Origin of the sequence: Sphingobacterium endophyticum, assembly GCF_009733535.1 — a bacterium.
Classification (GTDB): domain Bacteria; phylum Bacteroidota; class Bacteroidia; order Sphingobacteriales; family Sphingobacteriaceae; genus Sphingobacterium; species Sphingobacterium endophyticum.
In genome coordinates, this window is the sequence record NZ_SMMI01000007.1 from 56,523 (window position 1) to 114,193 (window position 57,671).

At 37.1% G+C, this 57,671-nt stretch carries 44 protein-coding genes (2 of these 44 cut by a window edge); 32 read left to right on the forward strand and 12 right to left on the reverse strand.

The genetic code is table 11. The features are described from left to right. Nucleotides 1–1,369, reverse strand: partial view of a translocation and assembly module lipoprotein TamL gene (gene tamL / locus E0Y80_RS10645; protein WP_156307650.1) — the 5' portion only. It extends 956 nt beyond the left edge of the window; the window shows 1,369 of its 2,325 coding nt (coding positions 1–1,369); the start codon lies at nt 1,367–1,369; the stop codon falls past the left edge of the window. Next, on the reverse strand, nt 1,335–6,641 hold the full coding sequence (locus E0Y80_RS10650) for a translocation/assembly module TamB domain-containing protein (protein ID WP_156307651.1): 5,307 nt from the start codon (nt 6,639–6,641) through the stop codon (nt 1,335–1,337). Before E0Y80_RS10650 ends, tamL begins: the two co-directional genes overlap by 35 nt. Nucleotides 6,642–7,100: 459 nt before the next feature. Between E0Y80_RS10650 and E0Y80_RS10655 the strand changes: the two genes are divergently transcribed. Beyond that, the gene (locus E0Y80_RS10655) at nt 7,101–7,571 is read left to right on the forward strand and encodes a Dabb family protein (RefSeq protein ID WP_231596016.1); all 471 of its coding nucleotides are present in this window, start codon (nt 7,101–7,103) and stop codon (nt 7,569–7,571) included. Between the two features lie 122 nt (nt 7,572–7,693). On the opposite strand, the gene E0Y80_RS10660 is transcribed toward E0Y80_RS10655, so the two are convergent. Further along, nucleotides 7,694–8,008: a DUF4342 domain-containing protein gene (locus E0Y80_RS10660; protein WP_156307652.1), complete on the reverse strand. Its 315-nt coding sequence runs from the start codon at nt 8,006–8,008 to the stop codon at nt 7,694–7,696. A 156-nt stretch (nt 8,009–8,164) separates the two neighbouring features. Further along, the gene (locus E0Y80_RS10665; RefSeq protein ID WP_156307653.1) at nt 8,165–8,953 is read right to left on the reverse strand and encodes a sulfite exporter TauE/SafE family protein; all 789 of its coding nucleotides are present in this window, start codon (nt 8,951–8,953) and stop codon (nt 8,165–8,167) included. Nucleotides 8,954–9,113: 160 nt separating this feature from the next. On the opposite strand from E0Y80_RS10665, the gene E0Y80_RS10670 reads away from it, so the two are divergent. The 5 genes from E0Y80_RS10670 (at nt 9,114) to E0Y80_RS10690 (ending at nt 12,518) form a co-directional block, all read left to right on the forward strand. Then, nucleotides 9,114–9,662 carry a YeeE/YedE family protein gene (locus E0Y80_RS10670; protein WP_156307654.1) on the forward strand — a complete coding sequence of 183 codons (549 nt, stop codon included), beginning with the start codon at nt 9,114–9,116 and terminating at the stop codon, nt 9,660–9,662. Nucleotides 9,663–9,665: 3 nt separating this feature from the next. Then, complete coding sequence (locus E0Y80_RS10675; RefSeq protein WP_156307655.1) at nt 9,666–10,079, forward strand: DUF6691 family protein; 414 nt, start codon at nt 9,666–9,668, stop codon at nt 10,077–10,079. 74 nt (nt 10,080–10,153) lie between these two features. Next, nucleotides 10,154–10,459 carry a rhodanese-like domain-containing protein gene (locus E0Y80_RS10680; RefSeq protein ID WP_156307656.1) on the forward strand — a complete coding sequence of 102 codons (306 nt, stop codon included), beginning with the start codon at nt 10,154–10,156 and terminating at the stop codon, nt 10,457–10,459. Nucleotides 10,460–10,500: 41 nt separating this feature from the next. Further along, on the forward strand, nt 10,501–11,880 hold the full coding sequence (locus E0Y80_RS10685; protein ID WP_156307657.1) for an MBL fold metallo-hydrolase: 1,380 nt from the start codon (nt 10,501–10,503) through the stop codon (nt 11,878–11,880). 11 nt (nt 11,881–11,891) lie between these two features. Further along, nucleotides 11,892–12,518 (forward strand): Crp/Fnr family transcriptional regulator, encoded by a 627-nt coding sequence (locus E0Y80_RS10690; RefSeq protein WP_231596017.1) that lies wholly within the window; start codon nt 11,892–11,894, stop codon nt 12,516–12,518. Here the strand turns inward: E0Y80_RS10690 and E0Y80_RS10695 are convergent. From E0Y80_RS10695 to E0Y80_RS10715, 5 genes are all read right to left on the reverse strand, one after another. Further along, the gene (locus E0Y80_RS10695) at nt 12,502–13,089 is read right to left on the reverse strand and encodes an RNA polymerase sigma factor (RefSeq protein ID WP_156307659.1); all 588 of its coding nucleotides are present in this window, start codon (nt 13,087–13,089) and stop codon (nt 12,502–12,504) included. The genes E0Y80_RS10690 and E0Y80_RS10695 overlap by 17 nt on opposite strands. 186 nt (nt 13,090–13,275) lie before the next feature. Beyond that, nucleotides 13,276–14,109 carry a hypothetical protein gene (locus E0Y80_RS10700; protein ID WP_156307660.1) on the reverse strand — a complete coding sequence of 278 codons (834 nt, stop codon included), beginning with the start codon at nt 14,107–14,109 and terminating at the stop codon, nt 13,276–13,278. Nucleotides 14,110–14,127: 18 nt separating this feature from the next. Further along, the gene (locus E0Y80_RS10705) at nt 14,128–15,825 is read right to left on the reverse strand and encodes a RagB/SusD family nutrient uptake outer membrane protein (RefSeq protein ID WP_156307661.1); all 1,698 of its coding nucleotides are present in this window, start codon (nt 15,823–15,825) and stop codon (nt 14,128–14,130) included. A gap of 8 nt (nt 15,826–15,833) precedes the next feature. Next, nucleotides 15,834–19,325 (reverse strand): TonB-dependent receptor, encoded by a 3,492-nt coding sequence (locus E0Y80_RS10710; RefSeq protein WP_231596018.1) that lies wholly within the window; start codon nt 19,323–19,325, stop codon nt 15,834–15,836. A 183-nt stretch (nt 19,326–19,508) separates the two neighbouring features. Continuing rightward, complete coding sequence (locus tag E0Y80_RS10715; RefSeq protein WP_156307662.1) at nt 19,509–20,699, reverse strand: FecR family protein; 1,191 nt, start codon at nt 20,697–20,699, stop codon at nt 19,509–19,511. Nucleotides 20,700–20,804: 105 nt separating this feature from the next. Between E0Y80_RS10715 and E0Y80_RS10720 the strand changes: the two genes are divergently transcribed. From E0Y80_RS10720 to E0Y80_RS10785, 14 genes are all read left to right on the forward strand, one after another. Then, a complete protein-coding gene (locus E0Y80_RS10720) occupies nt 20,805–21,206 on the forward strand; it encodes a hypothetical protein (protein ID WP_156307663.1) in 402 nt (133 codons plus the stop codon). A 138-nt stretch (nt 21,207–21,344) separates the two neighbouring features. After that, a complete protein-coding gene (locus tag E0Y80_RS10725; protein WP_156307664.1) occupies nt 21,345–22,700 on the forward strand; it encodes a TolC family protein in 1,356 nt (451 codons plus the stop codon). A gap of 9 nt (nt 22,701–22,709) precedes the next feature. Then, on the forward strand, nt 22,710–25,865 hold the full coding sequence (locus tag E0Y80_RS10730; RefSeq protein WP_156307665.1) for an efflux RND transporter permease subunit: 3,156 nt from the start codon (nt 22,710–22,712) through the stop codon (nt 25,863–25,865). A gap of 2 nt (nt 25,866–25,867) precedes the next feature. Further along, a complete protein-coding gene (locus E0Y80_RS10735; RefSeq protein ID WP_156307666.1) occupies nt 25,868–26,956 on the forward strand; it encodes an efflux RND transporter periplasmic adaptor subunit in 1,089 nt (362 codons plus the stop codon). 17 nt (nt 26,957–26,973) lie between these two features. Continuing rightward, nucleotides 26,974–27,543, forward strand: a complete 570-nt coding sequence (locus E0Y80_RS10740; protein WP_156307667.1) for a TlpA family protein disulfide reductase — start codon at nt 26,974–26,976, stop codon at nt 27,541–27,543. Between the two features lie 5 nt (nt 27,544–27,548). Further along, a complete protein-coding gene (locus E0Y80_RS10745) occupies nt 27,549–28,022 on the forward strand; it encodes a DsrE family protein (protein WP_156307668.1) in 474 nt (157 codons plus the stop codon). A gap of 697 nt (nt 28,023–28,719) precedes the next feature. Continuing rightward, entirely contained in the window at nt 28,720–29,868 is a 1,149-nt protein-coding gene (locus E0Y80_RS10750; protein WP_156307669.1) for an Sb-PDE family phosphodiesterase, read from the forward strand. A 22-nt stretch (nt 29,869–29,890) separates the two neighbouring features. Further along, nucleotides 29,891–33,148, forward strand: coding sequence for a SusC/RagA family TonB-linked outer membrane protein (locus E0Y80_RS10755; RefSeq protein ID WP_197091559.1), 3,258 nt, complete (start codon nt 29,891–29,893; stop codon nt 33,146–33,148). Between the two features lie 10 nt (nt 33,149–33,158). Next, nucleotides 33,159–34,916, forward strand: coding sequence for a RagB/SusD family nutrient uptake outer membrane protein (locus E0Y80_RS10760; protein WP_156307670.1), 1,758 nt, complete (start codon nt 33,159–33,161; stop codon nt 34,914–34,916). Between the two features lie 527 nt (nt 34,917–35,443). After that, nucleotides 35,444–36,319 (forward strand): PstS family phosphate ABC transporter substrate-binding protein, encoded by an 876-nt coding sequence (locus tag E0Y80_RS10765; protein ID WP_156307671.1) that lies wholly within the window; start codon nt 35,444–35,446, stop codon nt 36,317–36,319. Then, complete coding sequence (gene pstC / locus E0Y80_RS10770; RefSeq protein WP_156307672.1) at nt 36,309–37,199, forward strand: phosphate ABC transporter permease subunit PstC; 891 nt, start codon at nt 36,309–36,311, stop codon at nt 37,197–37,199. The genes E0Y80_RS10765 and pstC overlap by 11 nt, the downstream gene beginning before the upstream one ends. Continuing rightward, nucleotides 37,189–38,046: a phosphate ABC transporter permease PstA gene (gene pstA / locus E0Y80_RS10775; RefSeq protein ID WP_156307673.1), complete on the forward strand. Its 858-nt coding sequence runs from the start codon at nt 37,189–37,191 to the stop codon at nt 38,044–38,046. Before pstC ends, pstA begins: the two co-directional genes overlap by 11 nt. Beyond that, the gene (pstB, locus tag E0Y80_RS10780; protein WP_156307674.1) at nt 38,036–38,782 is read left to right on the forward strand and encodes a phosphate ABC transporter ATP-binding protein PstB; all 747 of its coding nucleotides are present in this window, start codon (nt 38,036–38,038) and stop codon (nt 38,780–38,782) included. Before pstA ends, pstB begins: the two co-directional genes overlap by 11 nt. Nucleotides 38,783–38,932: 150 nt before the next feature. Then, the gene (locus tag E0Y80_RS10785; RefSeq protein ID WP_156307675.1) at nt 38,933–39,382 is read left to right on the forward strand and encodes a hypothetical protein; all 450 of its coding nucleotides are present in this window, start codon (nt 38,933–38,935) and stop codon (nt 39,380–39,382) included. Nucleotides 39,383–39,455: 73 nt separating this feature from the next. On the opposite strand, the gene E0Y80_RS10790 is transcribed toward E0Y80_RS10785, so the two are convergent. Then, entirely contained in the window at nt 39,456–40,133 is a 678-nt protein-coding gene (locus E0Y80_RS10790) for an arylesterase (RefSeq protein WP_231596019.1), read from the reverse strand. Between the two features lie 50 nt (nt 40,134–40,183). On the opposite strand from E0Y80_RS10790, the gene E0Y80_RS10795 reads away from it, so the two are divergent. The 5 genes from E0Y80_RS10795 to E0Y80_RS10815 all read left to right on the forward strand — a co-directional run bounded on the left by E0Y80_RS10795 (nt 40,184) and on the right by E0Y80_RS10815 (nt 47,869). Next, nucleotides 40,184–40,855 carry an ABC transporter ATP-binding protein gene (locus E0Y80_RS10795; RefSeq protein WP_197091560.1) on the forward strand — a complete coding sequence of 224 codons (672 nt, stop codon included), beginning with the start codon at nt 40,184–40,186 and terminating at the stop codon, nt 40,853–40,855. Beyond that, nucleotides 40,852–43,383 (forward strand): ABC transporter permease, encoded by a 2,532-nt coding sequence (locus E0Y80_RS10800; protein WP_156307677.1) that lies wholly within the window; start codon nt 40,852–40,854, stop codon nt 43,381–43,383. The genes E0Y80_RS10795 and E0Y80_RS10800 overlap by 4 nt, the downstream gene beginning before the upstream one ends. Nucleotides 43,384–43,446: 63 nt before the next feature. Beyond that, nucleotides 43,447–45,711 carry an alpha/beta hydrolase family protein gene (locus tag E0Y80_RS10805; RefSeq protein WP_156307678.1) on the forward strand — a complete coding sequence of 755 codons (2,265 nt, stop codon included), beginning with the start codon at nt 43,447–43,449 and terminating at the stop codon, nt 45,709–45,711. A 59-nt stretch (nt 45,712–45,770) separates the two neighbouring features. Further along, nucleotides 45,771–47,279, forward strand: coding sequence for an NAD(P)H-hydrate dehydratase (locus E0Y80_RS10810; protein WP_156307679.1), 1,509 nt, complete (start codon nt 45,771–45,773; stop codon nt 47,277–47,279). Nucleotides 47,280–47,341: 62 nt separating this feature from the next. Then, entirely contained in the window at nt 47,342–47,869 is a 528-nt protein-coding gene (locus tag E0Y80_RS10815) for a helix-turn-helix domain-containing protein (protein WP_156307680.1), read from the forward strand. Between the two features lie 68 nt (nt 47,870–47,937). On the opposite strand, the gene E0Y80_RS10820 is transcribed toward E0Y80_RS10815, so the two are convergent. Beyond that, nucleotides 47,938–48,609 carry a tetratricopeptide repeat protein gene (locus E0Y80_RS10820; RefSeq protein WP_156307681.1) on the reverse strand — a complete coding sequence of 224 codons (672 nt, stop codon included), beginning with the start codon at nt 48,607–48,609 and terminating at the stop codon, nt 47,938–47,940. A 324-nt stretch (nt 48,610–48,933) separates the two neighbouring features. Between E0Y80_RS10820 and lon the strand changes: the two genes are divergently transcribed. The 3 genes from lon (at nt 48,934) to rnhA (ending at nt 52,616) form a co-directional block, all read left to right on the forward strand. Continuing rightward, complete coding sequence (gene lon / locus E0Y80_RS10825; protein WP_156307682.1) at nt 48,934–51,396, forward strand: endopeptidase La; 2,463 nt, start codon at nt 48,934–48,936, stop codon at nt 51,394–51,396. 79 nt (nt 51,397–51,475) lie between these two features. Then, a complete protein-coding gene (locus E0Y80_RS10830) occupies nt 51,476–52,054 on the forward strand; it encodes an FUSC family protein (RefSeq protein WP_197091561.1) in 579 nt (192 codons plus the stop codon). Nucleotides 52,055–52,109: 55 nt separating this feature from the next. Further along, entirely contained in the window at nt 52,110–52,616 is a 507-nt protein-coding gene (rnhA, locus tag E0Y80_RS10835) for a ribonuclease HI (RefSeq protein WP_156307683.1), read from the forward strand. A gap of 30 nt (nt 52,617–52,646) precedes the next feature. On the opposite strand, the gene E0Y80_RS10840 is transcribed toward rnhA, so the two are convergent. Then, entirely contained in the window at nt 52,647–54,674 is a 2,028-nt protein-coding gene (locus tag E0Y80_RS10840) for a M3 family metallopeptidase (protein WP_156307684.1), read from the reverse strand. A 118-nt stretch (nt 54,675–54,792) separates the two neighbouring features. Here E0Y80_RS10840 and E0Y80_RS10845 point away from each other — a divergent pair, with 118 nt between their 5' ends. The 4 genes from E0Y80_RS10845 to E0Y80_RS10860 form a co-directional block, all read left to right on the forward strand. After that, a complete protein-coding gene (locus E0Y80_RS10845) occupies nt 54,793–55,284 on the forward strand; it encodes a hypothetical protein (RefSeq protein WP_156307685.1) in 492 nt (163 codons plus the stop codon). A 114-nt stretch (nt 55,285–55,398) separates the two neighbouring features. Next, complete coding sequence (locus tag E0Y80_RS10850) at nt 55,399–56,028, forward strand: TetR/AcrR family transcriptional regulator (protein WP_156307686.1); 630 nt, start codon at nt 55,399–55,401, stop codon at nt 56,026–56,028. Between the two features lie 53 nt (nt 56,029–56,081). After that, nucleotides 56,082–57,377 (forward strand): TolC family protein, encoded by a 1,296-nt coding sequence (locus E0Y80_RS10855; protein WP_156307687.1) that lies wholly within the window; start codon nt 56,082–56,084, stop codon nt 57,375–57,377. 10 nt (nt 57,378–57,387) lie between these two features. Further along, on the forward strand, nt 57,388–57,671 hold the 5' portion of the coding sequence (locus tag E0Y80_RS10860) for an HlyD family secretion protein (RefSeq protein WP_156307688.1). 613 nt of this gene lie beyond the right edge of the window; 284 of the gene's 897 nt are visible here — the first part of the coding sequence; the start codon lies at nt 57,388–57,390; its stop codon lies off the right edge, out of view.

Below are 57,671 nucleotides of genomic sequence, written 5' to 3' on the forward strand. Positions count from 1 at the left end.
ACTCATATCCTGCCTTCAAAAATGTTTTTGGGATATATTGTTTTCCCGTAGTCCATTTGTATGGAGATAATAATCTTGGCCAGGTAATTCCTACCTCGGTACCATAGCGAATATAACTTGAATTTAAATTCACGTTTCCACCTGTTTGGGTTTCATAACCACCAAAAATAGAAACTGTTAAATTCTCGAATCCTTTAAATGCATTCTTTAAAGACCAGTTTGCCGTAACCTCAGTTCCATTATAGACAGCAGCAGTTTTTCCTACCAATTCCAAACGGATGGATTTTTTCTCCATAGGAGTAAGGTAATAATAAACATCTAGGTGATCGGTAGAATCTGGGCTATCGACGAATTCGTTCTTTACAAACTTAAAGGTATTCAAATTAACCAAATGGTTAATGGTCATATTGTGATTCCAACGATTGTACATAGCTTCAGGCTCCAAAAATAGGTGATTGGCAAGAACCTTTTTTCTGTACTTATTTTTAGGATCAATTATGTAAAACTTGTCATCAAATTTTTCAACACTCCTTGGTACCCTTCTTTTATTGCTCCCGCTGGTTTCAACATAATCTGCAAATACATAAACGTTACCTATATGTTGGGGTTCTTTGGCTTGTCTTGGGGTTTCCGGCTTGACTGTCACATACATATTCACTTTGTGATCGCCAATGGTACTATCAACTTCCACTAACAAGTGGTCCGGACTGAAATAATAATATCCCCGGTCCTTCAGTTTATCGTCAATCCGATCCCTTTCGTTCAAGATAACATCTAAATTGTAGTTGCTGCCGGGTTTCAGTAAAGTTTCATGTTTCCATTCAAGAATAGATTTTCCCAATCTAGAATTGCTGTCAACATCAAATTTTAACTCATTAATCCGGTAAATATGGCCTGGAAAGGCATCGTATCTTACGGTTGCCATTTTTCCATCGATCAAAGTGTCTGAAGAAACCCTGGCATTAAAAAATCCAAGGTTTTCCATTTTATTTCTTAGTAAGTTTTCGTTGTATTCTCGGTTTACATCGCTCAATAAAACAGGGGCTTGACCTTGTTTTTTCAACCATTTTCGAATAAAATTGTTGGTCGAATCTGGGCCGCCACCCATATTCCATAATCCTACCTTAAAATAAACTCCTAATAGTTTACTGTTTGGTTTTGGAAGTAGGGAGCTCTCCAATAGGTTCTCAAATGCTTCCTTGCGTTTCACCTCTATTGTGTCGTTGTGTACTACAACATCACCTTCTTTATAGAATTTCTCGCCTTCTGCAATGTATTTTGTCGGATTACAACTTGCCACAAGCATTAATCCCATAGAAAAGGCTAATAAATGTTTAATTTTCATTATTGCCTCCTTCCTCTTCTTCATTTTTAATAGCTGCGCTCGGTTCAATCTTATTTGTTGTATCTCTGTTCGGCCTATTTGTGCTGTCAATAGGAACAGCCGTACTGTCTTCCTGTTTTTTCAATTCTTGCTGTTTTCTCTCTATCTCTCTTTCTTCCATACGCTTCCTGAATTCAGGGCTATGTAGCATCAGGCTGTCTCGGATTACTAAGCGAACAGAGTCACGATAAACTGAGTCCGTCTCCATTCTTTCAACATCAAATCTTCTTCTAAATCCACGGCTTTCTGTATTATAATATTCTTGTAAGGCCTTCGAATTCATAAATAATTCTCTAAACCTATTGTAGCTCATATTGATAATAAATCCAATACCTGTTTCTACGAATTGTCCCTGTAGTGTAGCTTGATATTGGTTTTTACGATAGACACGTGCAAAATAACGACCGTCTTTCGAAAGTTGGTAATCCAACGTAATATCCCCAGCAATGTTAGATGCCTTCTCACCAGGTCTCGTATTTCCTTCAACTTCGAAATTTGAACCAATCGTGATTTTTAAACGATCATCAAATAACATTTTGGAAACACCAACATTTAAGTCGGTCCTAGTCTGAGCATTTCCAGTTAAGTAATCCTCTTCTGAGTTCAAGTTGAAATCTAGTTCGACACCTTTAATTAAATCAGATGCTAAATTATTCAACTGACCTGTTAAGAATGAACTCACTGTACTTCTAACCATAGCTTCTGTGCCACCACCGGATAAACTCTCAAATGGATTTGCAGACATAAAACGGCCTAATGCAATTAAAGAGAAGACCTGTTTGTTCAGTTCAGCCGGATCTTCACGTAAATTAGATAATGCAATGTTAACCTTACTAACTACATCTTGAGAAACAATGGCATTATTTTCATCTAAATCAATGTCAAAATTAATTTGAGGTTTAAACAATTCTCCAGTCAATTTCAATAAAACGTTAAATGGAACCCTTTGCTTATAAAGGTTTTGGCTTTCCGAAGAAATCTGATTCTGAACCAACTCTAAGGTTGCAAACTTACCTGTGTAAACTGCCGTTATATCTAAGCGGGCATCCAACGGATCCCCGTTCCAAGTAATGGTACTCCCTTTTTGGAAGCTGAAATCCTTTGAAATAGGTCCAAATGAAAAGGTATAGTCACCTTTTTCAACCGTAAAGGTCCCTGACATGGTAATCTTCTCATTGGCATCTATACTGGTGTTGATCTCTGCCACACCTTGTATATTCAAGGCGTCTTGAGTTCCTTCGTCAAGAATGACTTTAAATTTAGCGTCTGGATCAGTCGTTAGGTTCAAGGCAATATCATACCCAGATAGTTTACTCGATACGGTAGTCATCGAGTCCAGCTGTGCAAAAACATTCGCCCTAGCAGTATCACTCTTATCTACGAATTTAACGACTCCCTCGCGCTGTGCAACACCTGGATCCTCATTAGGAACAATAAAATTAAAGTCAGTATTGTCATTGGCTTTTACGTTTCCATCAATGCTCGGTTTATCTAAGTCTCCAGTAATTCGGAGGTTCGAGGTAACATACATTTTTCCAAAGAAAAGGTCATTATCCAATCTCGTGGAATTCATAACCTCGAAATTGTCCGTCGTTAAGTTCAGATTAAAAATAAAGTCGGTGTATGTTGAGGTTTTGATCGTTCCATTCAATCTTGCTACATTGTTTTTAGAATCAACCAGATTAAATTGACGGAAGGTAATACCTTGATCGTTGAAGTAAATCTTCTGATTATCAACCCGCATGTTTGAATTCAACATTGATGCATTGATGACTGCGTCATGGAAAGTTAATTCTCCATTGATTCGTGGTGCAGACGTTGTGCCAGTGATTTTTAATTCACCAGATAAATCGCCTTGTGCATCTCTTAAATTGCCTAAACTAAATGCCTGTATGGTTTGCATACGCATTGGGTTAAGGTTTAAAGTCGCATCTATCTGCATATCGCCTTGAGGTGGTGCTATGATATCTCCAATGAGATGGACATCATTCCCATTCTCTGTAATCCTCACATCGGCTGAATATGTGTTTTCTTTGATGTTATTAACTTTTAATGCCACATTTCCGATAGTATCCTTTCCAAAGAAAAACTTATCAATCGTTAAATCCGATACAAATACTGGGTTGGATTCAAAACGGGAAACTGTTGCATTACCATTTATTCCACCGCCCACTTTTAATGTCTCCGATTGTAGCATCTCAGTAATAGTTTCAATTCTAAAATTATTGAAACTTAAATCGATCGGTGAATTATAGGTAGAATCTTGTGATTGTATTCTCAGTTCCTGACCTTCTTTTGAAAGCACAAATCCCGAAGCTCGAACACCTTTTTCTCCAAAGCTAATCAGGTTGTTAGGTTCAATATCCCAATCCTCATAATTCAACATCAATCCATCTTCTTTCAATGAAATGTTGTAGCTATTATTGGCAACCATCATGTTCGCCCCTAAGTGATATTGTTCTTTATCCTCTTTATCCTTAATCCAAAGACCAAAGTCAACCTTGTTTTCTACAACACTACCACTCATTACGGTATTGCGTAATTCAATATTGTTGACTAAAATATGGCCTATTAAAGCATTATAGTAAAGCGTACTATCGGCCGTTATGATGTCCATACCGACATTTTCAACTTCTGTACCGGCATAGGTTATTTTTGGAGCAAGCAACTTGGCCATCAAATTATGGTCAGCACTATTAAAGGTACCATCCAACGTGATATCCTGCATTTCTTCCAAATCTGGAAGAAACTCCCGAAGGATTCTTGAATGGTTTAGTCGGGCAGAAAACTCAAATTGCTGCGGTGAATATTCGTATTTCTGATGAATCCCTGAAGGATTGTAATAGGTTTGAATAATATCAGATATCGAAGAACCCAACTCAGTTAGTTTATAATCACCTGTCAAGTGGGCATTTAATAACTCTGAACTCAGGATCAACGTGTTTTTGCCAGTATCAGATTGTGCCGTTAATGCTACGGTATCTAATGCATACAAATCCTTTTCATAGGCAATTGAAGAATTGGTGACAAACAGTGAACCATTAAGATTATCTAAATCTAAGGTTTCAAAATCAGCGATTATCTTACCATGATATCTGATATTTTGATCCATTAACTTCAAATTCTTGAAATTAATGCTGTCAATCATCATTTCAGCATACAGTTTTGGGAATTGCCCACGCATATCTGCTTGGATTGTGGCATCCAAATCTATATTAGGATCCGGACTATTGATTGTTCCAGCTATATCTCCTGAACGGGCAGTTAAATCAAAATTTACATCCTTATAACTGTAACCCATCGCATCGAAACGGTTTAAGGTTCCTAATATGTCCGCAGACATAGTTTTAGGATTTAATCCTGTTCCATTTACTTGAGCCTGTGCAGAAATAATTCCCAATACGGAATCTTGCTTCAGAAATTGTCCTAAATTAAAATTGTCTATGGTTACAAAAGCATTGTAAGTGGTGTCCCTGCCCATATTCAACTTACCATTCACGGTTGCATTTCCTTGCTCAGTAATAAGTTTCATATCAGTGTCGAATCCTGACATTCCACCTTTAAATTTACCTGTCAAGCTGATATTTCTTGGCAATTCTATGCTATCAGGTAGGAGTGAAGGAGCAATGAGTTGTTTGAGGTCGTTCCTGCCGGTAACTAATTTTTTAAGATCCAGGTCAACATAGAGTTTATCTGTATCTGGCAATCCTTTTATGTAGGCAGTTGCAATTACATGTGTATTATTTAAGGTCTTGAATTCAAATCGGGGGATTTTTAAATCATTTAGTTTACCCATCACTCGTCCATCGATATAAAACCTCTTAGTCATCAATGGTTTCATAACCTCCTCTTTTTCAAGGTCAGGGGCTAAGAACCGAATATCTTTCATATCGATATGACTTTTCTTGATATTCGCATCGATGGTCATGGATGCCGGATTATTGGAAACCGCATCCAAGGAAGGATAGGAGATGGTTATTTCATCCTGAATTAAAGTATTGGGCGTTTCTATTAATAGATCCTTAATCGTAGCCCCTGTATTGGTATAAACGAAATCGCCTTTTAATTGCTTTAAATCAAATCCTGAATGATCCTTTACCGATAATCCTTTAAGGTTACCTGAAATTGAATCTGCTGAATAATAAATGTCGTCCATTGCTCCAGCTAAATCAGTCAATTTTAAGTTGAAGTAATCAATTCCCTTGGTCCTAGGCTGATTGTCGTCCTTAAACCAAAAATTACTCTTTTCAATAACCAATTTATCAACTCCAACCTTCCAATTTACGGATGAGCTGGTCGTATCTGCCTGATCATCAAAGGTATGTTCCTGCGTGGTTTTTCCAAACAGGATTTCTGAATCGGATTCACTAAGCTTAATTTCTTTAAGCTTCACAAGCTCCTTGTTTAAATCAATCTGTTCAATATTCCCCGCTAAATTTTTGATGTCAAATTTACTGAGCATATTGATCGCCTTGTCGTCGTAGCTAATGAAAATATTTTTCAGATCGACGGTTTTTATATCAATATTAGGCAGTAAAGAAGTTTGCTCGACTGAAGTATTGGTAATACCAAAATCGGATGCTTTAACGGAATCTCGTTTGGTAATAACCGCCCATTGTTTAATGTCTGCTGTTAGACCGTCAATTTTTACATCAGGCATGCCAAATGACATATTGTTCGTTAAATCAAATTTGGAAACCCTTGTGTTAAATTTATTCAAGAATATGTTTGCAGATGTTCCTATGACGTCGTCCTTATAGGCGAATTTTATCCGCTCGAAAAGAACTTTATCAATATCAAATGTGAGGGCAGAGGCTGAATCAGCTGTTGCTGTACTTTCTTTCTCTGTTGCAAAGGCTGCAACGATATAATCAAAATTAAAACTGCTGTCTGGTAATGTTCTGTTAATTTTTGCTGTTATTCCTTTTAACTGGAGTTCATTGATTTCAACGGTATTCTTCAGTAATTTGAACATATTGATGTCAACGACTAAGGATTCTCCTGCAATAAGCGTATCCTTTGACTTGTCTGCAAAAAAGACATCATTTAACTCAAGTTTTTTAGGAAAATTAATATAAATATGGCCGATATCCACCTGTGTGCCAAGCTTGGTCTCTAGGTAATTGGATACCTTACCAACAACATAATTTTGTACCGATGGTAGGCGTATTAGAAAAATTAAAAGTAAAATTAATGCTATTATGGAACCTATTATCCACAAGACAGTTTTTAATACGATTCGTCCAAATCTATTCAAAGCCTGATTCTATTCTTTTATAATTATTATTGTATCCCCTATAAACACTTAATCGCCGCATTTGTTTATAAATAAATCATTTTAATTGCGGTATTAATTTACTGCAAATATAGAGTTTGAAAAGGAAAATATCCCATGAATCTTTATTGTCTTTCGGTGAATTGAAGCAAGGGATGTGCCGTATATTCTATTAATAATCAATTTGTTTATGGTAAGTAGTTAGATTTATTAATATTGAAATAAATTTTAATCTAAACAATAATTAATTGCTATTTATTTCTTATTTTTTCATAATAAGTTCTAGGCTTTATATGGAGGAATAAATCCTTTTGTAATATTTTAGAACTTAATTGACCATGCCGTTTTTCTTAAGAAATAATAAATCTAATAACAGTAGAACAGACAATTAATGGAAAGATTTCTTATATTTATATACCTATTTCAATCTAAATAATAAACATGAACAGGAAAAATTTTATTACATCACTACTCGTTGGTGCTAGTTCTGGAGCGTTTCTAGCTTCCTGTGCCAATGAAAAATCAAACAACAACAAAACAGAAAACACAGAAGCTATGCAAACAGAATCAAAAACAGCAGAAAATAAGGATAGTTTAAATACCGGATTAATTATTCACTCCGTGTATTTTTGGTTAAAAGAAGGTATTACAGCAGAAGAAGATAAAGATTTCTTAAACTTCTTTGAAGAACTTAAAAAAGTGCCTACGGCAAGAACTCTAAAAGTTGGTAAACCTGCTCCAACCCACCCCCGTCCGGTGGTTGATAATTCTTATTCCTATTTATTGCTGGTAACTTTTGATACAATGGATGATATCAATACCTATGAAACCCACCCAATCCATTTGGATGCTATTGAAAAGTATAGTAAATATTGGACCAAGGTGGAAGTGAAAGATGCTATTCTTTTATAATCAATCCATAAGATCCAATATTGAATAGCAAAAAACATTTTTCATATAAAAATCAAAGCCGCATCAAAATATTAAATTTTGATGCGGCTTTTTACTGTAAAAAATCTAAAAATCTAAACGGATTAGTGTACTTCGATATCTGTACCTTGTTTTTGCTCCTCTGCTTGAGGTGCCTCCTCAGTTTCTGAAGTTTCAGTTTTATCAGTACGCTCAACAGTGATTTTACACTCTGTAAGCAATGCTGCCAAAGCACCTACTGCTGCGAAAATCGGCGCTAATACCACTCCAATTACTCCCAAGGTTACTGGAAAACTCATGATATCTTTTCCATGTTTATCAGAAATGCTGATTTTAGTTACATTTCCTTCAGCGATTAATTCCTTGATTCTTTTTAATAAGTTCTCTCCTGTTACTGAGAATGTTTCTTTAATTGACATAGTTGTTTGTTTTATTTGATACACAATTTGTTGCACTCCTTTAATTTGATATTCAAAGATAATAGTTGTACAACATTCTTAATTATGGGATTAGGTCAACTCGTCTATATTTTCGGTAATTGACAAGAATTCATCGGTAAAATTTCCAACATGATGCTATTTCGATAATTCTTGTATAATGACTACCAATCCCATGATTAAAACAAACCACCCGAATGCTGGTTTTAATTTTTTCCCATCTATGTTTTGGCTTATTCTCGTTCCTATTAAAATCCCTATGATGGCAATCCCTGCTATGGTTAGTAAGAATTCCCAATTTACTTGCGCAATTTCTAATTTACCAATAAATCCAAATAATGAATTTGCCGCTATGATCAACAAGGATGTTCCTACTGCTGTCTTCATATCCATCTGATTGAAAATTATTAAGGCCGGGATAATTAAAAATCCACCACCTGCACCAACTAACCCGCTGATCAAACCTACTCCCGCTCCTTGTAATATGAGTGGTAACAATTTTTGATTACCTTGCTTTTGAATTTTATCTTCAGGTGAAGATTTGATCATTCTATAGGATGCAAATAACATCAATACTGCAAAAAGTAGCATAATGCCCATGTTTTTGCTGATTTCAACTTCCCCGAAGTGAAATAATATATTCGGAATATGGTCAATTAAATATTGCCTGGTAAAAAAGACTGTCAATATTGAGGGTAGTCCAAAGTATAATGCAGTTTTAAAATCTATCAGATTATTCTTAAAATATGGTCCAGCACCCAGTAAAGAGGTTATTCCAACGATAAATAAGGAATAGGAGGTTGCCATTAGTGGCTCAATCTTAAAAAGATAAACCAAAACAGGAACTGTTAATATACTTCCACCTCCGCCAATTAATCCTAGTGATATGCCAATTCCTACTGCTGCTAAATATCCAATGTATTCCATTATTTCATTTTTGTTCTGCAAAGTTGAAGGAAAGATTAGCATTGGTCAGTTACATTAGTTACATAGCTTACGGTATTAGTATTTACCAGATTATACGTAACATTGGTTACTCTTCTGATATATTGTTGTCAGTAGTTTTGCACTTTAATTTTTTGAAAATATGGAATTATTAATGGGCCCTTGGCCATGGTACATTGGCGGTGCAATTGTCGCTTTGGTAATGATCGCCTTAATTTTTTTAGGGCGAAGTTTTGGATTCTCTTCTAACTTTAGAAATATCTGCTCGGTATTGGGTGCTGGAAAATCATGTAGTTTTTTTGCATTTGATTGGAGAAAACAAAAATGGAACCTTCTTTTCTTAATTGGTGCTATTATAGGTGGTTTCATTTCTGCAAATTATCTATCAGACAATCAAGTGCCTGAAATTTCGCAAGAAACCGTGACACAATTAAACGCTTTAGGATTTGAAAGTGCAGGTAAAGCATACTCCCCAACAGAAATTTTTAATCATTTAACTAATAAAAATATAATCCTATTGGCTGTCGGAGGTCTGCTTGTTGGATTCGGAACTCGATATGCTGGTGGTTGTACCTCTGGACATGCTATTTCCGGATTGAGCGACCTCCAATTACCTTCTTTAATTGCAGTTATTGGATTTTTTATTGGTGGACTATTGATGGTTCATGTATTCTTCCCCCTTATATTTTAAAACATGAGAAAATTAGTATATATATTATTAGGAGTCATATTCGGTATGGCAATGTACAAAGCCGAAGCAGCATCTTGGTTTAGGATCTATGAAATGTTCAACTTTCAATCCTTCCATATGTATGGATTCATGGCAACAGCTCTATTAGTCGGATTACCGGTTGTTCAATATTTAAAACGTAAAAAAGCAAAGGATATACATGGGAATCAAATTGTTATACATCCAAAAAATAAATCCATTACTCGATATTTAATCGGTGGTATATTATTTGGATTAGGATGGGCACTTGTTGGTGCATGTCCAGGTCCAATATTTGTTCTTATCGGCGCTGGACTGTTTCCAATGCTTATTGTGGCTGCTTTTGCAATTCTGGGAACTTACCTTTACGGATTAGTTAAAGATAAATTACCTCATTAACAGATTGTTGTGTAACAATTGTTGCGAAAATTAATGTATTACTGAATTAGCTTTGTTATATTAAACAATTAGTGATGATAAAAATTATTAAATATCCTGAGTTCAAAACTCAGATCCAAAACCAGCCAGTTCAACTGGTCGATGTTAGAAATGAAATGGAATTTGAATTGGGAAATATTCCAGGATCAATTTTGATAAACGTTCAATCTTCAAATTTTGAAGAATTAGCGAAAGAAAAACTGAATTTTAAAGAGCCAATCTACCTATACTGCCGCGCAGGGGTTAGGTCCCAGCTGGCAGCTAAAATATTGGAAAATTTAGGCGCTACTGAAATCATTGACCTTGAAGGGGGATACCTTTCTTGGATACAGAACAAATAATTTAAAACAGAATATTGAATCATATATAAAAAGGAAAATCTATGTTTTTTCAACAAGTTTATGATAAAACCTTAGCCCAAGCCAGTTTTTTTATTGGCTGTCAGGCAAAAAATGAAGCTATTGTAATTGACGCCAAAAGGGATATTGATACCTATTTGGAAATTGCAAAGCAAAATAATATGAAGATTACTCACATTGCTGAAACACATATTCATGCTGATTTCCTTGCAGGATCAAGAGAATTGGCTCAAGTAACTGGGGCACAAATGTATCTTTCTGATGAAGGTGGTGATAACTGGCAATATGAATTTCCTCATATTGGCTTAAAAGAAGGCGATGTGATTACGGTGGGAAACCTGTCCCTAGAAGTTATGCATACCCCAGGACATACTCCTGAAAGCATAAGTTTCTTACTAAGGGATCACCCGGCTTCAAATGAACCTGTTATGATATTTACAGGTGATTTTGTTTTTGTTGGAGATATCGGTAGACCTGACCTTTTGGAAGAAGCTGCTGGATTAATTGGGACCAAAGATATTGGTGCTGAACAAATGTTTCAATCTTTAAAGAAATTTGCTGCTCTTCCTGATTATGTTCAGGTATGGCCGGGTCATGGTGCAGGTTCTGCATGTGGAAAAGCTCTTGGTGCTGTTCCTAGTAGTACCGTTGGATATGAGAAGATTAGAAACTGGGCTTTTCAATTTGGAGATGATTATGAAGGCTTTAAAAATTACCTTTTAAGCGATCAACCTGAAGCGCCAACCTACTTTGCCATGATGAAAAAACTCAACAAAGTAGATAGACCGCTTTTGGTTGATGTTCCTGAACATCCTAATCTAACAGTTGAAAAGGCTGAAAAATTAGAAAATATCACAATAATAGATACTCGAAATAAATCAGAATTCGCTGAAGGGCATTTAAAGGATTCTATCAACATTCAAAATAACAATTCATTGGCTAATTGGGCAGGATGGATGATCGGTTATGATGAAAACCTAGTATTAGTAGCTGATGAGGGTAACCAAAATGAGATTACTAGGAAATTAATGCGTATTGGAATGGATAATATCAAAGGATATATTACAAACTTGGATGGTTCTAATCTCGTCTCATCAACGATTATTAATGCGGATACTGTTGAATCCATGAAAAATGATCCGGATACCGTCCTTCTCGATGTGCGTAGCAAGTCTGAATATACTGCAGAACATATTCCTAATGCGGAACACAGGTTTATAGGCTCATTAAAAAAAGCTTTGCCTACGGATATTCAGGATAAAAAAATAATCATTCAATGCCAATCTGGAGATAGGGCAACCATCGCTGCTTCGTTTCTGGAGAAAAATGGTTTTCAAAATATATTTAACTATGCCGGCAGTTTTCTCGATTGGAAAAAACAAGGTAAAGAAACGACAAAATAGTATATTTGAGTATGAGTCTGATTGAAACTGCTTATACAGGAATATTAGAACCCGCCTTAATTGAAGAAATTGAGGCGGTTGCTACGTTAAAAACTTTCCAAACCGGAGAAATAATCGTGGATATCGGTCAATACATCCGAGCGATGCCTATGCTTCTTACTGGTGCAATCAAAATAATGCGCGAGGATGAGAAGGAAGGTGAACTATTACTTTATTATCTTGAAAAAGGAGAGACCTGTACCATGTCAATCGCATGCTGTATCGGCAATAAACAAAGTGAAATTAGGGCTCAGGCTGAAATGGAAACTACTGTAGCAATGATTCCTAATCAGTTCCTCAATGACTGGTTAGCAAAATATGCTTCTTGGAGGAGTTTTATTTTAAATAGCTACTCCTCAAGAATGAATGAAATGCTGGGGGCTATTGATAATTTGGCGTTCTCCAAAATGGAAGATCGAATCATGAGCTATTTGAAAGAAAAGGTCCGCCTGACTGAAGATAGAATCTTAACGGTTACCCATCAGGATATTGCAATTGACTTAAATACTTCTAGGGTGGTCGTTTCTAGGATTTTAAAGAAATTGGAAAACGAAGATAAAATCGTGCTCTTGAGAAACGAAATCAGAGTTCTGGTATAATAAAAAGAAGCAATGAAAGCTGATAATATGAAATGTTTTTATGCTTAAAAACCTTTTTCAGCGTAGAAATTGCTTTTGATCGGGAGAAATATACATTACTTGCAGTTGTCCCTAATTCTTCACAAATTTCTTCTGTTTCTTTTCCTTCTAACACCGACAGCTGAAAAATCTGCCCTTGTTGTTTGGGTAGTTTCTCAATTTCCTTAACAATCAACTCGATCAATTCGGTGTATATAATCTTCGTTAAAATGTTTTCTTCTGTGGATTCTAGTCCTACTAAAAATTCCTCGTCATGCTGATATTTATTCCGGCTCTGCTTTAAATAATCTAAACATTCATTTCGAGTAACTAGGTATAAAAAGGACTTTATACGTTCTTCAGAATCAAAATTTAATCTCCTTTCCCAAAGTTTTACAAATGCATCAGAGACGATTTCACGGGCTACATCTTTATTTTTAACAAATTTATAAGCATGAAAGTGCAGGGCATGGCTATATTGATCCATGAAAAAACATAAAGCCGATTCCTGGCCTTGTTGTAAGTTGGTGACTTCCCTGTCAAAATCAATCATCTTCCTGATTAATCGGTTATTAATATTGGTTCATATAAATTTAATGTTAATTTGACAAATAAAGAAGTTTTTTAAGCTTTTTTTTAAGCTTGTAGATTTAAGAAAGGTCAGGGAATCCCCTGACCTTTAGTCAATTATTAACTTAAACCTTAAAATAGTAAACCTTCTGGTGATCAAGTTCGAATTTTATTGCGCTTTAAAGTTCCAGAACCATGCCGTTCCCCATGGTCCAACTCCTGGTTCTGGATAGGCTAAAACGAGTTCTTTTCCATTGATGATTAAAATATCATACTCATAAACAGGAGCTCCGCCTTCATTTGGCGACTTCCCACATAGAACGGTCACACCTTTGGTTGTTAATTTCCCTTTGGCCCAAACCGTACCATTGTCTAGCGTAATCTTTTTTGTCATATCAAAAGAGAAACTTCCAGTCTCAGATTTGCCATCTGATTTTACTTTTGTGAGCTTTGCACCCCTTAGAGAAAAAACCATTTTGGCTCCTGTACCTTCTCCTGCAGCTTGTCCATTGATATCAGACTCTTTCAATGTCCACCATGCTGGTCCATCATTACCCATATAGCCTCCGTTTCCCCATACTGCAGGTTTAGTCGTATCCCAAACCCAAGTTTTATCCTTACCATCAGTCAGCATACCCCATTCTAGAGGTACCGGAAATGTCAATTCATCTACTTTAACCTTCAATGACTTGCTAATTTTTGAACCGTCAGCATTTAATCCGGTAAAGATGATCTCATTCTCTCCAGTGGAGACTAATAATACTGTATCCGTTTTTTTCTGTGTAACACCTGTACCATAATCCCAAGATGATAGCACAGGACTATTGTTGTTAACAACGGCTTTATTGCTGGCTTTTCCATTCACTGTTACAAGTGTTGCCGAGATATCCAGCTGTTCTGCTGTAATGGCAGAGCCCAATTCCATCCGATCTTCAATGGGTTCGCAACCTTGAAAGAATAGCAATGAAACCGAAAATATGATGATATAAATTAAATTTTTCATGCGTAAATAAATTAAATATTACCAACCCGGGAACTCATTGCTTGAATCTCCCCATCCTTTATTCTGAATTAAAACACCTTCCGATAAGGCAATCTGAGAGCTTGGAATAGGCCAAAAACCTCCTGTAGCATCAAACCTGGCTTTGTATCCACCTCCAAATGCTTTCATCTTCGTGTCTTTTCCTTTGTTTTTGATATCCACACCTTCTTGTTTCGCTAAGGCTGCCGAAGCATCGCCCCACCTCATTAAATCAAAATAACGCAATCCCTCAAATGATAATTCCCAACGACGCTCTCTTTTCAATGCCGCCAATGAATAGGTAACTGAACTTAGTTTTGCTCTCGAACGAACTCTATTTAAATTCGTTGCTGTTTCGGATAATTCTGCATGCATCAATAACACATCTGCAAATCGGATCAATACTAAATCCTGGGTATGTGCTAATTGCATTTCTGCTTGCGCAGCATTGGCTAGTATCGCATAGGAAGGTAGTAGGGCATTCGTCGTTTTATCATAGGCCGTAATCGCTATATATTTCTTCTGCCAGAACCCAGTCTCTTCCATCTGATTATCTGCGCCAAAAATATATGAATCTACATCGGTTGCCACATTCAGTATTGAACCGGTACGTCGGATATCTGTAGGTTCTGCCGCGCGCCATTCATTCCACAGATTCTTATTCACTGGGCCAGCTCCCCAACCTTGACCAAATGGAAATGTGCCTGCTAAACCATTGTTCGAACGTAAACTGAAATGTAGATTGTATTGATTGGAGTATCCAAGCATGTACTGATCCCCCCAGTCAACCAAGGTTCCAAATTTTACTGCAAAAACAGTCTCCTTATTTCCTTCCCCTTCATACTTCAGATTGTTGTCCTGAGCATATTTATAATCTACTTTGGTGAATTCATTGGAATATGGCCATAGATTCCTGAAATCACTTGCCAAGTCATGACCACTATTTTTTATACAATCATCCAGCCATTGAATCACTTGGGCTTTCGTTACGCTTCCCCCTGATGTCAATGGTAAATCTGCTTTTTTATAATATCCCGTATAGAATAAAAATACTCTTGCCATTAATGCTTGAGCAGCCCATTTTGTTGCATGACCTGAGGCAACACTCGTGTATGGGCTGGAAGGCATTAAGGAAATCGCAGTTTTTAAATCTTCTGCTATCTGTCCATACGTGTCAGCTGCTGGTGATTTGGGAATATTGCTCACTAGAGTGCTGGTTACCAAAGGAACCTCACCAAACATTTGAGATAACTCAAAATAGTATAAGGCTCTTAAAAAGTGCACTTCCCCTAACAATTGGTTCTTTTGTGCATCGCCCGTCCAGCCTTCAACCTGTCCTAAGGTCTCCAATGCCGTATTGGCACGGAAAATCCCTTGATATCTTGCTGTCCAAAAGGTTAAAAATCGATCCGGTTGGGTATTCATGAAATGATCTAGACCTTGCATGTCCTTGTCATTTTCACCTCCGCCCCCAAACCGATCATCTGAAGCTAATTCTGCCATATAGAAATGGCTGTTTTGTACATTGGAGATCGCTGAATTCAAACTTGAGTAAATTCCTGTAAGCATGGAATTAGCATCTGCAACATTTACTGGGAAGTTTCCTGTATTTTTTTTATCGAAGCTTTCTGTATCTAGGAACTTTTCGCATGAGCTAAATAATCCTAAAGCCATCAATATAATTATCGTCTTTTTCATGATTACAATTAAAATTTAAGGTTTAAACCAAACATGATCGTTCTAGGCTGAGGGTAGAATCCTAAATCAATCCCCGTTACCCAGGATTTATCATAGCCATAACCAATTTCTGGATCCATACCACTATAGTTAGTGAAGGTGTACAGATTCTGAACAGTACCATAAAATCTGATTTGACTGAATGGAGATTTTGCCCATAATTTGGCAAAATCATAACCTAAGGTGATGTTTTGGATTTTGACAAAATCAGCATCCTCAATATAGATATCAGAAATGTATTGGTTGTTGGTGTGGCTACCACTCGTTAATCGAGGAATCTTGTTGGAAGTACCTTCACCATGCCATCTTTCGAAAATCTCGGTGGTGTAATTCTGCAATGGACTATCAGCAAATGAACGGTATGATTTTGCAATCTGGTGGCCAAAGGAGCCATGGGCAGTAATTCCCAAATCAAAACCCTTATATCCGAAGGTTAAGTTCATACCGCCACTGAAATCCGGATGTGGATTGCCAATCATTACTTTGTCAGCATCTGTTATTGCGCCATCCATATTCGTATCAACGAAAGCAACATCCCCAGGTTGTGCAGTCGGTAAAACGCCTTTTCCGGATGATCTCCATGAATCAATTTGTTGTTGGTTCTGGAAAATACCATCTGTTTTAAACCCATAGAAATAACCGATTGGATAACCAACCTGTGCACGGTACATTTCTTTGGTGCCCTGACTTAGAACGTTTTCTTCTCCATGGATGATTCCTTCTGCATTGGCAATTTTTACAACTTCATTTTGATTATATGCCCCATTTAGACCGATTCCGTAAGTGAAGCCACCAACATTATCGTTCCAGTTCAATCCTAACTCAAATCCCTTATTCACGATATCACCACCATTGATAAATGGTGCAGAAGTTCCATAAATTGCCAAAACTGGCGCTTGTACCAACCAATCTACCGTAGATTTTTTATACCAGTCAAATACGACCGAAAGCTTATTGCGAATAAATCTAGAATCAAATCCAATATTTAACTGCTCGGAAGTTTCCCAAGTAACATCAGGATTCGGTAGGATATCAGGATAGGCACCTCTTAGGAGGGTACTCATATTATTCCCGAAATAGTATCCATTTTTGTTGTTGATTGCAATGGTTGCTAAATATTGGAATGGGCTAATAGAAGCATTACCATTCTGTCCCCAACTTGCTCTCAATTTGAAGAAGTTCAAGGATTCATTTCCTTTTAGGAATTCTTCATTTGTTACAACCCAACCAACGGATGCCGATGGGAAATATCCCCAACGATTACCTCTGGCGAAATTCGAAGAACCATCCGCTCTTAAAGTAAATGTGGCCATATACTTTTCGTTGTAATTGTAATTGACACGACCAAATACGGATGAAATTGCTCCTAATGGCCAATGTACACCATTAACCGTTGGAATAAATCCTTCATATCCTTGTCCGTTACTTACCCAGGCTTTATCCCATTGCCCAGGAAAGGATGAATTTGATGTCGTTACGCTCAAATCCTCTCCTAAACCACTTTTTTCCATGGATTGTCCGGCAACTACATCGAATTGATGTCCAGTTAAGGGCTCAAAATGATAGCTTAACGTATTTTCTAATGTCCAATTATAGCCTACAGATTGGTTTTGATTAATATCATCTATAGCATTTGAAGTGGTGGTCGATAGATTATAAACTCCAGTATATTGACGATACGTTGAAGCACTCATTCTATAACCAAAGCTTGATTTAAAGATTAAATTCTTGATCGGTTGAACTTCGACGTAAGCATTCGCAAATAAACTATGGCTTTTAGCCATATTCTGACCCCGACGAAAGACCATTTCTGCCATTGGATTGGACGTAGCTCCATCTAAAACCCAGTTATCCGCAACCTTACTCGGCTGATCATAATAGTCGCCTTTCTCATTGTAAGCTGGTAACAATGGATTTCCAACCATCATATTATGGACATCATTCCAATAAATATTGCCAATACCAATGCCCGAACGGTTATTGTAGCCATAACTAATGTTCTCTCCAAACTTGATAATATTGAATTCATCATTTTTCAAAAGTACATGGTCAGAATTTATCCTTGCAGTATGTCTTTGGAAATCAGGTTGAACAGGTGCGCCAATTATACCCTCACGGTTTGTAATTGAATATCCCATGGAGAATTTAGATTGTTCATTTCCTCCCATTAAGTTAACCGAGGTATTCTGTAAAATGGCATTGTCATTATGAATTTCTTGAATCCAGTTTGTACCGTTCCATGTTCCATCCATAATCTGTTGATATTGCTTTGGAATTAAATTCGCCCAGTCATAGGGTTCTGAGCCCTCGTTAAATCTGCGCTCATCCTGAATGGTCATATATTCTTTTGCCGTCAATAGGGAAGGTAGTTTATAGGCGTTTTGAAAACCTAAATAATTGTCTAGATGTAAAGATAATTTGCCTTCTTTTCCTTGTTTGGTCGTTACAAGTACCACACCATTTGCAGCTCTTGAACCATAGATTGCTGCTGAAGCAGCATCTTTCAATACGTCAATACGCTCGATGTCTGATGGATTCAACATATTAATATCTCCACCTACAACACCATCAATAACATAAAGTGGACTGGAATTACCTATCGTTCCTAACCCGCGGATGGTCACTTTGAATCCTTCGCCTGGCATTCCTGAACTCTGGGTAATCTGAACCCCTGGAGATTGACTCTGTAATGCCTCTAATATGCTCGGGGTACTCAGCTTTTGTATGTCTTCCCCTTTAACTTCTATTGTTGCTCCAGTGGTTAATTTCTTCTTTTGAGTACCATATCCTACTACGACAACCTCATCAAGATCATCTAAGCTTTCTTTTAGGATAATGTTGAAATTCTGTTGGTTACCAATGCTTACCTCAGATTTTAAATAACCCATATAGGTAACAGAGATCGTTTGGTTATTGGAAGTGATTTCCAAGGAGAAATTTCCATCTGAATCTGTGGTAGTTCCATTATTTGTACCGACCAATAATACAGATGCTCCTTGTATAGGATTTCCGTTCTCATCCGTAACTTTTCCACGAATGCTTCTTTGTTGAATAGCTGATGATGAGGATTTGCTTAAGTTTTCTGCAGAAACCTGGTTCGCCGATCTTTTTAAGACAATGGTACCATCAACTAATTCCCAAGATATTGGCTTGCCAACGAATATATGGGTTAATGCCTGTTCAAGTTTTTCGTTCTTGATGTCTGCATTTATCTTGGTGTTGGCAATATCCTTTCCATTCAATAAAAATGGAATTCCACTCTGTTTCTGAATGGATTGCATCACTTGGATCAATGGTGAGTTATTCGCTTTTATACTGACATGCTGTGCGTAGCTGCTCGCATATGCATTTACGATACTCAGGACAGTTAATAAAAAGGTTAATTTCATGGTCAATACCCAGTATTTTAATTTAGGTATGGCAGACCTACTGCCATAATCAATTTGTTGTATAAAAATCATATTTTTGTACAATTAGGATTATAAATGATTAAGGGTTTACTTATCGGTTTACTATTTTTTCTTTTGGATCCTTATATGGCCGAACAAGGGTGTGCGAAACCAGTGTTCGGTTTTTTTATAGGGAATCCTTTAAGTCGGATTTGCTTTTTGCTTTAATTTCATGATTCTTGGCTGTTTAGTTATTTATTGGATAACTAGTAATTTATAGGTTTTACCAGTCTGTTTTAATTTAAAATCAACCCCGCTTTTTTCAATCATCCGCATCACTTCGGCCAGGTTTTTATCCCTTCCTATCTCACCATAAAAGTAGGTGGAAGGAATGTTCCCTTGATAGCTTACCTCGATGTCATACCATCGGCTTAAGCCCTTCATTACATCCCGTAATTCAGTTTCATAAAAAAGAAACTTATTGGATTTCCAAGCAATATAACTGCTCACATCAACTTCCTTTTTTATGACCTTAATTCCGTTATTAATCGATTGTTCATTTGGCTTAAGGTTCCATGTTCCTTCAGAAGTATGTACATTGATAGACCCTTCTACCAAGGTTGATACCGTTTCAAGGTCATCTGGGTAAGCCGAAATATTAAATTGGGTACCTGTAACTTCAATTGTCTGAGTCTTGCTTATTACTTCAAAAGGCACTCTTTTACTGTTGTAATTTAGTTTTGTGACTTCAAAATAGCCTTCACCTTCTATTTTTACCGATCGCTTATCCGCCTTGAATGCTAAGGGATATTCTAATTTCGACATGGAGTTTAACCAAACCTTACTGCCATCTGGTAAGGTCACTTGGTATTTTCCCCCCTTAGGTACATGGATGCTGGCAGAAATTGTGGATAATTCTGATTCTGAAATGGAAAGGAGTGGAGTTCCATCGGAATAAGCCAAAGACTCATCTATTACAATTCCATCCTTATCTGTCCTAAGTTTAATCTTTTTGCCATTAGACAGGGTTAATTCCGCTTTGTTAGTGCCTGGTAGAACGGACGATAACTCTGCGTCTATTTCCGTAGGGGTATTCTGCTTGGCATAAAATATCCCAAGACCAATGCTGGCAATTAGAAAAATAGAGGCTGCATAATACATCCAATTCTTATTCCTTCTTCTTATTGGCTTGATCTCTCCTTTATGGATTTTTTGAAGGGTATCACTCTTCAGGTCTCCTAACCAATTTTCTTGAGACTTGTTTTGTAAATCGACCCACAGAAAGGCATCCTCAAATAATTCATCTTTACTTAAGACATCCTTAAAGAATGTTTCATGCTCCGGTTTTTCTTTGATCCAGTTGTTTAACTGAACGCTTTCCGCAGAACTGATCTTGCCCTCAATGTATTTTTTTATTAATCCAGCTACTTCTATTGAAGATTTCATCGTGTTTATAATGGTCGTTATGTACAAAAACGAATGACTTCATGAAACCTTAGTAAATATTTAAAATAATTTTTATTTCCTTTATTAAGCCCTACCTTTGTAAATATGCTTTACAACACAATTGGTTTCAATCAGCAATTCCCATTATTTGCAAAAATTATTGGGATTATCCTGTTGTTTGTTTTAACCTCATGTCCGATTAAGGCATCAATTAAGCAAAATCTGTATCAGGATACTAAAACTGAAAACAGAAACAATAAATCGGCAAAAACTGATTCTTGGATTGACCTCGAAGAAATGAATTGTAGCGTTGCATCAGAGCAACTTACGGTTTACAAAAATCTGGTTCAAGATTTTCAAGTGCAGCCTGCCATATTCTTATTGTTTAGCTTTGCCTTAATCCTTTTTGCGCTCCTGCCTAGGAAAGTCGCAGAAAAACCGCATTGGAATTCAGTGAAAATTAATTCCAATGACCTCTTCCTCCAATTCAACAGATTGAATTTATAGAATATTACCTCTGATTAGATTTGTCTTTATGGCAATTTTACCCGGGCTTGGAATTAGAATAATCTTCTGATATCCATCTTAACCGTATGGTTAATTCTGCCCGAACAATTAAAACAATTTTAATTTTAATGTATTCAGATGGTTTTTAATTTCAAAAGCCTATTGATCCTTTTGGGGATGTGTATTGCTTTTAATAGTAATGCTCAAACGTTACAAGGATTGTGGGATAAAACTATAGCATATTATAAAGGGTTTGATGTTCAAAGTCAACAGACTCTTTTAGCCAAGCAAGATAGTCTTGCACAACAAATAAAATACAAACCCCAAGTTCAAGCTCAATTTCAACAAAGCTTAAGTTCTGTGAACGGAACTTCAGGTGCATTTTTGCCCCTGCCGGGAATTATGAATATTTCAGGTCCTCAAGTCAACGAAGGTTCTTCATCAACTTTTAATCATTTCCTATCTGCGAGTATGAATTGGGACTTGATAAACTTCGGTAGAAAAGATCTTGATAAAGATATTTCGAGTTCTAAAATTGCCTATTCTAAATTGAACCAACATAAATTTGCTTTGGAAATTCAAAAGAAATTAGCAAATAGATATATTGAATTCCTATACCTTCAGATTCTCGACAAATGGTATCTCAGACATGCCGAACGATATTCAACTGTCCTTGATATTACCAAAGGACTTGCAAAAGCAGGAATAGTACCCGGGGCTGATTCTCTATTGGCAAATTCTTCCCTGAAAAATGTACAAAGCAGCCTTTCGCATGTTCAAGGTAAGTTGGATGCGTCCATATTTCTTATCAAAGAATTATCAAACGTAAATTCTTTGCCTATTCAAGAAGCTTATTCAAAACCCTTTCTTGAAGTTTTAAAATTTCAAGATTCTGTTCAATCGGAACATCCGATCTTACAAATGAAGAAGCAACAGCTGCAATCCTTTGAGTTATTGGGGAAAAAGCAGGATAGAGGGATTTTTCCAAGGATTATGCTTTTAGGTGGTCTAGCAAATCGCAGTTCGGGTATCGCCTCAAATGGTTATGTGAATTCAGGATACACTGATTTATACCAAGACTTTGCTAACAATTATTTTATTGGGGTAGGAGTAACTTGGAACCTGCAAGAAGTAATTCAATCAAAATCCAATAAACGCCAATATGATCTCCTCCGTCAGAATAATCTTCTAGAACAAGGACTGGTCCAAAATGAAATCAAAACGAGCTTGGATCAATTGAATGCAGAGCTAAATGCAGCTTATCTGGGCATAGATCAGTCGAATATCAGCAGAACACAAGCAGAGGAGGCATTCCAACTTTATAAAACTAGATATGAAGGTGGGCTGATTAATCTTTCTGAATTATTACAGGTTCAGGAAATACTCTTGCAGTCTGAAAAACAGAATCTTGTTTCTTACCTGAATTATTGGAGCCTCATGGTTGATAAAAGTTATCAACTGGCTGATTTCAGTTTATTGTTTAATCATTTTTAATAGAATACTATGAATTTAATACGTTTTGCTTTACGCAAGCCCATAGCGATTATCATGGTAATCTTTGCCATAGCATATTTTTCCTGGCCAGTCATAAAAAAAATTAAAGTCGATATATTTCCAGAGGTTGAATCACCAGCTATGTATATCGCCATGCCCTATGGTGGGCTTTCCCCGGCCTATATGGATGGATTTATGGCGAATGAATTCCAAAAAGTACTGCTCTTTGTAAATGGTGTTAAAGAGTTGGATTTTAAGAGTATACAGGGATTGACCCTGATGAAGCTAACTTTCTATCCTGGAACGGATATGTCTCAGGCTTCAGCAGAGATTTCCATGCAGGTTTCTCGTGCCATGGGATTCCTCCCAACAGGAGCCGTACCTCCCATGGTCGTTCGGTTTGATGGTAGTTCATTGCCCGTCGGCCAACTGGTTTTTGACTCTGAAAAACATTCCGTAACCGAATTGCAAACCATGGCGGTTACGAAGGTGAGACCTATGTTTGTCAATATTCCCGGAATTACAGCTCCGGCACCTTTTGGTGGAAATATGCGAAGTTTAGTGGTGAATATTGACCCGCAGAAATTGAAAGCTCATGGCCTTAGTCCGGAAGAAGTTACCTTAGCCGTAACTAAAAATTCCTTGCCATCACCCGCAGGAAATGTTCGTATCGGGGATAAAAACCTTATGGCGCCTGTAAATTCAATTTCATCAGGTGTAGAAGAATTTCTTCAAACGCCAATTAAATCCATTAATGGTCGAACCATATTAATTGCAGATGTGGCTTCTGTCATGGATGCCGCGGATCAAACTGTCGGTTATGCAATTATCAATGGCAAACGATCGGTCTATCTTCCCATTATCAAAAAACCGGATGCATCAACTTTAGATGCCGTTGATAATCTGAAGAAATCCCTGCCGATGTTGGAAAGTTTGCTTCCTGAAGGTGTTAAGATTTCTTATGAATTCGATCAATCGGTATATATATCCAGGTCCTTGTCGAACTTAATTTTCGAAGGGGCATTAGGTGCTCTATTGACAGGATTAATGGTTTTTCTTTTCTTGAGGGATTCTAGAGGGGCCTTAATCGTTATTCTTACCATTCCCATTGCGATTATTACTGCGGTTATAACATTGAGTCTTTTTGGACAAAGCATCAATATCATGACCCTTTCTGGTCTGGCCTTATCCATTGGTATTTTGGTCGATGAGGCAACCGTGACGATCGAAAACATCCATCAGCATATGGAAATGGGAAAGAAAAAGTCAAGAGCAATTCTGGATGCTTTATTGGAAATATCTGCCCCCAAACTATTGATCTTATTAAGTATTCTCGCGGTATTAACACCAGCATTCATGATGGAAGGAATTCCTAGGGATATGTTTATGCCTTTGTCTATGGCAGTTGCATTTGCTATGATTGCCTCCTTTATTTCATCCCAAACATTTGTCCCAATCATGGCAAATTGGATCATGAAAACAAAAAAACATCCTGAAGGGAAACCTAAGCGAAATTTCATCGATAAAGTGGCTGTCAAATATGCGAAAGGATTAAGGGATTTCTTCAACAAATCAAAACTAGTTACGTTCACCTATATCCTCATTTCCTTCTTCATGGTTTTTGCTGCGGTCAGCATCCTAGGTACGGATATCATGCCGAAATCCGAAGGTGGAGATTTTCAGGTAAGGATTCGCATGCCCGATGGTACTCGCATTGAAAGGACAGAAGAAACCGTAAAAGCATTGACGAATTCCTTGATGGCAGAATTGCCTGAAAACAGTTTAAAGATTTCATCTTCTTTTGTGGGGATGCATCCTTCTGCAAATCCCATTAATCCGATTTTCCTCTTTAATAGCAGTACTGCTGAGGCTGTTCTGCAATTGTCACTGGATAAAAAGAAATTGGGAATGAAAACGGATGAATTCAAAGAATTTGTAAGAGCTCATATTCATGAAATTTATCCCAATATTTCCATAAACTTTGAACCCATCGAGCTTATGGAGAAGATTATTGGTCAAGGGTCAATGACTCCAATAGAGGTTAAAGTAAGTTCTGCTCAATTGAAACAAGCAGAATCATTTGCCAATAAAATTAAAAAAGAACTGGAATCATATCCCTTTCTAAAAGATGTACAGATAGCTGAACCATTGCATTACCCAACGATTGACATAAAAATTGATCGTAGACGTTTGGCAGAATTTGGACTTACGGTGCAAGAAGTTTCCAGAAATCTTTCTGCAACAACATCTTCAACCCGATTCACTGATAAAAATCTTTGGGTAGATCCCAAATCTGGTTTGGTGTTTCAGGTTCAGGTACAGGTGCCCGAAAATATGATCCAAACCTTGCAGGATTTAAGGTCTATTCCTGTCAAACAAGGTTCTGCAACTCCTATTCTTGAAGATGTGGCAACAATAACGGCTAACGAAATACCGGCTCAAGTAAATCGTAGAGGCCCGAATCGCTATGTTAGTGTCATTGCGGATATTCATGATAAGGATTTAGGAGCAGCTAATAAAGCAGTCAACGAGGTCTTGGAAAAGGTAGGGGAAGCACCTCGTGGAACTAGAATCTGGAAGGAAGGTAATCTTACTCTATTAGAAGAAACTTTATCGGGATTACTTTCCGGATTATCCATAGCGATTGTGGTTATATTTTTTATGATGTCGGCTTATTATCAATCTGTTCGAGTTAGTTTAGTTATCCTGTCGGTTATACCTGCTGTAATTGCAGGCTCAGCAATCATGATTTGGATAGGTGGTAGTACACTTAATCTGCAGTCGTATATGGGAATCATTATGTCGATCGGAGTTTCTGTTTCCAATGCTGTTCTGCTCATAAACCAAGCGGAATGGAATAGGAAGAATTTGAATTTATCAGCATCAAATGCTGCCTTACTCGCTGCAAGATCCAGATTTCGTCCTATCCTGATGACGGCTTTGGCCATGTTAGCTGGTATGCTACCAATGGCCTTAGGATTTGGTGATGGAGGTGAACAAATTGCTCCATTGGGCCAGGCTGTCATTGGCGGACTTCTGAGCTCAACTGTTACAATCCTTCTGATCGTACCGATCATATTTAGCTTAATCATGAATCGTGCAAATTATGGATCTCCATCATTGGATCCTGATGATTCAAAAAGTAAATTTTATCTAGAACAATAACAATGAAAGCATTAAGTATAATTGGGCTCGTAGTTTTACTTGCAGGATGCCAAGGATCCTCCAAAGAGAAAGAACAGCCAAAAGAGAATTCGAATATCAAGGAATTAACCATAGAAGTTGTCAACCCCGTTGAACAGCAACCAACATATTCCTTGAAGTTACCGGCAGAATTACAGCCAGCTGAATCTGTTGAAGTATTTGCCAAGGTCAAAGGATTTGTCCGTAAAATAAATGTTGATGTAGGTGACCAGGTCAAAAAGGGTCAAATACTTGCTACATTGGAAGCTCCTGAAATAGACATTCAGTCTACTGCAGATCATGCCAAAACACAACAGTTGAAAGCGAACCTTGAAGTGAGTAGAAGCAGGTACAATCGGCTAAAAAATGTTAGAAGCCAAAGCCCAGGTGCAGTTTCTGATTTGGAATATGAACAGGCATTGGGAAGTATGATAAGGGATAGCGCAGCATTTGTAGAAAGTGGCTATTCCAATAAAAAAACCAATCAAATGCGGGAATACCTTGTAGTAAGGGCTCCATTCAACGGTGTAATTACCCAACGTAATTTTTCAGTTGGAGCATTGATGGGGGATACTGGTATTCCTTTCTTTAAGTTGGTGGACAACCATAAACTGAAATTGAAGGTTGTCGTTCCAGAATTGCATGCAAAATCCGTTTCCGATAGTACCATAGCAAACTTTAAAGTCATGAGTATGCCTGATACAAGTTTCAAAGCACATTTAAAAAGAAATGCCATGGTTATTGATCCAGTATCTAGATCCCTGGCTTTAGAGTTTGATGTGCCTAATCAAAATAATATGCTCAATGGTGGAGACTATACTGATGTCCTTTTAAGTCTGAAACGGCCTCGGCCGACCGTTTTTGTACCACAGAGTGCAGTGGTCAATTCCCAATCCGGAATATTTGTTTTCAAGGTCACAGATGATAATAAAGTGGAGAAAATTCCGGTTAGCATTGGCCAGAATCAGGAGCTTCTCATCGAAGTCTTTGGAAACATAAATCCAACGGATAAAATCATAAAAAAAGCGACGGAAGAAATTAATTCCGGGCAAATAGTTCAAATTGTAAAATAATCTAAGCAAATTTAAATATGAAGCAGTTAATCATATGTTTTTCTTTATTGTCTTTATTGGCAATAGGATGTAATAATGCAGCAGAAAATAAAGCACAAGCGGATAGTTCAGCTATTGATAGTTCTACAAAAGATGTCCAGGGAGTAAGTATGGACGGAAAGCAAAATGGCCTTCAAGCAAGTTTTAAAAATATAAATGGAGAGACGGTTTCTATCAGTGATTTAAAAGGAAAGGTGGTGGTGATGAACTTTTGGGCAACCTGGTGTCCACCATGTATCGCTGAAATGCCTTCCCTGCAACACCTTCATGAAGAATTGAAGTCTGAGAAAGATATTGTATTTATGGCGATTGAAGTTGATCAAAATATTGACAAGGCAGCCAAATTTATGGCAAAGAATAAATATACCTTGCCTTTGTATACGCTTGATTCAGAGTTACCTGAAGAGTTAGTGAGCAATTCGATTCCCATGACGGTGATTTTGGCCAAAAACGGAGACATCGTGGGGAAACAGGTGGGGATGATGGATTTTAAATCGGAAAAATTGAAACAAGGATTAGTCGATTTAACGAAAGAAAATGAAAGGTAAATAATATGAAACCAATTAAAATTGTTACTAAAGTTGAATTGGAACCTTTGGAATTACCAGGTAATCCCGACCAAATACAAAATGAAAAAGTTGTACAAAACCAACAATATAAAGGCGCTGAAGCTAATAAGGATTCCTATAAGGTTGTTTTCCCATTAGATACAAATAGTTCTGAAGTTTTTGACCTAATCGTTAGAAAATTCATGAACCTTAAATCTGATCCAAGATTTCAAGGGAAGCTGGAAGTAGAGCTTTTAATTTTTTCAGATGGGACAGAGATTGTTCTTAAAGATTCAATACATGAGCACTCGTTACTTGCATTAGTTCATATGGGAGTTCGTGTGGTTCAGTGTCTAAATTCTCTGAAAACACGTGGTTATACAAAAGAAAACTTAGTTGATTTCATAGGCTATACCCCTAGTGGAATTGGTGAACAAGTTATTTTGGCTTCCGAAGGATGGGGCATTATTAAGCTATAAAAGAGCAATTCTAGTAAAAAAGGCATGAAATTTTTCATGCCTTTTTTATTGAATTAATTTTTTATCCTCCTGAAGCTGTTTTTAATACTAATCTCCATATTTCTTCGAGTTTTGGTTGTGTTTTAGTCGTGTTTCGCTCGTGTCTGGTCCGCACCTTGCGAGGATATTGTCCACAGCTCGTCCGCTCACAAGCGGACGAGCTCCGAATAAGTTTTGGACAAGCTGTGGATGAGACACGAGCAAAACACGAGCAAGACCAAAGCCAAACCCAAGGGAAACACATTTAGCAATTTTAGTTAACCTAGATTTAAAAATAAATTTATATCCTGTATTGGGTTTATAGATGTTCCTGAAACCTATTATTATTTCTTATCAGATTTGCTATTTTCTAGACTCTTTAAAAGTGTTTAATTTTTAATTTTTTATTTCTTTTTAATAGAATGATTTTTCAAATAAAATAAAATAGTTTACTTGTTCGGATGTTTTAAATATCTCTAAATTTTATTTATTTAAATAATTGAAAATCATTGTTTTAAACATTTTGTTTGCTGGGTTTTAATGATAAATCAAGGTGTCTTAATTTAATTCTATATTGTTTAAAATTCTTACATTTTATTAATTAATCGAAAACAAATCCTTAATATTTACTTAATGAAGCTTTTCTAATTTTGGCTCCATAACTCAATACCATAAACAAATGAAATTTAAACCAACCCTAATTGGGGCCTTATTACTTTCAGTCACATCACTCCAAGCTCAAACGGATGATGGAATTATTCGACTAAGTGAATTTGCCTATCCTGTAAAGCGAGAAAACTTAAATATTCCCGCTGTGAATGGATACCAAGTATTAAAATGTGATTTTCATATGCATACCGTATTTACAGATGGTCATGTATGGCCAAATGTACGTGTGCAAGAGGCGTGGAGAGAGGGTTTAGATGCTATATCTTATACTGAGCATATGGAATACAACCCTCATAGTGCAGATGTAAAAGTAGATCATAACCGTTCACATGATTTAGCGGTTGAACTGGCCAAAGAGAATAACATTGTTTTAATCAAAGGTACTGAAGTGACTCGCCAAACTCCTCCAGGACATTTTAATGCTCTATTTATTGAAGACGCCAATGTTCTTGTTTCGGATAACGATTCGAAAATGGATCAGGAAGCGATCGATAAAGCCTATGCTCAAAAAGCATTTATTTTCTGGAATCATCCAGGTTGGAAAGCTACAGCAATTCCTGGATCATACGAGTGGATCGATTTCGTTGAGAAAATGTATCAAGAGAAAAAATTACATGGAATAGAGGTTGTCAATGGTTTAGGATTTCACAAAAAAGCATTGGATTGGGCATTGGACAGAAATTTGACCATAATTGGAAATACTGATATTCATAATCTTATAGCACATGATTATAATATTGGCCAGCAAGGAGTACATCGAACAATGACATTACTAATGGCAAAGGATCGTTCAGCTGCCGGAATTCGTGAGGCGCTGGAGGCAGGGAGAACCGTTGCATGGTCTAGTCATTACCTGTTTGGAAAGGAAGAGAACGTTCGCAATTTGGTGAATGCATCAATCTCTGTTTCTCCATCCTATTACGAGAAATCAAATCCTAAAACTAAGGTGACCACGAAATACTATGAAATTAAAAATAATAGTGATCTGTATTTCGAGTTACAGTTGAAATCAGGCAATGGAACCAAGAAAATCATCTTATATCCAGAATCTACACAGATTTTGACAGCAGAATCCGGTCAATTTCAATTAACCTATGAAATCGTGTCCACTTATATCAGAAGTGACAAGCATTTACAATTTGATATCAATTTGAAGTAAAATAGCATAAGCCTATTATTTTATGAAATCATATATACCAATTTTTCTATTGGCAGGGACAGTATTGTCCTATCCGATGGATTTGAGTGCTTCAAAATTAAGAAGTGAGCTCATTAATATTGTTGAAATACAGCAAACTATCAGCGGTAAGGTTGTGGACGGTAGTGGCAACCCTATTGAAAATGCTTCGGTTGTTATTCAAGGGACAAATCGTGGTACAGCTACTGATAAAAACGGACAATTTACCTTAGAAAGTAGCAAGTCAAATGTGACTTTAGTTGTATCCTATGTTGGTTTTAATACAAAAACGCAACAGATTTCCGGAGACTTAAACCAAATTGTTGTTCAATTGGACAATAAAAATGATTTGGATGAGATTGTTGTTGTTGGTTATGGAACCCAGAAGAAGATCAATTTAACCGGAGCAGTTTCCCAGGTTACTTCTGAGGTTTTGGAAAATCGTCCGGCGGCAAGTTTAAGTAGAATGTTGCAGGGGACTTTGCCCAACTTAAACCTTAAAATGGTGGATGGCAGTCCAACTCGTGGGGCTACCTTTAATGTTCGTGGATCGACTTCTATTGGTGCTGGAGGTAGCGCATTGGTATTGATCGATGGTGTTGAAGGAGACCCGAATATGATCAATCCGAATGATATCGAAAGCGTAACGGTCTTGAAAGATGCTTCATCTGCTGCTATATATGGATCAAGAGCGGCATTTGGAGTTGTTTTGATCACAACAAAGAATCCAAAAGCTGGAAAAGCAACGGTGACCTTCAATTCTAATTTTTCAATTAACAATCGTGTTGTTGAACCAAAATTAGTGACCAATGGCTACGATTGGGCAAAAAATTTTAATGAGGCTTTCAATGCATGGTACGATTATAAATCGACTCCGATTTCCGTAAACAATATCTATCCATTTTCATTAGAATATTTGGAGTCCTTGAAAAAGCATGCTGAATCGGGAGGTGATGAAGTCGTTTTCAATAAGGCGACGAATCGCTATGAATATTTTGGGAATACAGACTGGTATAACATGGTTTACCGTCAAAATATGCCAAGTACGGAACAGGCCATGAGTGTTTCAGGAGGTGGAGAAAAAGCTTCTTATTTCCTTTCAGGAAGATATTTTCACCAAGGAGGTCTATTTAATTTCAACCCAGATAAATTCAATAAATACAATATCCGTGGGAAGGGAGATATTAAGGTAACAGACTGGTTGACATTCCAAAATAATACGGAAATCAGCACTTATGATTACCATTATCCAATGTTTGCTGACGGTGATGGAAATATTTGGAGACAGTTTGAACATCAGGGATATCCGATGGCTGTTATTTATAACCCCGATGGAACCTATACACATTCTGCGGCATACACTGGAATTGCCTCTTTTATCGAAGGAAATAATTCATCTGAACTTAGTAATACCGTTTTGAGAAATACAGCAGGCGTAGTGATCAAGCCTGTTAGTGGATTGACCATTAAAGGGGATTTAACATTCTCGAGAACATGGGAGGATGAACGCCGTACGAATAACTATATCAATTATAGCAATTCTCCCGGGGTTATCGACCGATTCGGAAGAAGTCTGCTAAGAGAATTAGGAGAGCGCAGAAAATATTTAGCTGGAAATATCACGGCAAACTATCAGAAGAAATTCTCTCATAAACATGATGTGAATGCCTTGATTGGTTACAACGTAGAGACGCAGACCATCAATTTATTAAATGCTCAAAGAGATGGTATTATCCTTCCTAACAAACCTGACTTTAATTTAATGGATGGCCTAAATTTCAACATCACAGGTGGTGGGAATGAATGGGCTTATTTAGGGCTTTTCTATCGATTCAACTATGCCTATGACAATAAATATTTATTGGAATTAAATGGTCGTTATGATGGATCTTCAAAATTTCCTTCAGACCAACGATTTGGATTTTTCCCATCGGTATCGGCTGGATGGGTCGTGTCAAATGAATCATTTTTTGAGGATGCAAAACCTTTAGTTAGTAATTTGAAGTTTAGGGCATCTTATGGATCTCTAGGAAACGGAAATGTGGCACCTTACCGATATTTGGAGCAGATGTCGGTAGCGAAAACAGGCGTTATTTTAGGAGGTGTGCAGCCTAGCTATACATCCATTCCAGGGGTTATTCCTGCAGGATTAACTTGGGAAAGATCGACTACATTCAATGCAGGGGTTGATTTAGGATTTTTTGATAATGCATTGAATTTTACCTTTGATTGGTATAACCGTATGACTTATGATATGTTTACCGTAGGTGAACCATTACCTAATGTTTTCGGAGCAGCAGTTCCTTACGGAAATTTTGCGGATTTGACCACAAAAGGATGGGAATTAACGGTTAACTACAATAACCAGTTTGAATTAGCTGGTAAACCATTTAACTGGGGTATCAATGGATCTTTATGGGATAGCAGGTCACATATAACCAGGTTCAATAATCCGAATAAATTATTGTCATCCTACTATGTAGGACAGGAGATCGGCGAGATTTGGGGTTACCAAACCTTAGGGTTTTTCACCTCTGAAGAAGATGTTGCAAAACACGCTGATCAAAGTTTTATTCGAAATTCCAATAATAATGTTTGGCTTCCAGGGGACTTGAAATTTGCGGATTTACCAAATGCAAATGGAGAAACTGATGGAGTAATCAATCAAGGTGATAATACGGTTGACAACCCAGGTGATAGAAGGATTATAGGGAATAATTCTCCGAGATATCAATTTGGATTTACATTGTCGGGTAGATGGAATGGGATAGGACTTTCAGCCTTTTTCCAAGGAATCGGAAAGCGTGATTACTACTTTTCGCCAGAAGCCGGATTATTTTGGGGTCCATACAATAGACCTTATGGCTATCAACCCACAAAAATGATGGAGGATATGTGGACGGAAGAAAATACCGATGGATATTTTCCACGATATAGAGGTTATACAGCATTAGGAACTGACCGTTCATTAGGTGCACCTCAGACGCGCTATTTGCAAGATGTTGCTTACCTACGTTTGAAAACGCTAACAATAGACTACAATTTACCACAAGAATGGCTGAAAAAGACAAAACTGGGTAATGTTCAGGTTTTTGCTAGCGCTCAGAACTTATTTACTTTCTCTAACCTATTCAAACATACAGACAATTTTGATCCTGAAGTTATCGAAAAACCAATTGGCGAATTGACCAACGGATCAGGGGAGGGATATGCATATCCGCAATTGAAGACGACCACATTTGGATTAAATGTTACTTTCTAATTCGACAACGATGAACTCAAAAATAAAAATCAGCATTTTAGGATTGGCTGCGATAGCAATGACATCATGTAGCAAAGATTTCTTAGACCGTGAGCCTTTCGACAAGTTGGTGCCAAATACTTACTTTACGACAGAAGCAGATTTACAGCTGTATTCTAATTCCTTTTACCAACAATTTATTCCTTCAGGCTTAGCAATCGTACAGGCAGATGAAATGGGTGAATATACCTCTAAGAATAACTCGCCAAAATTCATTGCCGGAAATTTTTCAGCAGTTGACCAAGGTTCATGGAGCTGGACAAAGCTTAGAAATATCAACTATTTCTTGAGCAAATATAATAACCCGAGCATACCTGAAGAGGCGCGAAACCATTATGCAGGGGTCGCTAGATTCTACAGAGCTATGTTTTATTTTGATATGGTAAAGGAGTTTGGAGATGTGCCATGGTATTCTAAGCCTTTATCTACGGATGATAAGGAGTTGCTATATAAAGGTCGTGATCCAAGGCATGCGGTCATGGATTCTGTGTTGGCAGATTTGAACTTTGCCGTTGCCAATATCAGAGATAAAAAAGACAATACCTCTTCTATGATTACCAAATGGGTGGCACTGGGCATGAAATCAAGAATCTGTCTTTTCGAAGGTACCTATAGAAAATACCATACGGAATTGAAGCTTGCATCCACTGCCGATAAATGGTTAACAGAGGCTATGAATTCAGCCAAAGAAGTAGTGGATTCTAAACAATATAGCCTGCACAATACAGGGAATCCCAATCAGGATTATAGGACAATATTCACAAGCGAAAATCCAGTTTCTACTGAAATCATGTGGGCTAATGTATATAACAATGCCTTAAAGCGTTGGCATGAAATAACATGGAAATTCAATTCAGCAACATTTGGTGCAAGATGGGGTTTGAACAAGCAATTTGTAAATACTTATTTAAATACGGATGGCAGTAGATTTACAGACAAGGCAGGTTATGATGAATTATTGTTTGTGGAGGAGATGAAAGGGCGTGATCCGCGTTTGGCACAGACGGTTCGTGGCTTGGGGTATAAACGTTCCGATGGCTCAGCTGCGCCGGCGAATTTTGGTTATACCTTTACGGGTTATCACATCATGAAATTTAGTTTGGACGACAAACGCCTTGACGGGGTAACGGAGGGTTATAATTCGATTACGATGTTGCGTTTTGGGGAGGTATTATTAAACTATGCCGAGGCGGCAGCAGAATTAGGAAAGCTTTCGGGAGATGCAGGATTGTGGGATCAGACGATTGGTGCATTGAGAAAAAGGGCAGGAGTTGATCCAAAGCAACCAGTTGATCTGGATAAATACCTTCAACAAATTTATTTTCCTGAAATTTCTGATAAGTACCTTATGGAAGTTAGAAGGGAGCGGGGGATTGAGTTGGTGTATGAAGGATTGCGATATGATGATCTGATGCGTTGGAAGAAAGGTCAGCTTTTGGAAATGCCTTGGAAGGGGATTTATGTTCCAGGAATGGATCAGGAGATGGATTTAGATGGTAATGGTACGGCAGATGTATCTTTTGTTACCAAAACTCCATCAAGTCCTAAGCAAGGTGTTTCATATTTTGTAGTTGATGGGAAGGCTGCAAAACTGACAGAAGGAACAAAGGGGCATATCATCTGGAGAGCAGACGAAAATCGAAAATTCGAAGACAGGAAATATTTGCGACCAATATCAAATGCGGATTTGGTTGTAAATCCTGATTTAGGTCAGAATCCTGGCTGGTAATCAAACTACCTATTAATAAAAACCGCCGTATCAAGATTTGAAATTTTGATACGGTTTTTTTTTGGGTTTTCACCCCTAGTCCTCTCCATAGGAGTTTTTGGCATTCCATGTATAAAGACCTGGAAACCATTTCAAATTAGGTTTCAATTCGCTTGGGGCCTAATACGGCAGTGGAACTAGCATACTTTATAGTCGCTAGGAAATAGTTTCCAGAGCTGAAGCTCTGGAATGACAAAATCCCTTTTTTGGAGGGAGGTCCAGCGGAAAGTTGGTCCCCTTTGATGGGACCGACTTTCCGCTGGACCGGTATGCTCAACCCAACAGAGGTCAAAGCGTCCTTCCGAATGTTTGTCCTTATTAAATCAAATTAAAATTTTAACCATTTAAAAAATAAATGGCAGAAAAGGTTAAGTTCTAACATTTACTTAATGAATTTATTACAATTCCTTTACACAAAACTTGAAATATACCAATTCGTTAATATTGACTTAACATTTTGTTAATTCTTAATTTTCAATTTTGTGGAGATGAGAAAAAGTAAATTCCACATTTTTCATATACTGAGTTTCATTGCTGTGTCAGTAAGCTATTCATGTAGCAATAATTCCAACTCAATTAAAATGAAGGGCTCGGATACCGAGGTTAACCTAGCGGTCAATTTAGCTGAAAAATTCACGAAACTGGATCCTAATTTTAGCATTGCTATTTCAGGAGGAGGATCGGGATTGGGCATTACTTCGCTTATGAATGGTCAGGCAGATATTGCAAATTCTTCCAGGCCCTTATCTGATGAAGAGGTACAGCAGTTCAAAGAAAAAAATATTGAGGTTAAGACGGTTGTATTTGCAGAAGATGCCACAGCCTTTATTGTACATAAGGATTTACCAATCGACTCCATTGATGTTGAATCTTTGGCGAAGATTATGGATGGACAGGTTACTAATTGGTCTGAAATTTCGGATGTGACATTGCCCATCAATATCTATGGACGTCAAAGTAGTTCGGGTACCCATTCTTTTGTGAAGAAAAAATTGAAGATTGAATTTACGAATACTGCGAAGGAGATGACTGGAAATGCCCAGATTATCGAGGGGGTAAAAGCCGATAAAACGGGTATAGGTTATGTAGGTGCGGGTTATGTAGGCCATGATCCGACGGCATCTCAAGGAATAAAAATATTAAAGATAAAAGATTCAAAAAATGCTGTCGCTGTTTCTCCCTTGGATCAAGCGGCTATCAATAATGGAATTTATTTTTTTCAGCGGCCCTTATATCAGTTTATCCTTGCAGAATCCTGGGATAAAGTTCGTCCCTTTATCAATTTTGAGCGTAGCCCGGCTGGCCGTTTGTTAATTGAAGATCATGGTTATTATATCTTAGAAAATCAGAAAAATGAAATATAAAGCTAGATTGTCTTTGGACATATTTTTTAAATATGTTTTTAAAGCTACAGGTTTGTTGGTATTAGCATTGTTGGGAGGTATTTTAGCAATGTTAATCTATAATTCCTTTTCATTTTTTATGGATGTGAAACCATTGGATTTCATTACAGGAATTGAATGGAATCCAACAGCCAAAATACCAAAATATGGTATGGTACCTTTGATTTTAAGTACCACGATCGTAACATTTGGAGCGATGATTATAGCCATTCCCCTGGGTATAGGTACGGCGGCGTTTATCTCGGAATATGCCAGTCCGCGCCTGAAGAATATCTTGAAACCAACGATTGAAATGCTAGCAGCTATTCCCTCGGTAGTAATTGGTTTCTTAGGGATAGTTGTTGTAAGTCCGGGGATTGCGAATCTTGCAGATCTTTCCAATGGACTGAATGCTTTGAATGGGGCAATTTTATTGGCCGTTATGGCATTGCCAACCATTATTACAGTTGCTGAAGATGCTATTCATGCTGTTCCGAAGACTTATAAAGAGGCGAGTTATGGAGTTGGGGCGACGAAATGGCAAACACTCCGTAAGGTCGTAATTCCAGCGGCTGCACCAGGAATTATTGCTGCTGTGATGTTAGGAGTTGGACGTGCCATCGGTGAAACCATGACCGTATTAATGGCAACAGGAAATGCTTCCATACTTCCGACAGGAATGTTTGATTCCGTGAAGACCATGACAGCAACAATTGCTATTGAAATGGGTGAAGTGCCTTACCAAACAACACATTATTTTGCTCTATATGCCATTGCGACGGTTTTGTTTATCATGACCTTAGCAGCCAATATGTTGGGTGAATATTTTATTAACCGATTTAGAAAATATCATGCTGCGTAAATCACAAAAATTAACGAGCGTTATAGAGTGGGGAACTTTGTTGCTCAGTACCTTGCTGGTTTGTTTCTTCCTTGTCGTCGTTATTTGGGAGATTGTTTCCAAAGGGGCTAGTCAACTTTCATGGGAATTTGTCACACAAGTACCTACCGATGGTATGACGAAAGGTGGCATATTGACGCCAATTATTGGTACCGTACTCTTAACGTTGATAACGGCATTATTTTCAATTCCGTTTGGGGTTGCCTGTGCAATTTACCTTCAAGAATATGCAGAAGACAATTGGTTAACCAGAACCATCCGTGCTTCCATCCGTAATCTTTCCGGTGTTCCTTCTATTATTTATGGACTTTTTGGACTTGCACTATTTGTTCAAGCTTTACAATTTGGAACATCCTTAATTGCTGCGGGATTAACCTTAGGACTATTATCGCTTCCCTATATTATTACCACCACAGAGGAAGCATTGATGCGTATTCCAAACAGTACGCGAGAGGCAGCATTGGCAGTTGGAGCAACAAAATTCGAGACAATAAAAGATGTTATCATTCCGTCGGCAATGTCAGGAATATTGACAGGTGTTGTCCTTACCTTATCGAGAGCTGCCGGAGAGACTGCGCCTATCCTTTTTACAGGTGCTGCTTTCTATATCAATGGGACTAGTGGATTTGTGAATCAAGAATTTATGGCTTTGCCATATCACCTATATATGCTGTCAACCCAGCATCAATCAATTGATGAAGTAAGACCAATAGCTTATGGAACTGCTTTGGTATTGATTGTTGTTGTCTTTTTATTGAATTTGACTGCATTTTATATTCGTTATAAGTATAGAAAAAATGAAAACTAAATTATCGGCAGAAAACTTAAATATCAGTTTCGGAACCAAACATGTATTGAAGAATGTCAATGTGTCGTTTGCCGAAAATGAAATTACAGCTTTAATAGGTCCTTCAGGATGCGGAAAAAGTACTTTATTGCGTTCTTTCAACAGAATGCATGACCTTTCTCCGGATGCAAAAATCTCAGGATCATTAAAATTAGAGAATTTAGATTTATATTCTAAAACAGTTCCTGTAACTGAAATCAGGAAAAGAATCGGTATGGTATTTCAAAAAGCCAATCCTTTTCCAAAAAGCATTTTTGATAATATCGCCTACGGATTAAAGATCAATAACCTTCCTCATGATAAGGGTGTGATCGAAAAAGCATTGCGGGAAGCTTTTTTGTGGGAAGAGGTTAAAAACGATCTAAAAATGCCTGCAACAAGGCTTTCAGGAGGTCAACAGCAAAGATTATGTATTGCCCGTGCAGTTGCTTTGAGACCGGAAGTTATCTTAATGGATGAACCATGTTCTGCCTTAGACCCGGTCAGTACCTTAAAGATTGAAGAATTGATTTCACATCTAAAGGAAAAGTATACCATTGTGATCGTTACGCATAATATGCAACAAGCACAACGTATAGCTGATAAAACGGTATTTATGTATTTAGGTGAAGTTAAGGAAGAAGGATTAACTAGTCAGATTTTTGGCAATCCGGTGAATGAAGTTACTGCGAACTACATCACAGGTCAGTTTGGTTAAGAATTCTTGTCTAAAGGATTTATCTTAAATTGGAGCTAAATATTTATTCCTATTAATAAAAATTTCATTGTTTATTTTTTGTTAAACTTATAAAACTATTTTTAATATTTAGGTTTTTGAATTATATTTAAATATTAAATAATTTAAGTTATGAGAAATACAATGCTTGTTTTTGCACTGCTTGCTACGCTTGTTTCAAGCTGTGGTCTAAAAGGATCAGGAGAAACCGAAAAGACTCCTCAAATATTAACTGTTGAGTTCGTTGGATCGGGTGATACAGCGATTCAAAATCCGAAGGGAAAAGCTCAATTATTGGCCGTTCCTGCTGATATTGCTGATGTGGAGGCAACTCTTGTTTCTGAGGTAGAATTTAATTCTGGCAAACTACCATTTACTGTGGATTTCGAAATTTCTTCAGACCATAGAAGCATGATCAAGCCCGAGGTTTCTGAAACAACATTAGTTAAATATTATGTTGCTTTAGATTGGGACTCCAATGGAGATGGTAAGCAAGATTCCACGGATGTACTTATTGATTTTGACAAGCAATTCCCAGATGTAGACATCAGTCAGATTCACCAACAGGTCTTTGTTAAATAAGACCAATGTCTTGATTTCATAAAATAAAAAATGGGTCGATTATTATCAATCGACCCATTTTTTTATTTTCAAATTATAATATAGCTTTTAAATGTGTCCATACATTGTTAGCTAATATTACTTGGCCTTCTTTTGTGGGATGGACGCCGTCACCTTGGTTCAGATTTTGAATTCCAGCTACTTTATCCAGTAAGAAAGGTACTAAGGTCATATTTTGTTCTTTAGCTAATTTTGGAAATATAGCAGCAAAGTCCTTAAAATATTGATCACCCATACTAGGTGGTACCATCATTCCCGTTAATACCAATTTACAATCTGGATATGCCGCCTTTACCTTATTGACAATTTCATTTAGATTTTGATAAGTCGATTCTGTAGAGATTCCCCTTAATCCATCATTAGCGCCTAATTCTAAAACAAAAACATCTATCGTATCTTTAAGGAGCCATTCGATTCTGTCTTTTCCACCTGCTGAAGTTTCACCGCTCAAACCTGCATTTATGCAGGTATAGTTCAAATTAAGACTATCAATCTTTTGCTGGATTAGGGCTGGGAAAGCCTGAGATTGATCCTCCAATCCTAAACCAGCAGTCAGGCTGTTTCCAAAGAATAATATACGTTTTACGCTTTCAGTGGCAGCAGATGTTTTGGGTAAGGTATCTTTTATTTGCTCGGAATTTTGAGTTGAATTGGAATTATTGCAAGATGCAAGTAAAAAAACTGCTAATACTGCAATAATTAGAGATTTCATGTGATTCATATGGCTAATTTAATTAAAAATAATCTATATTTTTATTAGATATGTCATCTACTATGATCCTACAAGTACAACACGTCTTCAAGAATTATCAAATTGGAGAGAATAAAATTCCTGTATTAAATGATATTAATTTCGAAATAGAATCTGGTTCGACGGTATCGATTGTTGGACCATCAGGTAGTGGCAAGACCACTCTATTAGGATTATGCGCCGGACTTGACCAAAGTTCTGAAGGTGATATTATTTTAAATGGTATAAAGCTTACAGGTTTAAGTGAAGATAAGTTAGCCCAAGTTCGTAATGAGCATGTTGGATTTGTCTTTCAGAATTTTCAATTGCTGCCTACATTGACAGCATTGGAAAATGTTTTGGTTCCTATGGAACTAAGGGGGATGAAGAACAGGCAAAAGGATGCTCTAGACCTATTGGAAAAGGTCGGTTTGGCTGGGCGCGCTGATCACTATCCTTCTCAATTATCAGGAGGGGAGCAACAGCGTGTTTCTCTGGCGAGGGCATTTGCCAATAAACCCAAGATATTATTTGCTGATGAACCTACAGGAAATCTGGATGCAGAAACGAGCTTGATTATTGAGGACATGTTATTTCAGCTCAATAAAGAGTCGGGCACTACCTTGGTTATTGTGACCCATGATTTAGATTTGGCGGCAAAGACCCAAAAAATCATTCCGATTAAAGGAGGGAAAATTCAATGAACTGGAAATGGATTTTCTTAATGGCCTGGCGGGATAGCCGCAAGAATAGGTCACGGTTATTTCTCTTTATCTCTTCCATCATATTAGGGATTGCAGCCTTAGTTGCAATGAATTCCTTCAATATGAATTTAAAGAAGGATATTGATGCACAAGCTGCGGAACTTATTGGTGCCGATTTTGAGTTGGAAAGCCGTAGGCAACCATCTGAAGAGGCAATGAAGTTTATTGATTCTATCAAAGGATTAAGTGAGGATTTTGCGAAGGAGGAGCGGTTTATGTCTATGATTCGCTTTCCTAAAGCAGATGGTTCGAGACTGGTGCAAGTTCGAGCCTTAGAAGGAAACTATCCATTTTATGGGGAAGTTGAGACTAGTCCTAAAAATAGCTTCCAGCAATTTGCGAAAGAAAAGGGGGTTTATTTAGAGAACTCATTGCTGCTGCAATTCAATGCTGCAATTCAAGATTCGGTACAATTAGGCAATAATACCTATGCTATTTTAGGGAATGTCCTTTCACAACCAGGACAAGCAGCTATCTCTGGAACAATGGCGCCTTCTGTATTTGTGCCAATTGAGCAATTAGAAAATTCGGGTTTGCAGACCACAGGCAGCAGAATTGAATATCATTATTATTTTAAATTGCCTAAGAGCTTTCAGGTAGATAAGAAGGTTAAGGAGTTGGAAAATCGGATTACGGAATTGCAGCTTCGGTCCTCGACCATTGAAACTACAAAAGAGAATACTGGCCGTTCTTTCGAGGACATGGCAAGTTTTATGGAACTTGTGGGATTTGTTGCCTTGTTGTTGGGATGTATAGGGGTATCAAGTGCTGTACAGATTTATGTGCGGGAGAAAATGATTTCCGTTGCGGTGTTAAGATGTTTAGGGACATCTGCGAAACAGGCGTTTTATATCTTTTTGGTTCAATTTGCTGGTATCGGTCTTCTTGGAGGTATCATTGGTGCCGTTTTGGGTTCATTAATACAATACCTCATCCCTCTCGTAATGCAGGATGTACTTCCCGTCAGTTTAAGTACCGGAGTTTCTTGGTTAGCTATACTGGAAGGTATCGGATTGGGTGTAATCATTGCTGTTTTATTCGCTCTATTGCCCTTGCTGGCCGTACGCAATATCTCGCCATTGAACTCCATTCGGGTATCAGACAAGGAAGAAAGTCTATTTAAGGATCGAGCAAGCTGGTGGATTTACCTCTTGATAATAGGCTTTATTACAGGCTTTGCCAGACTTCAGATGGATAATTGGATTCAAACATTGGTGTTTGTAGCAGGTGTTGGAATTACCTTTCTATTATTATATGGAGTTGCTAAGGGATTTACTTACCTAGTCAGGAAATATTTTCCAAAGAAATGGCCTTATTTGTGGAGGCAGGGTCTTTCGAACCTATATAGACCAAATAATCAGACGGTGATCCTAATGATTTCCATTGGTTTGGGTACCGCATTGATTGCTACAATGTTCTTGGTTCAGGATTTATTAATTAATAGGGTTAAATTATCATCAGAACAAAGTCAGGCGAATATGCTGATGTTTGATATTCAACCTTCGCAAGGAGAAGGGATAAGAAATCTAGCGAAAGCTGAAGGATATCCCATATTAGAATCTGTACCCATCGTCACCATGCAGTTGCAGAGTGTCAACGGAACGACTTTGAAAGATGTCGTGTCGGATACGAGCAACGAGGTATCATCGCGTGCCTTCCGAGGGGAAATTCGTGCAACTTATCGGGATTCATTGACTTCCTCGGAAAGTCTGACCTCCGGAAAATGGGTTGGAAAAGTAGGTAAGAATGATACAGCATCTGTTTCATTGGATAAAGGTTATGCTGAAAATATTAAAGTTAAGGTTGGGGATAAATTGGAGTTCAATGTACAAGGCTTGATTGTTCCTGCAAAGGTTAGCAGTATTAGGCAAGTGGATTGGAACCGATTTCAGTCTAATTTTCGGGTAGTATTTGCTTCCGGGACCATCGATCAGGCACCTCAATTCTATTTGATGATGACGAAAGTTCCGACAGAGGTTGAATCAAGTAAGTTTCAACAGAAAATTGTTAATAGCTTTCCCAACGTATCCGTTATTGATATGAATGCGGTATTGAAGGTGTTACAGGAGATCTTGGATAAGATTGGATTTATCATACAATTCATGGGAGCATTCAGTATATTAACAGGAATTATTGTCCTAATCTCATCCGTTAGAATCAGTAAGTTTCAGCGAATTCGAGAAAATGTTCTGCTTAGGACCTTGGGAGCAAGTCGAAGACAAATTTATTTGATTACAATCAGCGAGTATTTATTCCTAGGATTGCTTTCTGCCTTAACAGGGATTATCATTTCATTAATTGCAAGTTATCTCTTAGCCATTTTTGTATTTGAAAGTGTATTTGTTCCATCAATTGGAATGATATTATTGCTCATGTTTCTAATCGTTGGTCTTACCATTACCATTGGATTAATTAATAGCTTGGCTGTTATTAATCGATCACCTTTGGAAGCTTTGCGAAAAGAATAATTTTTTTAAAATAAATTTGTAACAATTTCTTAAGTTTATCTACTAATTAGTTAAACTAAGATTATGAAAAAACTACTAACTATGCTATTTGTACTTGTGGGTGTAATAGCCACAAAAGCCCAGGTTACTGGAGATTGGAAAGGAGAACTAGAGGTTCAAGGGATGAAGATGGAGATGATATTCCACATCAGTGATAAAGACGGTAATTTAACGGCTACATTAGACATCCCTGTTCAGGGGGCCTCTGGATTGCCAATGTCATCCGTAAAATTTGAAAACAATATTCTAAACTTAGCCATGGACCAAGCCGGCCTTGCATATGAAGGGGAATTGAAGGGGGAGAAAATCGAAGGTAAGTTCAAACAAGCTGGAAAGGAATTTCCATTGATTTTGGCTAAAACAAAGATCACTAAACCTGGAGATCCAACATTGGTATCTTCGGAGTCTGACTTAGCCAAATTAATTGAATTGGGAAATGGTAACTACCAATATAAGGTTGAGGATTATTTTGCCAAGCCTAAGTCTTCTGGATTTGCGCTTTCTCCAAACGGTAAGTACATCTCTTATAGGGAGAAGGATGAAAAAAACAAACGCCACGTCATGGTTAAGGAGGTTGCTACTGGTAAAGTAGTACGTGCCATTGAGGAAAAGGATGAATTGATTCGTGGCATGGGCTGGGTAAATGATGATCGTTTGGTGTATATCATGGATCAGGGCGGAAATGAAAATTATCATCTATATGCTGTAAATATTGATGGAAGCAATAATATTGATTTGACTCCCTTTGATGATGTTCAAGCAGGCATATTAAATATGTTAAAAGAGCAGAAAGATTATATTATTATTCAATTAAATAAGGATAATAAACAAGTCTTTGAGCCTTACAAGGTTAATGTTCAGACCGGCACGATGGAAAAGCTATTTACGAATATAGATCCTGAAAATGCTATTGTCGACTATGATTTTGATAAAGATGGAAATCTGAGAGGTTATTCAAAAATGTTTAATGGCATTAATACACAGTATTATTATAAACCACAAGGCAAAACAGAATTTGAACTTTTCGGTACAGCAAATTGGTATGATACGTTTTCCATATTATCATTTAATTACGCTTCAAAAAATCCTGATGAAGCCTATATTTTAACAAATCTGGATTCAGATAAAGCACGTATTGTGTTGTATGATTTGGGAACGAAAAAACTAATCAAGGAAATTTATTCTAACCCAGATTACGATGCGACTATTTTGGGTATTTCAAGAAAGCGTAATTGGGAAATTGATTATGTTGGCTACGAAGGGGAGAAAGTAGAAATTGAACCAAAAAGTGCAACATTCAAGGAAATCTATAACCTTTTCAAGAAAGAATTTCCTAATTATGAATATTCAATTGTTGGAAAGACCGATAATGAAGACCAATATCTAGTGATGGTTCAAAGCGATAAATTGTATGGAAGATATTATCACTTAGATGCGAAGACTAAAAAAGTGACATTTTTATATGATTTGATGCCACAGTTGAAGGAGTCGGATATGGCAGAAATGCGACCGATTACCTTTAAGTCACGAGATGGTTTGACATTACACGGATACATCACTTTACCAAAAGCAGCTTTGGAAGGTAAAAAGGTGCCTTTGATCGTAAATCCACATGGAGGACCTCAGGGCGTTCGTGACAGTTGGGGATTTAATCCAGAGACTCAATTATTTGCTGCCCATGGTTTTGCAACCTTGCAGGTAAATTTCAGAGTTTCTGGTGGATATGGTAAAGAGTTTTTGAAGTCTGGATTTAAGCAGATCGGTAGGAAAGCGATGGATGATGTTGAGGATGGAATTCAATATGTCATCGAACAAGGATGGGCTGACAAAGATAATGTAGCCATTTATGGTGGTTCTCATGGAGGTTATGCCGTATTAAGAGGCTTGACAAAGACTCCAGATCTATATAAAGCAGGGGTCGATTACGTAGGAGTTTCGAATATTTTCACACTTTTAAATTCTATTCCTGAATATTGGAAACCATATCGCGAGATGCTTTACCAGATTTGGTATGATCCAAACAATGAAGAAGAGGCGGCAATTGCTAAAGAAGCTTCGCCACTATTTCATGTAGATAAAATTAAAGCTCCTTTATTTGTTGTTCAAGGGGCGAACGATCCAAGAGTTAAAATTGCAGAAGCAGATCAGATTGTGAAGGCCTTACGTGAAAAAGGTGTTGATGTACCTTACATGGTTAAATACGATGAAGGACATGGATTTGCGAAGGAAGAAAATCAGATAGAATTTTATAAGGCTATGATGGGCTTTTTCCACAAACATTTAAATTAATCTGTTGTTATATCTTTGTAGAGCTCCTAATTTAGGAGCTTTACTTTTTATACCCCATTATGAAAATTCTAAGTTCAGCTCAATTAAAATCGGTCGATCAAGAAACTATTCGAATAGAAGGCATTAGTTCTTGGGAATTAATGGAGCGTGCATCCAGTATTGTTACAGCTTCTATATTGGAAGATTATATAGATTCGATCAAAGAGCTTCCGATAGTTGTGGTTTGTGGTAAGGGAAATAATGGTGGTGATGGATTGGCTATAGCGAGACAGTTACAGGAATCAGGATATGATGTTGAGGTGAGGTTGTTGAAATCGGAAAGTTATTCGGATGACAATCTTTTAAACCAGGAGAAATTGGAGGAAATAACCTTCTTCGGTCTTGATGATGATTTGGATTTACCAACAGAGGGGTTTTTGGTTGATTGCTTATTTGGCTATGGATTATCTGCTCCATTGGGATCGGAATGGCAGGCGGTGATTTCGCAAATTAATGCTTTCCACGGTAAGGTTCTTTCAGTAGATATGCCTTCAGGTTTATTATTGGACGGGGTAGGGTTGGAAAGTGATCCTATTGTTAAAGCTTGGAAAGTGTACACTTTTCAAGTTCCAAAATTGTCTTTATTGTTGCCTGATAACTCAAGGTATGTAAATGAATTCAGCATTTTAGATATTGGCCTGGATCTACGGGCGATGGCTGATCAAAATTCTCAATATAACTTTATTGATTCTGAGCTTTTAGAGGTTTTAATTCGTCATCGGTCAAGGTTTTCGCATAAAGGAACCTATGGGAATGTTGCTTTGATAGGGGGAAGTTTAGGGAAAATTGGCGCAGTGCTGTTGGCTTCAAGAGCTGCTCTTCGAACAGGATGTGGATTGGTTACGGCCTATATTCCTAAATGTGGGTATCAGATATTGCAGATTGGATTAGCAGAAGCTATGGTGACTCTCGATTCTGCTGAGGAGCATTTAATGGATTTTAATATTGAACCTATCTATTCTTCCTATGCTGTTGGAATTGGAATGGGAAAATCTGAGGAAACCATTCGTGGTTTTGGATTATGGTTGCAAGGTTTAAATGAGGAAAGTAAAGTTGTTTTGGATGCTGATGCACTCAATATCCTTTCTGAAAATGAAAACATGCTAAAATTCCTTCCAAAAAATAGTGTTCTGACACCACATCCCAAGGAGTTGAAGCGACTGATTGGAGAATGGGAAAATGATCTTGATAAGCTTGAGAAATCAAAAACCTTTGCAAGGGAAAACAATATCGTTATGGTTATTAAGGGAGCAAATACAGCCATTGTAAATCCCACGGGAGATATATATTTTAATTCGACGGGAAATCCCGGTATGGCTACAGGCGGGACGGGCGATGTTTTGACGGGAATTATTGGAAGTTTATTAGCTCAAGGCTATGAATCTTTGGATGCTGCGGTATTTGGAGTATATGTACATGGTTTAGCTGGAGATTTTGCTAAAGGTTGGGTAGGGGAAGCAAGCTTAATCGCTACTGATGTCATCGAATATATTCCTTCGGCATTGATGGAACTGTCCCAAGAACATTAAAATGGGATTTTATCCTGACAAAGATCAATTTGGGTCTGCCAAATATTCCTTAACTTTATCATATGCAAATTAACATCAAGAATATGGTATGTCCTCGCTGCGTCATGGCAGTTGAGCAGATTTTAGACCGTATGTCTATCCCGTATCATGAGGTTAGTATAGGTACTGTGCATATTAAAAGGTCATTGACCGATGATGAGATCTCGAATTTTGATAAGGAATTGAGTCAGATTGGCTTTGAAATTTTAAAGGAGCGCAAGCAAAAATTAGTTGAGGAAATTAAAATTGCTTTATTGGAGATTGTGAATTCTGATTCAGAAAATGCATGGAAAACATCAAGCTTTCTTTCTGAAAGGTTCAATTTGGAATATTCTTATTTGAGCAACCTTTTCTCCGAACAGCAGGGTGAAAGTATTGAAAAATATCTTATCAAATTAAAGGTTGAAAAGGTAAAGGAATTGTTAGGCTATGATGCAACATTGGCAGAGATTGCTTCACAGATGCAATACAGCAGTATTGCGCATTTAAGCAGTCAGTTTAAAAAAACGACAGGTATCAGCCCATCGGAGTATAGAAAGCAATTGATATAAGAGGAAATTCTCCAAACAAAAAAGCTCGTCAGAAATGACGAGCTTTTTTGTATTGTTGGGATCAACCCTTATTTAAGGTTGTCACGGTAAACTGTAGCTTTTTTAACTTCAGTTTGGATATCTTTACGAGAAGCATCATAAGTTAATACTTTCTCATAGTCAGCGATTGCTTTGTTGTATGCGTCAGTAGCAGTTGTTTTGTTGTAGTTAGCTGCTCCTTTAGTTCCTGTTAAAATACCTAAATCACGGTAAGCAATAGCGCGGTTTTGGTATAATTTTGCGTCTGTTGCATTTACTGCGATTGCTTTAGTATAGTCGCCAGCTGCAGATTTCAATAATGCCTCACGCTCTTGGTTTGACAATTTTAAATCTTTGTTGACTGCCATATTGTTATTAGCTTTCGCTTTATAATAATATGCAGAAACATTTTTAGCATCTAAAGTAATAACCTTATTAAAGTTAGCAACTGCTTTTTTGTAATCTCCATTTTGGAATTGAGCATATCCTAACAAATACACTACTTCAGGCTCAGAACCAGCATTAGGCAATGCTTTTTCGAATTGAGTTGCAGCAGTTTTAAAATCACCATCCAAAAGTGCTTTTTCACCAGCGCGTACATTTGGATCACTGTGTTGTTCTTTTTGTTGTGCTTGTGCACCCATAGTAGCTAGTGCTAAAGCAACTGTAGCTAACCCAATCTTAATCGTCTTCATCTGTGTATTCAAGTTATTTAATTTCATGTCTGAATTTTTATGTTGTTTTCCAGTTATTTACAATACTCCTTCTAATAGAGTAAAAATCTGTTAAATAGTTTAACCTAGCAATCAATAGTTATAAACATTTCCACATTTTACTATTTGCTTCAGTCGGAATCAGTTTTCTATACACAAAGGTGACAGAGAATGGTCTGATTACTGACGATTTAACAGCTATCAAACAATAATAGCATAAAATGTACCAAATATTGGACTTGGCACTCCGCTTGTACTATATGCATACATTTAATTTAAAACAAATATATGTCGATGGTCTGACAAGATGTCGGCAACACGGATTCAAAACATATGAGCAAATTTGATTCATTCAACTTTAATCAAACATTACCTATCATAAACGAAGAAACTGAATTCTTTCCATTATTAACTCAGCAAGATGAGGACGAAATGAGGAATGCAGAAATTCCAGAGCAATTGCCGATTCTACCATTGAGAAATACGGTTCTTTTTCCTGGTGTAGTAATTCCTATTACCGTTGGTAGAGATAAATCAATCAAGTTGGTTAAGGATGCCTATAAAGGGGACAAGACCATTGCTGTGGTTTCACAAAAAGATATGACTGTTGAGGACCCTACCTTTGAGCAACTGCACAAAGTAGGTACTGTAGCACATATCATCAAGATTCTTCAAATGCCTGATGGTAATACTACCGTTATTATCCAAGGTAAAACCAGAGTTAAACTTACTGAATTGGTTCAGACTGAACCTTATATCATATCGCGAGTAGAGAAATTCCCTGAAGATAAGCCCAAGGTTAATAGCAAAGAATTTAAAGCCTTGATTTCTTCTGTAAAGGAATTGGCACTGCAGATTATTCAATTATCTCCAAATCTTCCTAGCGAAGCAGGTATTGCTATCAAAAATATTGAAAGCCCAACCTTCTTAGTGAATTTTATTTCTTCCAATTTATCCTTGGAACTTGAGCAGAAACAGGATTTATTGGAGATTAAGGATTTTGTAAAACGTGCTAAATTATTATTGGAGCACCTAACAACTGAGATTCAGATGTTAGAATTGAAAAACCAGATTCAGAATAAGGTACGTGTTGATTTAGATAAGCAACAACGAGATTATTTCTTAAGCCAACAGCTTAAAACTATTCAGGAAGAACTTGGTGGCAATACGCCAGATCTTGAGCTTGAAGAGTTAAAGAAACGCGCCAAGTCCAAGAAATGGAATGATGAAGTCAATAAACATTTCAACAAAGAGTTAGAAAAGCTTGCTCGCATAAATCCTGCTGCAGCAGATTACTCTGTTCAATTGAACTACTTGGAGTTAATGCTTGATCTTCCTTGGGGTGAATATACCAAAGACAATTTTGACTTGTTAAGAGCTGAAAAGATCTTGAACAAAGATCATTATGGACTAGAAAAGGTTAAGCAACGTATAGTAGAGTATTTAGCTGTTTTAAAGTTAAAGAACGACATGAAGGCACCGATTCTTTGTTTGGTTGGTCCTCCGGGGGTTGGTAAAACATCCCTAGGGAAATCTATAGCAAGAGCTTTGGGTAGGAAATATACGAGAATGGCATTAGGCGGGATACGTGATGAGGCAGAGATTAGAGGTCACCGTAAAACATATATCGGTGCTATGCCTGGTCGTATTATTCAGTCCTTGAAAAAAGCAGGTGCTTCCAACCCTGTTTTTGTGCTAGATGAAATCGATAAGATTGGTTCTGATTTTAAAGGTGATCCATCATCAGCCTTATTGGAGGTTTTGGATCCTGAACAAAATACACACTTTTATGATCATTATGTAGAAATGGAATATGACTTGTCAAAAGTGATGTTTATTGCTACAGCCAATTCCTTGAGCGGTGTTCAACCCGCTTTATTGGATAGGATGGAAATCATTGAAGTGAATGGTTATACGATTGAAGAGAAAATTGAAATCGCAAAGAAACACTTGCTTCCTAAGCAAAGGGAAATGCATGGTGTTCAAGCGAAGGATATCTCCTTGAAACCAAAGATGATTGAAAAGATCATTGAAGAATATACGAGAGAATCAGGTGTCCGTGGTTTGGAGAAGAAAATTGGATCTATCGTCCGTGGTATTGCTACCCGCATTGTCATGGAGAAACCCTATGACCATAGTCTTTCAGCTGAGGATGTTGAAGAAATTTTGGGGCCTCCGATTTTTGACAAGGATCTTTATGAGAATAATGATATCGCAGGTGTGGTAACAGGCCTTGCTTGGACATCCGTGGGTGGTGATATTTTATTCATTGAATCAAGTTTAAGTCCGGGCAAAGGAAAATTAAGTCTGACAGGAAATTTGGGTGATGTAATGAAAGAGTCTGCTGCGATCGCAATGGCTTATCTTCGTTCACATTCTGATGAATTTGGTATTGATTTTAAAGTCTTTGATCAATGGGATGTCAATATCCACGTTCCTGCAGGAGCTACACCAAAAGATGGTCCTTCGGCTGGTATTACCATGCTAACTGCTTTAGCTTCCTTGTTCACACAACATAAGGTTAAGCCAAAGTTGGCAATGACCGGTGAGATTACTTTGAGAGGAAAGGTATTGCCAGTTGGTGGTATAAAAGAGAAAATCTTAGCTGCCAAGCGAGCAAATATTAAAGACATTATCCTAAGCAAATCAAATCAGAAAGATATTCTGGAAATTAAAGAAGATTATATCAAGGATTTGAATTTCCACTATGTCACTGAAATGCGTGAGGTTGTGAAATTAGCATTGTTGGATGAGAAAGTGAAAAATGCAAAAGTTCTTTCTAGGGAAGGCTACTAATTCTGTTAGTTGAAATAAAAATTATAAGCACAGTTGAATAAGCTGTGCTTTTTTTATGGTCATTTTATTTCAATGATTGATGGAATATTTCTATTCTTCTAGGAGAAGCTGTATTTTTGCGGCAATGGATCCCAACAGTAAAGCAACACAGCTTATCAAACGGATTATTACTTCACCGTTATTGATTTATACCATTCGATGCCTTATTGGCTTTGTTATAGGATATTTAATGTATCGAAGATTTAAGGAGTTTGAAATATTCTGGGCTCTACTCTCCATAATTTTAGTAATCTCCCCAGAGGAGAAAGATTCCAAGCGACTTTCCATAGAACGTTTCAAATCGAATTTTGTAGGCTCTGTTGTTGCCATGGCCTGCGTTTGGTTATTGCCAAAAAACGTTTATTCTATTATGATAGGTATTGTGGTTACTATCGTATTATGTTGGGGATTTAAGATCATGAATATGGCAAGAGTGGCTATTGTAGCTTTGTTAATCATCATGATTGAACCTCATCATACCCAAATCAGCTATACACCAATTTATAGAGCACTTTCAACGGGATTGGGCTGTATTATTGGATTGACCATCGTAATTGTAACTTCTGGAATAATTCATTTCTTACGCGAGAAGTATAAAATCTTTACTGAGCCTTCCTAGAAGCTAGTTTTATTAAAGGACAAAGGCTTCCAATTAAATCCTTATTTTTGTAGCAATGATCGAACTATATACTGATGGAGCATCAAGTGGAAACCCTGGTCCAGGTGGCTATGGCACCATTTTACGAGCGATATACCAAGGAGCAAATCCAGAATTTCAAGGAAAATTAATAGAAAAGGAGTTTTCGGGAGGTTTCCGTAAAACCACGAATAATAGAATGGAATTATTAGCTGTAATTATAGGATTAGAAGCTCTTAAGAACCTGAATCAGCAGGTAACTATTTTTTCAGATTCAAAGTATGTAATCGATGCAATCGATAAAAAATGGGTATATGGATGGATAAAGAAAGGTTTTCAAGGTAAGAAGAATAAAGACCTTTGGATGCGATTAATGAATGCTTATAAGCTGCATCAAGTCAAGCTGGTTTGGGTAAAAGGCCATGCTGGACATCCATTGAATGAAAGATGCGATCAACTGGCAGTAAATGCCTCAAAAGATAAAGCGAATTGGAAAATAGATTCTGTTTTCGAAGCAGAAATGCAAAAAGGCTTAGATATTTAAATCTAAGCCTTTTTGCTGAAATTATATTCATTAAATTAATCCTGCACGTTTCAAAAGGGGATCAACCGAAGGTTCATGACCACGGAATTGCGTGTACAATTTCATTGGATGTTCAGTGCCACCTTTTGAAAGGATGTTCTCTCTAAATTTATTGGCTACCTCCCGGTTGAAAATTCCTTCCTGCTTGAAATAATCAAATGCATCGGCATCTAATACCTCAGCCCATTTGTAGGAATAATAACCCGAAGAATATCCTCCATCAAATATATGCGAAAAGGAAGTTGACATTACATTCTCCTTAACATCTGGATATATTGCGGTCGTTTTAAACTGTTCAGTTTCGAAATCCTTTACACTAGTGATATTGCTAGGGTCTTGACCATGCCAACCCATATCCAACAATCCAAAGCTCAATTGCCTTACGGTAGCTAATCCTTCGAGAAAGGATGCGCTTTCTTTGATCTTCGTAATGTATTCCATAGGAATGGTTTCTCCAGTTTCGTAATGCTTAGCAAAAAGCTTCAATGCCTCTTCTTCATAGCACCAGTTTTCCATAATCTGACTTGGCAATTCTACAAAATCCCAATAGACTGAGGTACCTGAAAGCGTAGGGTAGGTGGTATCAGCCAACATGCCATGCAAAGCATGACCAAATTCATGAAATAAAGTTGTTACCTCATTAAATGTTAGTAAAGAGGGCTTAGTTGCTGTCGGTCTTGTGAAATTGCACACAATGGATACGTGCGGTCTTTCATTATGACCGTCTTTAAAATATTGAGATTTATAAGAAGTCATCCATGCTCCATTTCTTTTACCTTTGCGCGGGAAGAAATCTGCGTAGAATATCGATATCAATTGTCCTTCTTCATCACTGACCACATAGGTTTGAACTTCTGGGTGATATTTGTCGATGTTTTGAACTTCTTTAAAGGTCAGTCCATATAATTTATGTGCAATATCGAAAACGCCGTTCAATACATTTTCTAATTTGAAATAAGGTCTTAGTTTCTCATCATCCAGATTAAAACGTTCTTGTTTTAACTTTTCTGAATAGTAGCTTCCATCCCATTTCTCTAGTTTCTCTATCCCATCTAATTTTTTAGCATAGGCTGAAAGTTCTTCGAACTCACGGTCTGCTGCTGGTTTTCCTTTAGCCAATAAATCATTCAAGAAAGTTTTTACAGATAAAGGATTCTGTGCCATTCTTTCTTCTAATTTAAAATGAGCATGCGAATCATAGCCCAATAATTTAGCACGATCGTATCTTAACTTAGCAATTTTGAGAATTATTTCTTCGTTATTGTTTTCGTTTTTTTGGAAGGCTTTTTTACCTGCGGCAATTGCTAGTTCCTTCCTTAATTCTCTATTGCTGGCATAGGTCATGAAGGGGATATAGCTAGGGTAATCCAGGGTAAAAATCCAACCTTCTTTCCCTTCTTCCTTGGCTAGTTCATGCGCCGCTTCAACGACATTTTCAGGTAATCCATCAAGATTTTCTTTTTTAACAACATGTAATTTATAGGCATTGGTTTCGGCAAGTACATGTTCAGCAAAATTCAGCTTAAGGACCGACATTTCCTGGTCTATTTCTCGTAATTGCTTTTTCTTGTCTTCAGTAAGCAATGCTCCATTACGAACAAAATCTTTATAGTTTTTAGTCAATAGCATATCCTGTTCTGGAGTAAGGTTTAATGATTCCTTTTGGTCATAAACCTCCTTAATCCTCAAAAATAGTTCATAATTCAAGGTAATGTCCGAGCTTAATTCAGCTAACATTGGCGCAATTTGAACAGCCATTTTCTCTATTTCATCATTTGTTTCTGCTGAATGTAGATTAAAGAAAATATTGGAGATTCTATCTAATTGCATTCCTGAAAAGGAGAGGGCTTCAATTGTATTTGTGAAGGATGCTGGTTCTGGGTTATCGACAATTGCCTCAATTTCTCTTTTCGTCTCAGCAATTGCCTCCTGAATTGCAGGAACGTAGTCTTCGTTTTTGATTTTAGAAAATGGGGCTGTATTATAATTCGTTTCGAATTCTTTTGTTAGAATATTCATAGTTAGATAAAGTTACAATATTAAATCTACTGCAATTTAATACCTGTTGCGCTTTTATCAAGTTTTTACCGAAACTTTACGTATCATTATGATGTTATAACAATAAAAACAAATTATTATGAAGAACCCAAGGTTATCTATCTGTGCTGCATCCCTTCTAATTTTAAGTGTTAGTTCCTGCAATAACAGCAATCAAGATTCTGGAAATAACACACAATTAGATTCTACAAAAGATTCAAAAACTATTTCAAATAAAGAGTGGACAACCTCCGAAATGGCAGGAACATATAGTTTTGAAAAAGGAGGCGATACAATTAAACTAGATTTAAAAAATCAAAACGACTCGCTTATTGGAGACTTAAGTTATAGTTTCAAGGAAAAAGATAAAAATCAAGGATCCTTTCGTGGAGTATTGAAAGACTCGCTTATTGTTGGGAATTATACCTTCATGTCCGAGGGGGTTATTTCAGTTCGTGAAACTGTATTTGGCATAGTTCCAGAAGGATTAATTGAAGGGTTTGGAGACGTTGAAGAAAAGAATTCTCAGTTTGTATTCAAGAATATTGACAGCTTAAGATTTGACCATGGAATGGTTTTAAAAAGAAAATAACGTGTTATTGGTCAAGTATATAGTGTGTTTTGATATTTTTTGGTCATTTGATTAAAATATTTGTTTAATTAAATTTTAAGTTTTTATATTTGAACAAATTATTAGAATTATCGAATGGCTAAAAAGAAAGAGACGAAGGAAATTGATACTTCAACCGAGGATAAGATTAAAGAAGCAGCACGTGTAGTTTTTCATAAGAAAGGCTATGCGGCGACTCGTACTCGTGATATAGCGGAAGAAGCCGGTATTAATCTTTCTTTGTTGAATTACTATTTTAGAAGTAAAGAAAAGTTATTTGAAATCATCATGTTGGAAACTATGGGAGTTTTTGTCAACAGCATGATCGGCGTTTTGAATGATGAAAAAACTACTTTAATTGAAAAGGTAGAAATTATTTCTCACCGTTACATTGATACAATCAAAGAACAGCCAGAAATTCCCGGATTTATAGCAGGAGAAATCAGGAATAATGTAGGTAATGTTCTTGAGAAGATTCCCGTGAGTCAAATCATCAATAATTCTTTTTTAGTAAAACAGTATAAGGCTGAAGTTGAGAGTGGCAGGATTAAAAATGTAAGCCACATTCAATTTATAATGAATGTATTGGGATTAATCTTGTTTCCATTTATTTCTCAACCTTTAATTATGGGTGGAGCTGATATTAAGAATAATGAATTTAATGACATGTTGGAACAACGTAAAAAGTTGATTCCCATATGGATAGAGGCTATGCTAAAAGCATAGTCTATTTTTTGCCTATAAATTGGTCAATTGTTTAAATCAATATGTTAAAATGTATGATTAATGTTCACGTTATTAAGAAATTGGTATTGGTAGTAATTCTGATGGGTTTAAGTGTTGTTTCAGTATTAGCTCAAAACGACAGTACAAAGATAGACTTGGAGGAATGTTATAGACTAGCAAAGTCTAATTATCCATTAATAAAACAACATGAACTGCTCGAAAAAACGAAAGTTTTTTCCTTGGATAACGCTCAGAAATCTATTATGCCACAGGTAAGTATTGCAGGGCAGGCAACCCATCAATCAGATGTTACCGCAGTTCCTATTTCATTGCCAAATATGGAAATTCCTACCATCAGCAAAAACCAATATAAAGTCTATGCTGAAATATCGCAATCACTTACGGGGCTGATCACCTTAAAAGACCAGCAAGCCAATGTGGAAGCCAATACAGCCGTTGAAGTTCAAAGAATTGAGGTAGAAATGTATAAGCTTAGGGAAAGGATAAATAGTCTGTTTTTCGGAGTTCTATTATTGGATAAACAAATGGAACAGATTGAGATTTCTAAAACAGATCTGCAAAGTGGGATTGATAAGATGGAAACAGCCATAGCAAATGGTGTTGCATTGAGAAGTTCAGCCAGTAACTTAAAAGCAGAGCTATTGAAAGCTGATCAAAGACTGTTGGAGTTGAAGTATAATAAGAAATCATTCTTGGATGTTTTATCACTTATGATCGGGAAACAACTATCTGCTGAAACAAGGTTAGAAACACCAAAACAGATTGGATATTCAGAAGAAATAAATCGACCGGAACAATCTCTCTTTGCATTGCAAAGGAAGTCATTGGATGTACAGAACAAATTAATTGATGCCAAGACCTTTCCGCAATTGAGTGTTTTTGTACAAGGTGGTGTTGGCCAGCCAGCCCTAAATATGCTGAGTACCGAAAGTCAGGGGTTTTATATTGCTGGATTGAGATTAGCTTGGAACCTCAATAATTTTTATACGCAAAAGAATGATAAGAGCATTGTTCGGAATAATCAGAAAATACTGGAGGTTCAGGAAGAGACCTTCGTTTTCAATACAAAGATGAATGTGAACCAACAGCAAACTGAGGTTTCGAAAATTGAGGAGTTGCTGAAAACTGATCAGGATATTATCGATTTGAGAGAGCAGGTGAAGAATTCGACACTAAATCAATTGAACTATGGAACAGCAACAAGCAATGATTATTTAATTGCAGTAAATGTTGTAGAACAAGCTAAACAGAATTTAGCGATGCATGAGGTTCAATTGCTGATGGCGCAATATAATTTACAAACGACTGCCGGAACTGAAGGTAAATAAAATACGAATTATGAAAAATATACAAATCATATTGGGAGTAGGATTATTATTCTTTATTTCATGTAAGAATGATAAAAATTCATTTGACGCTTCAGGTAGCTTTGAAGCCATTGAAACGATTATTTCTGCAGAGTCTAACGGTACCATAAAGGAATTTAATCTTGACGAAGGAGATGTGTTGAGTGCGGGGGAGCGGATTGGATATATCGATACGGTACAGACCTATTTAAAGAAACGTCAGTTAGAAGCTCAGGTTGGTGCAGGTTTAAGCCGCAAACCAAATATCCCAGTTCA

Coding starts and splice junctions, on each gene's coding strand:
- E0Y80_RS10655 (WP_231596016.1), top strand. CDS start 7,101: ATGAACAGGAAAAATTTTATTACATCACTACTCGTTGGTGCTAGTTCT.
- E0Y80_RS10660 (WP_156307652.1), bottom strand. CDS start 8,008: ATGTCAATTAAAGAAACATTCTCAGTAACAGGAGAGAACTTATTAAAA.
- E0Y80_RS10665 (WP_156307653.1), bottom strand. CDS start 8,953: ATGGAATACATTGGATATTTAGCAGCAGTAGGAATTGGCATATCACTA.
- E0Y80_RS10670 (WP_156307654.1), top strand. CDS start 9,114: ATGGAATTATTAATGGGCCCTTGGCCATGGTACATTGGCGGTGCAATT.
- E0Y80_RS10675 (WP_156307655.1), top strand. CDS start 9,666: ATGAGAAAATTAGTATATATATTATTAGGAGTCATATTCGGTATGGCA.
- E0Y80_RS10680 (WP_156307656.1), top strand. CDS start 10,154: ATGATAAAAATTATTAAATATCCTGAGTTCAAAACTCAGATCCAAAAC.
- E0Y80_RS10685 (WP_156307657.1), top strand. CDS start 10,501: ATGTTTTTTCAACAAGTTTATGATAAAACCTTAGCCCAAGCCAGTTTT.
- E0Y80_RS10690 (WP_231596017.1), top strand. CDS start 11,892: ATGAGTCTGATTGAAACTGCTTATACAGGAATATTAGAACCCGCCTTA.
- E0Y80_RS10695 (WP_156307659.1), bottom strand. CDS start 13,089: ATGATTGATTTTGACAGGGAAGTCACCAACTTACAACAAGGCCAGGAA.
- E0Y80_RS10700 (WP_156307660.1), bottom strand. CDS start 14,109: ATGAAAAATTTAATTTATATCATCATATTTTCGGTTTCATTGCTATTC.
- E0Y80_RS10705 (WP_156307661.1), bottom strand. CDS start 15,825: ATGAAAAAGACGATAATTATATTGATGGCTTTAGGATTATTTAGCTCA.
- E0Y80_RS10710 (WP_231596018.1), bottom strand. CDS start 19,325: ATGATTTTTATACAACAAATTGATTATGGCAGTAGGTCTGCCATACCT.
- E0Y80_RS10715 (WP_156307662.1), bottom strand. CDS start 20,699: ATGAAATCTTCAATAGAAGTAGCTGGATTAATAAAAAAATACATTGAG.
- E0Y80_RS10720 (WP_156307663.1), top strand. CDS start 20,805: ATGCTTTACAACACAATTGGTTTCAATCAGCAATTCCCATTATTTGCA.
- E0Y80_RS10725 (WP_156307664.1), top strand. CDS start 21,345: ATGGTTTTTAATTTCAAAAGCCTATTGATCCTTTTGGGGATGTGTATT.
- E0Y80_RS10730 (WP_156307665.1), top strand. CDS start 22,710: ATGAATTTAATACGTTTTGCTTTACGCAAGCCCATAGCGATTATCATG.
- E0Y80_RS10735 (WP_156307666.1), top strand. CDS start 25,868: ATGAAAGCATTAAGTATAATTGGGCTCGTAGTTTTACTTGCAGGATGC.
- E0Y80_RS10740 (WP_156307667.1), top strand. CDS start 26,974: ATGAAGCAGTTAATCATATGTTTTTCTTTATTGTCTTTATTGGCAATA.
- E0Y80_RS10745 (WP_156307668.1), top strand. CDS start 27,549: ATGAAACCAATTAAAATTGTTACTAAAGTTGAATTGGAACCTTTGGAA.
- E0Y80_RS10750 (WP_156307669.1), top strand. CDS start 28,720: ATGAAATTTAAACCAACCCTAATTGGGGCCTTATTACTTTCAGTCACA.
- E0Y80_RS10755 (WP_197091559.1), top strand. CDS start 29,891: ATGAAATCATATATACCAATTTTTCTATTGGCAGGGACAGTATTGTCC.
- E0Y80_RS10760 (WP_156307670.1), top strand. CDS start 33,159: ATGAACTCAAAAATAAAAATCAGCATTTTAGGATTGGCTGCGATAGCA.
- E0Y80_RS10765 (WP_156307671.1), top strand. CDS start 35,444: ATGAGAAAAAGTAAATTCCACATTTTTCATATACTGAGTTTCATTGCT.
- pstC (WP_156307672.1), top strand. CDS start 36,309: ATGAAATATAAAGCTAGATTGTCTTTGGACATATTTTTTAAATATGTT.
- pstA (WP_156307673.1), top strand. CDS start 37,189: ATGCTGCGTAAATCACAAAAATTAACGAGCGTTATAGAGTGGGGAACT.
- pstB (WP_156307674.1), top strand. CDS start 38,036: ATGAAAACTAAATTATCGGCAGAAAACTTAAATATCAGTTTCGGAACC.
- E0Y80_RS10785 (WP_156307675.1), top strand. CDS start 38,933: ATGAGAAATACAATGCTTGTTTTTGCACTGCTTGCTACGCTTGTTTCA.
- E0Y80_RS10790 (WP_231596019.1), bottom strand. CDS start 40,133: ATGAAATCTCTAATTATTGCAGTATTAGCAGTTTTTTTACTTGCATCT.
- E0Y80_RS10795 (WP_197091560.1), top strand. CDS start 40,184: ATGTCATCTACTATGATCCTACAAGTACAACACGTCTTCAAGAATTAT.
- E0Y80_RS10800 (WP_156307677.1), top strand. CDS start 40,852: ATGAACTGGAAATGGATTTTCTTAATGGCCTGGCGGGATAGCCGCAAG.
- E0Y80_RS10805 (WP_156307678.1), top strand. CDS start 43,447: ATGAAAAAACTACTAACTATGCTATTTGTACTTGTGGGTGTAATAGCC.
- E0Y80_RS10810 (WP_156307679.1), top strand. CDS start 45,771: ATGAAAATTCTAAGTTCAGCTCAATTAAAATCGGTCGATCAAGAAACT.
- E0Y80_RS10815 (WP_156307680.1), top strand. CDS start 47,342: ATGCAAATTAACATCAAGAATATGGTATGTCCTCGCTGCGTCATGGCA.
- E0Y80_RS10820 (WP_156307681.1), bottom strand. CDS start 48,609: ATGAAATTAAATAACTTGAATACACAGATGAAGACGATTAAGATTGGG.
- lon (WP_156307682.1), top strand. CDS start 48,934: ATGAGCAAATTTGATTCATTCAACTTTAATCAAACATTACCTATCATA.
- E0Y80_RS10830 (WP_197091561.1), top strand. CDS start 51,476: ATGGAATATTTCTATTCTTCTAGGAGAAGCTGTATTTTTGCGGCAATG.
- rnhA (WP_156307683.1), top strand. CDS start 52,110: ATGATCGAACTATATACTGATGGAGCATCAAGTGGAAACCCTGGTCCA.
- E0Y80_RS10840 (WP_156307684.1), bottom strand. CDS start 54,674: ATGAATATTCTAACAAAAGAATTCGAAACGAATTATAATACAGCCCCA.
- E0Y80_RS10845 (WP_156307685.1), top strand. CDS start 54,793: ATGAAGAACCCAAGGTTATCTATCTGTGCTGCATCCCTTCTAATTTTA.
- E0Y80_RS10850 (WP_156307686.1), top strand. CDS start 55,399: ATGGCTAAAAAGAAAGAGACGAAGGAAATTGATACTTCAACCGAGGAT.
- E0Y80_RS10855 (WP_156307687.1), top strand. CDS start 56,082: ATGATTAATGTTCACGTTATTAAGAAATTGGTATTGGTAGTAATTCTG.